General features: G+C 51.2%; 54 protein-coding genes (1 of these 54 running past the window's edge). 20 read left to right on the top strand and 34 right to left on the bottom strand.

The annotated features are described in order from the left end of the window. The 8 genes from Q0796_RS07010 to Q0796_RS06975 all read right to left on the bottom strand — a co-directional run. Positions 1–80, bottom strand: the start of a protein-coding gene (locus Q0796_RS07010; protein WP_298441452.1) for a CatA-like O-acetyltransferase. The gene continues 577 nt to the left of window position 1, outside the view; the window shows 80 of its 657 coding nt (coding positions 1–80); the start codon lies at positions 78–80; its stop codon lies off the left edge, out of view. Positions 81–168: 88 nt separating this feature from the next. After that, complete coding sequence (parC, locus tag Q0796_RS07005) at positions 169–2,424, bottom strand: DNA topoisomerase IV subunit A (RefSeq protein ID WP_298441451.1); 2,256 nt, start codon at positions 2,422–2,424, stop codon at positions 169–171. Further along, positions 2,421–3,533, bottom strand: a complete 1,113-nt coding sequence (locus Q0796_RS07000) for a PQQ-dependent sugar dehydrogenase (RefSeq protein ID WP_298441449.1) — start codon at positions 3,531–3,533, stop codon at positions 2,421–2,423. The genes parC and Q0796_RS07000 overlap by 4 nt, the downstream gene beginning before the upstream one ends. 9 nt (positions 3,534–3,542) lie before the next feature. After that, the gene (parE, locus tag Q0796_RS06995) at positions 3,543–5,432 is read right to left on the bottom strand and encodes a DNA topoisomerase IV subunit B (RefSeq protein ID WP_298441447.1); all 1,890 of its coding nucleotides are present in this window, start codon (positions 5,430–5,432) and stop codon (positions 3,543–3,545) included. Between the two features lie 55 nt (positions 5,433–5,487). Further along, positions 5,488–6,084: a YqiA/YcfP family alpha/beta fold hydrolase gene (locus Q0796_RS06990; protein WP_298441446.1), complete on the bottom strand. Its 597-nt coding sequence runs from the start codon at positions 6,082–6,084 to the stop codon at positions 5,488–5,490. A gap of 43 nt (positions 6,085–6,127) precedes the next feature. Continuing rightward, a complete protein-coding gene (gene cpdA / locus Q0796_RS06985; protein WP_298441444.1) occupies positions 6,128–6,955 on the bottom strand; it encodes a 3',5'-cyclic-AMP phosphodiesterase in 828 nt (275 codons plus the stop codon). After that, positions 6,952–7,416, bottom strand: coding sequence for a DUF1249 domain-containing protein (locus Q0796_RS06980; protein WP_298441442.1), 465 nt, complete (start codon positions 7,414–7,416; stop codon positions 6,952–6,954). The genes cpdA and Q0796_RS06980 overlap by 4 nt, the downstream gene beginning before the upstream one ends. Beyond that, positions 7,413–8,036, bottom strand: a complete 624-nt coding sequence (locus tag Q0796_RS06975; protein ID WP_298441441.1) for an NUDIX domain-containing protein — start codon at positions 8,034–8,036, stop codon at positions 7,413–7,415. The genes Q0796_RS06980 and Q0796_RS06975 overlap by 4 nt, the downstream gene beginning before the upstream one ends. Positions 8,037–8,246: 210 nt before the next feature. On the opposite strand from Q0796_RS06975, the gene tolC reads away from it, so the two are divergent. Continuing rightward, entirely contained in the window at positions 8,247–9,578 is a 1,332-nt protein-coding gene (gene tolC, locus Q0796_RS06970) for an outer membrane channel protein TolC (protein ID WP_298441440.1), read from the top strand. A 57-nt stretch (positions 9,579–9,635) separates the two neighbouring features. On the opposite strand, the gene Q0796_RS06965 is transcribed toward tolC, so the two are convergent. The 3 genes from Q0796_RS06965 to Q0796_RS06955 all read right to left on the bottom strand — a co-directional run bounded on the left by Q0796_RS06965 (position 9,636) and on the right by Q0796_RS06955 (position 11,228). Next, on the bottom strand, positions 9,636–9,863 hold the full coding sequence (locus Q0796_RS06965) for a DUF2986 domain-containing protein (protein WP_298441438.1): 228 nt from the start codon (positions 9,861–9,863) through the stop codon (positions 9,636–9,638). A gap of 106 nt (positions 9,864–9,969) precedes the next feature. Further along, complete coding sequence (locus Q0796_RS06960) at positions 9,970–10,641, bottom strand: TIGR04219 family outer membrane beta-barrel protein (RefSeq protein WP_298441436.1); 672 nt, start codon at positions 10,639–10,641, stop codon at positions 9,970–9,972. Between the two features lie 128 nt (positions 10,642–10,769). Then, a complete protein-coding gene (locus tag Q0796_RS06955) occupies positions 10,770–11,228 on the bottom strand; it encodes a copper chaperone PCu(A)C (protein WP_298441435.1) in 459 nt (152 codons plus the stop codon). A 62-nt stretch (positions 11,229–11,290) separates the two neighbouring features. On the opposite strand from Q0796_RS06955, the gene Q0796_RS06950 reads away from it, so the two are divergent. Continuing rightward, complete coding sequence (locus Q0796_RS06950) at positions 11,291–12,028, top strand: enoyl-CoA hydratase-related protein (protein WP_298441434.1); 738 nt, start codon at positions 11,291–11,293, stop codon at positions 12,026–12,028. A gap of 184 nt (positions 12,029–12,212) precedes the next feature. On the opposite strand, the gene Q0796_RS06945 is transcribed toward Q0796_RS06950, so the two are convergent. Beyond that, a complete protein-coding gene (locus tag Q0796_RS06945; RefSeq protein ID WP_298441433.1) occupies positions 12,213–12,404 on the bottom strand; it encodes a PspC domain-containing protein in 192 nt (63 codons plus the stop codon). Positions 12,405–12,414: 10 nt separating this feature from the next. After that, complete coding sequence (locus Q0796_RS06940) at positions 12,415–12,765, bottom strand: hypothetical protein (protein WP_298441431.1); 351 nt, start codon at positions 12,763–12,765, stop codon at positions 12,415–12,417. Between the two features lie 21 nt (positions 12,766–12,786). Here Q0796_RS06940 and Q0796_RS06935 point away from each other — a divergent pair, with 21 nt between their 5' ends. After that, positions 12,787–12,936 (top strand): hypothetical protein, encoded by a 150-nt coding sequence (locus Q0796_RS06935; protein WP_298441429.1) that lies wholly within the window; start codon positions 12,787–12,789, stop codon positions 12,934–12,936. A gap of 74 nt (positions 12,937–13,010) precedes the next feature. On the opposite strand, the gene dusA is transcribed toward Q0796_RS06935, so the two are convergent. After that, positions 13,011–13,994: a tRNA dihydrouridine(20/20a) synthase DusA gene (gene dusA / locus Q0796_RS06930; RefSeq protein WP_298441428.1), complete on the bottom strand. Its 984-nt coding sequence runs from the start codon at positions 13,992–13,994 to the stop codon at positions 13,011–13,013. A gap of 185 nt (positions 13,995–14,179) precedes the next feature. Here dusA and Q0796_RS06925 point away from each other — a divergent pair, with 185 nt between their 5' ends. The 4 genes from Q0796_RS06925 to Q0796_RS06910 all read left to right on the top strand — a co-directional run bounded on the left by Q0796_RS06925 (position 14,180) and on the right by Q0796_RS06910 (position 18,352). Then, on the top strand, positions 14,180–15,325 hold the full coding sequence (locus tag Q0796_RS06925) for a site-specific integrase (RefSeq protein ID WP_298441426.1): 1,146 nt from the start codon (positions 14,180–14,182) through the stop codon (positions 15,323–15,325). Positions 15,326–16,065: 740 nt separating this feature from the next. After that, positions 16,066–17,823, top strand: a complete 1,758-nt coding sequence (locus Q0796_RS06920) for a hypothetical protein (protein WP_298441424.1) — start codon at positions 16,066–16,068, stop codon at positions 17,821–17,823. A 39-nt stretch (positions 17,824–17,862) separates the two neighbouring features. Continuing rightward, entirely contained in the window at positions 17,863–18,057 is a 195-nt protein-coding gene (locus Q0796_RS06915; RefSeq protein ID WP_298441422.1) for a hypothetical protein, read from the top strand. After that, positions 18,032–18,352: a hypothetical protein gene (locus tag Q0796_RS06910; protein ID WP_298441421.1), complete on the top strand. Its 321-nt coding sequence runs from the start codon at positions 18,032–18,034 to the stop codon at positions 18,350–18,352. Before Q0796_RS06915 ends, Q0796_RS06910 begins: the two co-directional genes overlap by 26 nt. Here Q0796_RS06910 and Q0796_RS06905 read toward each other — a convergent pair. Then, on the bottom strand, positions 18,349–20,130 hold the full coding sequence (locus Q0796_RS06905) for a zincin-like metallopeptidase domain-containing protein (RefSeq protein ID WP_298441420.1): 1,782 nt from the start codon (positions 20,128–20,130) through the stop codon (positions 18,349–18,351). The two genes, Q0796_RS06910 and Q0796_RS06905, sit on opposite strands and share 4 nt — an antisense overlap. A gap of 232 nt (positions 20,131–20,362) precedes the next feature. Between Q0796_RS06905 and Q0796_RS06900 the strand changes: the two genes are divergently transcribed. The 6 genes from Q0796_RS06900 (at position 20,363) to Q0796_RS06875 (ending at position 24,277) form a co-directional block, all read left to right on the top strand. Continuing rightward, a complete protein-coding gene (locus Q0796_RS06900; protein WP_298441419.1) occupies positions 20,363–20,752 on the top strand; it encodes a hypothetical protein in 390 nt (129 codons plus the stop codon). Between the two features lie 421 nt (positions 20,753–21,173). Beyond that, positions 21,174–21,791: a hypothetical protein gene (locus Q0796_RS06895; protein ID WP_298441418.1), complete on the top strand. Its 618-nt coding sequence runs from the start codon at positions 21,174–21,176 to the stop codon at positions 21,789–21,791. An 11-nt stretch (positions 21,792–21,802) separates the two neighbouring features. Continuing rightward, positions 21,803–22,345 carry a hypothetical protein gene (locus tag Q0796_RS06890; RefSeq protein WP_298441416.1) on the top strand — a complete coding sequence of 181 codons (543 nt, stop codon included), beginning with the start codon at positions 21,803–21,805 and terminating at the stop codon, positions 22,343–22,345. Between the two features lie 146 nt (positions 22,346–22,491). Further along, a complete protein-coding gene (locus tag Q0796_RS06885; protein WP_298441414.1) occupies positions 22,492–23,496 on the top strand; it encodes a hypothetical protein in 1,005 nt (334 codons plus the stop codon). A 20-nt stretch (positions 23,497–23,516) separates the two neighbouring features. Further along, on the top strand, positions 23,517–23,987 hold the full coding sequence (locus Q0796_RS06880) for a hypothetical protein (RefSeq protein WP_298441412.1): 471 nt from the start codon (positions 23,517–23,519) through the stop codon (positions 23,985–23,987). Further along, a complete protein-coding gene (locus Q0796_RS06875) occupies positions 23,984–24,277 on the top strand; it encodes a hypothetical protein (protein WP_298441411.1) in 294 nt (97 codons plus the stop codon). Before Q0796_RS06880 ends, Q0796_RS06875 begins: the two co-directional genes overlap by 4 nt. A gap of 93 nt (positions 24,278–24,370) precedes the next feature. On the opposite strand, the gene Q0796_RS06870 is transcribed toward Q0796_RS06875, so the two are convergent. From Q0796_RS06870 to Q0796_RS06855, 4 genes are read right to left on the bottom strand one after another with little or no spacing between them, the layout of a single operon-like run. Then, a complete protein-coding gene (locus Q0796_RS06870; RefSeq protein WP_298441409.1) occupies positions 24,371–27,565 on the bottom strand; it encodes a DEAD/DEAH box helicase family protein in 3,195 nt (1,064 codons plus the stop codon). Then, positions 27,555–27,968 (bottom strand): hypothetical protein, encoded by a 414-nt coding sequence (locus Q0796_RS06865; protein ID WP_298441408.1) that lies wholly within the window; start codon positions 27,966–27,968, stop codon positions 27,555–27,557. Before Q0796_RS06865 ends, Q0796_RS06870 begins: the two co-directional genes overlap by 11 nt. A 1-nt stretch (position 27,969) precedes the next feature. Further along, positions 27,970–29,319, bottom strand: a complete 1,350-nt coding sequence (locus tag Q0796_RS06860) for a restriction endonuclease subunit S (protein WP_298441407.1) — start codon at positions 29,317–29,319, stop codon at positions 27,970–27,972. Then, on the bottom strand, positions 29,319–31,355 hold the full coding sequence (locus tag Q0796_RS06855; RefSeq protein ID WP_298441406.1) for a class I SAM-dependent DNA methyltransferase: 2,037 nt from the start codon (positions 31,353–31,355) through the stop codon (positions 29,319–29,321). The genes Q0796_RS06860 and Q0796_RS06855 overlap by 1 nt, the downstream gene beginning before the upstream one ends. Positions 31,356–31,675: 320 nt before the next feature. Here Q0796_RS06855 and Q0796_RS18295 point away from each other — a divergent pair, with 320 nt between their 5' ends. After that, entirely contained in the window at positions 31,676–32,002 is a 327-nt protein-coding gene (locus tag Q0796_RS18295) for a pyocin activator PrtN family protein (protein ID WP_363322308.1), read from the top strand. 151 nt (positions 32,003–32,153) lie between these two features. Here the strand turns inward: Q0796_RS18295 and Q0796_RS06850 are convergent, their stop codons facing one another. From Q0796_RS06850 to Q0796_RS06840, 3 genes are read right to left on the bottom strand one after another with little or no spacing between them, the layout of a single operon-like run. After that, positions 32,154–33,020, bottom strand: a complete 867-nt coding sequence (locus Q0796_RS06850) for a hypothetical protein (protein WP_298441405.1) — start codon at positions 33,018–33,020, stop codon at positions 32,154–32,156. Positions 33,021–33,037: 17 nt separating this feature from the next. After that, a complete protein-coding gene (locus Q0796_RS06845) occupies positions 33,038–33,643 on the bottom strand; it encodes a hypothetical protein (protein ID WP_298441403.1) in 606 nt (201 codons plus the stop codon). After that, positions 33,644–34,516 carry a hypothetical protein gene (locus Q0796_RS06840; RefSeq protein ID WP_298441401.1) on the bottom strand — a complete coding sequence of 291 codons (873 nt, stop codon included), beginning with the start codon at positions 34,514–34,516 and terminating at the stop codon, positions 33,644–33,646. It lies immediately after the preceding gene. 558 nt (positions 34,517–35,074) lie between these two features. On the opposite strand from Q0796_RS06840, the gene Q0796_RS06835 reads away from it, so the two are divergent. From Q0796_RS06835 to Q0796_RS06825, 3 genes are all read left to right on the top strand, one after another. Continuing rightward, the gene (locus tag Q0796_RS06835; RefSeq protein ID WP_298441399.1) at positions 35,075–36,880 is read left to right on the top strand and encodes a long-chain fatty acid--CoA ligase; all 1,806 of its coding nucleotides are present in this window, start codon (positions 35,075–35,077) and stop codon (positions 36,878–36,880) included. 235 nt (positions 36,881–37,115) lie between these two features. Beyond that, on the top strand, positions 37,116–38,219 hold the full coding sequence (locus tag Q0796_RS06830) for a phosphoribosylaminoimidazolesuccinocarboxamide synthase (RefSeq protein WP_298441397.1): 1,104 nt from the start codon (positions 37,116–37,118) through the stop codon (positions 38,217–38,219). A 246-nt stretch (positions 38,220–38,465) separates the two neighbouring features. Beyond that, positions 38,466–39,170 carry an EAL domain-containing protein gene (locus Q0796_RS06825; RefSeq protein WP_298441395.1) on the top strand — a complete coding sequence of 235 codons (705 nt, stop codon included), beginning with the start codon at positions 38,466–38,468 and terminating at the stop codon, positions 39,168–39,170. Between the two features lie 92 nt (positions 39,171–39,262). Here Q0796_RS06825 and Q0796_RS06820 read toward each other — a convergent pair whose 3' ends face one another. The 7 genes from Q0796_RS06820 to Q0796_RS06790 all read right to left on the bottom strand — a co-directional run bounded on the left by Q0796_RS06820 (position 39,263) and on the right by Q0796_RS06790 (position 46,243). Beyond that, positions 39,263–39,517, bottom strand: a complete 255-nt coding sequence (locus tag Q0796_RS06820; protein ID WP_298441393.1) for a DUF465 domain-containing protein — start codon at positions 39,515–39,517, stop codon at positions 39,263–39,265. Between the two features lie 286 nt (positions 39,518–39,803). Beyond that, positions 39,804–40,814 (bottom strand): murein tripeptide/oligopeptide ABC transporter ATP binding protein OppF, encoded by a 1,011-nt coding sequence (gene oppF / locus Q0796_RS06815; protein ID WP_298441391.1) that lies wholly within the window; start codon positions 40,812–40,814, stop codon positions 39,804–39,806. Then, a complete protein-coding gene (gene oppD / locus Q0796_RS06810; protein WP_298441390.1) occupies positions 40,811–41,782 on the bottom strand; it encodes an oligopeptide ABC transporter ATP-binding protein OppD in 972 nt (323 codons plus the stop codon). The genes oppF and oppD overlap by 4 nt, the downstream gene beginning before the upstream one ends. A 10-nt stretch (positions 41,783–41,792) precedes the next feature. Beyond that, complete coding sequence (gene oppC / locus Q0796_RS06805; protein ID WP_298441389.1) at positions 41,793–42,707, bottom strand: oligopeptide ABC transporter permease OppC; 915 nt, start codon at positions 42,705–42,707, stop codon at positions 41,793–41,795. A 3-nt stretch (positions 42,708–42,710) separates the two neighbouring features. Continuing rightward, a complete protein-coding gene (gene oppB / locus Q0796_RS06800) occupies positions 42,711–43,637 on the bottom strand; it encodes an oligopeptide ABC transporter permease OppB (RefSeq protein ID WP_298441387.1) in 927 nt (308 codons plus the stop codon). Between the two features lie 19 nt (positions 43,638–43,656). Further along, complete coding sequence (locus tag Q0796_RS06795) at positions 43,657–45,282, bottom strand: peptide ABC transporter substrate-binding protein (protein ID WP_298441385.1); 1,626 nt, start codon at positions 45,280–45,282, stop codon at positions 43,657–43,659. A gap of 532 nt (positions 45,283–45,814) precedes the next feature. Then, the gene (locus tag Q0796_RS06790) at positions 45,815–46,243 is read right to left on the bottom strand and encodes a secondary thiamine-phosphate synthase enzyme YjbQ (protein ID WP_298441383.1); all 429 of its coding nucleotides are present in this window, start codon (positions 46,241–46,243) and stop codon (positions 45,815–45,817) included. Positions 46,244–46,342: 99 nt separating this feature from the next. On the opposite strand from Q0796_RS06790, the gene Q0796_RS06785 reads away from it, so the two are divergent. Both Q0796_RS06785 and Q0796_RS06780 read left to right on the top strand, forming a co-directional pair. Beyond that, a complete protein-coding gene (locus Q0796_RS06785) occupies positions 46,343–47,362 on the top strand; it encodes a cytochrome c peroxidase (RefSeq protein ID WP_298441381.1) in 1,020 nt (339 codons plus the stop codon). Then, complete coding sequence (locus tag Q0796_RS06780; RefSeq protein ID WP_298441379.1) at positions 47,346–49,091, top strand: hypothetical protein; 1,746 nt, start codon at positions 47,346–47,348, stop codon at positions 49,089–49,091. Before Q0796_RS06785 ends, Q0796_RS06780 begins: the two co-directional genes overlap by 17 nt. Here the strand turns inward: Q0796_RS06780 and alr are convergent. Together alr and dnaB are read right to left on the bottom strand one after the other, a co-directional pair. Then, the gene (alr, locus tag Q0796_RS06775) at positions 49,088–50,164 is read right to left on the bottom strand and encodes an alanine racemase (protein WP_298441377.1); all 1,077 of its coding nucleotides are present in this window, start codon (positions 50,162–50,164) and stop codon (positions 49,088–49,090) included. The two genes, Q0796_RS06780 and alr, sit on opposite strands and share 4 nt — an antisense overlap. A 60-nt stretch (positions 50,165–50,224) precedes the next feature. Further along, the gene (gene dnaB / locus Q0796_RS06770) at positions 50,225–51,634 is read right to left on the bottom strand and encodes a replicative DNA helicase (RefSeq protein ID WP_298441376.1); all 1,410 of its coding nucleotides are present in this window, start codon (positions 51,632–51,634) and stop codon (positions 50,225–50,227) included. Positions 51,635–51,749: 115 nt separating this feature from the next. Between dnaB and Q0796_RS06765 the strand changes: the two genes are divergently transcribed. Continuing rightward, positions 51,750–53,903: a S46 family peptidase gene (locus tag Q0796_RS06765; protein ID WP_298441584.1), complete on the top strand. Its 2,154-nt coding sequence runs from the start codon at positions 51,750–51,752 to the stop codon at positions 53,901–53,903. Positions 53,904–53,967: 64 nt separating this feature from the next. On the opposite strand, the gene Q0796_RS06760 is transcribed toward Q0796_RS06765, so the two are convergent. The 3 genes from Q0796_RS06760 to Q0796_RS06750 all read right to left on the bottom strand — a co-directional run bounded on the left by Q0796_RS06760 (position 53,968) and on the right by Q0796_RS06750 (position 56,802). Then, entirely contained in the window at positions 53,968–55,230 is a 1,263-nt protein-coding gene (locus Q0796_RS06760) for a BamA/TamA family outer membrane protein (protein WP_298441375.1), read from the bottom strand. Between the two features lie 193 nt (positions 55,231–55,423). Further along, positions 55,424–56,419: an HlyD family secretion protein gene (locus Q0796_RS06755; protein ID WP_298441373.1), complete on the bottom strand. Its 996-nt coding sequence runs from the start codon at positions 56,417–56,419 to the stop codon at positions 55,424–55,426. Positions 56,420–56,421: 2 nt separating this feature from the next. Next, entirely contained in the window at positions 56,422–56,802 is a 381-nt protein-coding gene (locus Q0796_RS06750) for a DUF3302 domain-containing protein (protein ID WP_298441371.1), read from the bottom strand. Between the last annotated feature and the right edge of the window lie 869 nt (positions 56,803–57,671).

Raw genomic sequence — 57,671 nt, 5'->3', positions numbered from 1 at the left:
CCCACATAAGGCATGTCGAGATCGCGGTATAACTCGAATTGCTGCCTTCTTGGCCAGCTGTCCATATCGATGATTTTCATGTGTACTCCAGACAACAACGCGCCCAAACTTACGGTTGGGCGCGCTCAAGGACGATCAGAATAACAGCTGTTGCTCAGCCTTACTGTATTAGTCTTGCTCTAACTCAACCTTATCCACCCGCTGTAACCCCCGCGGCAGTTTGTTACCACGACGACCGCGCTCACCCACATAGTGATTCAAATCGTCTGGACGCAACGTCAGCTTACGCTTGCCCGCCCACAAGGTAACCTGCGCCTGCGCTGGCACCACCACTAGGTGTTTCAAGTATTCTTCGCGTGTTTTCGCCCGCTCGGTTGGAATGCCGATGATCTTGTTGCCTTTGCCTTTGGCTAAGATCGGCAACTGCGACAGAGGGAACAGCAGCATCCGCCCTTCGGTAGTTACCGCCAGCAAGCGCTCATCGCCATCACTGCCCAGTAACTGCGGCGTAAGGATCTCAGCTCCCGCGGGTACGGTCAGCAACGCTTTGCCCGATTTATTGCGGCTGATCATATCTTTGTGCTGACAGATAAAGCCATAACCGGCGTCGGTGGCCAGCAGGTACATGTCCTCTTCACCGGCCATGACCACGTGCTCTAGGCGAGCACCGGCCACCAAGTTGAAGCGACCCGACAGCGGCTCCCCTTGGGATCGCGCTGACGGCAGGGTGTGCGGCTCGGTGGTGTAAGCTCGGCCTGAGCTTTCTAAGAACACCACCGGCTGATTAGAGCGACCGCGAGCATGCCCTAAATAGTTATCGCCGGCTTTATAGGACAAGCCAACCGGATCAACGTCGTGCCCCTTGGCACAGCGGCCCCATGCTTTGTCTGACATCACCACGGTGATCGGCTCGGCCGGCGTCAGCTCTTGTTCGCTCATCGCTTTGGCTTCACCGCGTTCGATCAGCGGGCTGCGACGATCGTCGCCGTAGGTTTCGGCGTCTTTCAACAGCTCTTTGCGTACGAGGGTTTTCAGGCGGCGCTCGCTGGACAGGATCAATTGCAGCTTGTCGCGCTCGCTGGCTAATTCATCCAGCTCACCACGAATTTTCATCTCTTCCAGCTTGGCCAATTGGCGCAGCTTGATCTCAAGGATCGCTTCGGCTTGTTTCTCGGATAAACCAAAGCGGCGCATCAGCTCGGCCTTGGGTTCATCTTCACCGCGGATGATCTCGATCACCTCGTCGATGTTCAAAAACGCCACCAGCAAGCCTTCAAGAATGTGCAGCCTTGCCAGCACCTTATCTAAGCGGTGCTGCAAACGACGGCGCACGGTTTCAATGCGAAACTCCAGCCACTCCAGCAAGATCGATTTCAGATCGCGCACCCCAGGGCGGTTATCCAGCCCCAGCATGTTGATGTTGACCCGATAGCTTTTTTCCAGATCGGTGGTGGCAAACAGGTGCGCCATCAGCTGATCCAGATCGATGCGATTGGAGCGCGGTACGATCACCAAGCGCACCGGGTTTTCATGATCCGATTCATCACGCAAGTCGGCCACCATGGGCAGCTTTTTGGCTTGCATCTGATTGGCCATCTGCTCAATCAGCTTGGCACCAGACACTTGATGGGGCAGCGCCTCGATCACGATCTCGCCGTCTTGCACTTCGTAGATGGCGCGCATGCGGATCGAGCCTTTGCCGGTGCGGTAGATCTTTTCGATGTCGGCCTTAGGGGTGATGATCTCCGCTTCGGTGGGGTAATCCGGCCCCGGCACAAACTGCATCAGTTCAGCCAATTCGGTTTTTGGCTTCTCCAGCAGATGGGCACACGCCTGCGCGACTTCCCGAGCATTGTGCGGCGGGATGTCGGTCGCCATCCCCACCGCAATGCCGGTGATGCCGTTCAACAAAATGTGTGGCAACCGCGCTGGCAACAGCTTGGGTTCTTTTAGGGTGCCATCAAAGTTTGGCCCCCACTCCACCGTGCCTTGGCCAAGCTCGGACAACAGCACTTCGGAAAAGCGCGACAAGCGCGATTCGGTGTAACGCATCGCCGCGAAGGATTTTGGATCGTCCGGTGCGCCCCAGTTCCCTTGGCCATCCACCAACGGATAGCGGTATGTAAATGGCTGCGCCATCAACACCATCGCTTCGTAACAAGCACTGTCGCCGTGCGGGTGGTATTTACCTAATACATCACCCACGGTACGAGCGGATTTTTTGTATTTGGCGGTGGCGCTTAACCCCAGTTCGCTCATGGCATAGATGATCCGCCGCTGCACCGGTTTTAAGCCGTCACCAATGTGCGGCAGGGCGCGATCCATGATCACGTACATGGAGTAGTTAAGATAAGCCTGCTCGGCAAATTGGCGCAGTGGTTGCTGCTCTACGCCGTCTAAGCTCATGTCACTCAGATCTGTCATGGTTTTCTCTTGCCGGACTGGCCGGGGTGGTAACTGAGCCGATAGATCCGGCCCTTGTAATCATCAGAAATTAATAGGCTGCCATCGCGGTGGGGCAGAAACGCCACCGGTCGTGCCAATGGGGTTTCCCCATCCAGCCAACCGTCCACTAAGACGCGATAGCCGCTGTTGCCGCGGCCATCAAAGGTTAACGCACTGATGCGATAACCCACTTTGCTGGAACGGTTCCAGCTGCCGTGTTCGGCGATAAGCAGCGCCCCTTGCCATGGCGGCGGGAACTGCTGGCCTCGATAAAATTCAACCCCCAGCGGCGCCACGTGCGCTGGCAACTTGGCGATGGGATCCACCAGTTTGCCCTTCAGCGCGGCGGGGAGCGGATGGTTGTTATCGGCCACGGCGCCGCCGTGCCAATAGGGGTAACCAAAATGGCTGCCGTTGTGATCAATGCGATTGATCTCATCCGCGGGCAGATCGTCGCCCATCATGTCGGCGCCGTTATCGGAAAAATAGAGCGCACCGCTGACCGGATGTTGATCGAAACCCACTGAGTTGCGTACCCCCTGTGCCAGCAGTTCGCGCTCACCGCTGGCCAGATCAATGGCGTAGATGCTGGCGTATGGCAGCGGCTGTTCACAGACGTTACAGGGCGCGCCCACCGGAACAATCAAGCGGCCATCAGCGCCAAAGCGGATAAACTTCCAGCCGTGGTGGCTGTCGCTGGGCAGATCGTCGTACACCACCTGCGCTGGGGCCTTGGGCTGGCTCAGATCAAACTTCAAAATTTGATTTACCGCCGCGACGTACAGCGCCCCATCACGGCTGGCAAGGCCACTGGGCATATTCAGATCCTGCGCCAACACGGTAACGGTTTCGGGGTGGCCATCTTGATCCCTGTCGACCACGCGATAGATTTTGCCTTCGCGGCGACTGCCCACATAGAGGCTGCCGTCGTCGCCCCACGCCATCTGCCGCGCATTCGCCACGCCATCCACGTACAGCGTTAACTGAAACCCCGGCGGCAGTTGCGCTTGAGTGATCGCCGCGGGCGTGGCAGCGACGGTGGCACTAAGCAGCGAGAACAGGGCTGCAGGCAACATCCATGGCTTCATCAATTATCCTTAATCCAGTTGCGCGAGATCGCCGTTGGTCTCAAGCCAATCCTTACGGTCGCCCGCGCGCTTTTTGGCCAACAGCATGTCCATTAACGCCAAGGTGGCTTCGTTGTCGTCCACGGTCAATTGCACCAAACGACGGGTGTTCGGATCCATGGTGGTTTCTCGCAGCTGACCGGGATTCATCTCGCCCAAGCCTTTAAATCGAGTGACCTGCACCTTTCCGCGTTTTTTCTCGGCGGCGATGCGATCCAATATCCCTTGGCGCTCGCTGTCATCCAAGGCGTAAAACACCTCTTTGCCGATGTCGACACGGAACAACGGCGGCATGGCCACGTAGATGTGGCCTTGTTCGACCAAGGGGCGGAAATGGCGCATAAACAGCGCACACAGCAAGGTGGCGATGTGCAGGCCATCGGAGTCGGCGTCGGCCAAGATGCAGATCTTGCCGTACCGCAGACCAGAGAGATCGTCCGAGTCGGGATCGCAGCCGATCGCCACAGAAATGTCGTGCACTTCTTGCGAGCCCAACACCACCGAGGCGTCATCTTCCCAGGTGTTTTTGATCTTACCGCGCAGCGGCATGATCGCTTGAAACTCTTTGTCTCGCGCCTGTTTGGCGCTGCCGCCAGCGGAGTCACCCTCAACCAAGAACAGCTCGCCTTTGCTGGCGTCTTGACCGGCACAGTCGGTAAGCTTACCCGGCAAAGCGGGGCCCGAGGTCACGCGTTTACGGGCCACTTTCTTTGCTTTGCGTAAGCGGCTTTGGGCGTTATTGATGCACAGTTCCGCCAGCAGCTCGGCGTTGTCGGTGTGCTCGTTCAACCACAAACTGAAGGCGTCGCGCACCACCCCAGACACAAAGGCACTGGCTTGGCGCGAAGAGAGGCGTTCTTTGGTTTGGCCAGAAAACTGCGGATCCTGCATCTTGGTTGAAAGCACGTAGGCGGCTTTGTCCCAGATGTCTTCTGGGCTTAACTTGATGCCACGGGGCAGCAAATTACGGAATTCACAAAATTCCCGCATCGCTTCCAATAAGCCTTGGCGGAAACCATTTACGTGGGTACCGCCTTGCGCGGTTGGGATCAGGTTAACGTAGCTTTCGCCAATGCTGTCACCGCCTTCTGGTAACCACAGCACCGCCCAATCGACCGCTTCATTGTTGCCGCTGAAACTGCCAACGAATGGGGCTTCCGGCAGTTTCGGCCACTCTTTAACGGCATCGCTTAGGTAATCCTCAAGCCCCGCTTCGTAGTGCCACTCGAACCGTTCGCCATTCACCTTGTTATCAAAGCGGATCCGCAGCCCCGGGCACAGTACCGCTTTGGCGCGCAGGCCGTGGGCCATACGCGATGCAGAGAAGTTGGCGGAATCAAAGTATTTTGGATCCGGCCAAAAGTGGACGCTGGTGCCGGTGTTGCGCTTGCCAACGCTGCCGCTGACGGCCAGTTCAGCCACTTTCTCGCCATGTTCAAAGGCGATTTCGTGCAGCTGGGCATCGCGGCGAACTTTCACTTCAACCCGTGACGACAAGGCGTTCACCACCGAGATCCCCACCCCATGCAAGCCGCCAGAGAACTGGTAGTTGTCGTTAGAGAACTTACCGCCGGCGTGCAGCCGGGTTAGGATCAATTCGACCCCAGAGATCCCCTCTTCCGGGTGAATGTCTACCGGCATGCCACGGCCGTTATCAATGACTTCCAGCGATTGATCAGCATGCAAAATCACTTGGATGTCATCGGCGTGACCGGCCAGCGCTTCATCGACACTGTTGTCGATAACTTCTTGGCCTAAGTGGTTTGGTCTTGTGGTTTCGGTGTACATGCCCGGGCGCTTTTGCACCGGCTCTAGCCCACTGAGAACCTCAATGGCATCCGAGGTGTATTGATTGCTCATCAATTGTTCCGTTTTTGTTCTGACTTGCCATCTTAACGAGGCAATGGGTTGCGCTTCAAGCCATGCCTAAAAAGGCAAATGCCGCTGGCAATTGGGTCGAAAAGTGTTGGTAGCTGTGATCGCCACCGGGTTCGATGTGCAGCTGGCTGCAGGCGTATTTTGCCACAGCCAAGCGGTAGTCTAATACTTCATCGCCGCTTTGCAGCAACACCCGATACCCTTGGGGGCAGTGTAACCTTGGGGTGTTGTAGCGCTGCAGTTGTTCGGCGTGCTGTGCTTCAACCTGAAACACTTCGCCAGTATAAGGGTTGGTGTGCTCCCCTAAGAGGTCATCCATTAACGCCCACGGGTTCACGGCGGGGTTAATCAACACCGCGCGGATCTCGGCGCGGGGATAACGGCGCGATAAGGTTTCCAACAGGTAAGTGGCCAGAAATCCCCCCATCGAGCTGCCCATCAACCGCAGCGGTTCACCCGCGAGCACGGCGCTTTCGGCAATCGTCATGATCTGGGCTACCGCTAACTCAGGGCTGGTGACCAACTGCGGTATGGCGTAGGGCTCGTTGGGAAAATGCTGGCGCAGGTATGCCGCCACTTGCTGCGCCTTAGTGGAACTGGGCGCACTATTAAAACCATGAAGATACAAAAGCATGGATCAGCGTTCTCAATATATAGGTGGGGCGCTGACTCAATGACTAATAGCCGGTGGCTCCGCCATCGGGGGTAAATTGACCACAACTCAAGCGCTTAACGACTGTGTCGATGCTACCATCGGGGTACAAGCGCAGCAAACGATAGCCCGGTTGCGCTGAATCAAGCACAAAGTTGTGGCTGTTTGGCAGGAACTGAATGCTGGTAGAGGGCACCGCTAACAGCCGCAGGTGCTGATACTTTTGATCCATCTCTTGATGCACGTGACCCCAGATCACCGCTTTCACGTTGTGATAGCGCGACAACAGCGCCAGCAGTTCGTGGCCGTTGTCTAAACAGTGATGATCCAGCCAAGTGCAACCGGTGCCAACCGGATGGTGGTGTAGGGCGACGAGGGTGTTCATGTCGCTGTGGGATTTTAACATCTGCACCAGCCAAGTGCGCTCATCCACACTGACGTGCCCCGACGGCTTACCCACCACGGTGGAGTCCAACATCAGGATCTGCCAATCGCCAATCACCAAGCGGCGGCCACATTTTACTTTGGGGCCGGTCAGAATGGCGTTCATCAGGTGCGGCGAATCGTGGTTACCAGGCAAGACAAAAGTGGGGGCAGGCAGTTTCCCCATCATGCGGGCAAACAGGTGGTAGGCTTCATCACTGTGATCTTGGCTTAAATCACCGGTGGCCAATACTGCATCCACGCCGTCCGTTTGTTGCAGCTCTCCAATCACCGCGCTCAAGCTGGCGTGGGGATTAACCCCCAAAAACGCATTATCTTGATCCGCAAACAGGTGCGGATCGCTGACTTGCGCCAATAGCACGGAGCCATCGTCGGCATGGGGTGAAAAGGTATGGATCGGCTGGTTCAAGACTTACGGCTCTCCTGCATCGTCATTAATTGCCAGTCGTGCTGCCCGTGTTGGCCAAGCAGCTCCGCCACAAACAGATTAACCTGAAATTTTTCATCGCGCTGCAGCATTGCCGCATTTGGGTAGGGATAGACCGGTAGTAATCTTGAAAAGTGTTGCCCAGTTAACACTTCTGCTAACTGAGCGTCATGATAAATCCGCAATTCGATTACCGGCAGCACCACCTGACTGATGGCATCGTCCCAATGACTGAGCTGGACCAGTTCAGTGTACTTGGTTTGTTCGCACAACTGCAGTGCCAACCCTTTGCCTTGGCGTCGATGCTGCCAGCGGTAGTGACGCTGAGGCCCCTGCTGATGGCGGCCATCGGTCAGCAGCTGCTGCAAAACGCGATAGTTGCGACCACACAACGCCAGTAACTTGGCCAAGCTGGGGGCGTACCGGCGCTTGGCTGGGCTCATTCTGCGGCAAGCTCAGGTAATGCGGCCAAATTCAGTGCCAACCACTGCAAGCCAATGACGGTGGCGGCGTTATCAATGCTGCCGGCTTGCAGCAGCGCCATCGCTTCAGTGCGGCTCACCACATGGCGGCGAATGTCTTCTTGTTCGCTGGCTAAGCCAAACACTTGCCGTTCATCGGCCACCGTTACTTGCGCCAGATAGAGGGTGTGACGTTCGCTGCAGCCGCCGGGGCTGGGCAGATAGCTGCAGATTTTATGCAGCGACAGCGCCGTTAATCCGGATTCTTCCATCAGCTCGCGTTTGGCCACATCCGCGGCGGATTCCCCCGCTTCGACGATGCCGGCCACCAGCTCCAGTTGCCACGGATTCGCCGCGGTGCGCAGCGCTGGAATCCGGATCTGCTCGACCAGCACCACCGCATCGCGGCGAGCGTCGTACGGCAACACCACCACCGCATCCCCCCGCTCAAACACTTCCCGTTGGGTTGGTTGGCTCATGCCGCCAGCAAACAAGGGATGGCGAAAGGTGATCCGTTCTAAGCGGAAGAAGCCTTGAAAGGCCGTTTCAACCGAATCAATCACTACATCATCGGCGCTGAATTTATGGGGGAACGAAGCCATGATTGCCCTTTGGTTCTCAATTCTAATTGGCTAAGCTAATCAGAGTACTATGTTACAATTGTTTGTTGCACAGAGATTGACTCAGCAGGGTTGATTTAAGTCTACTAGTTACTGTAAACCGCCCGTGTTGGCACCGCTCGGGAATACATTATTTTCATTCTTGCTTTGCCATCCTTACCGCAAAGTATGAGTTACCACTAAGGAAGATTAATGAACTTCAAATTGCGTACTGTTTGCTTGGCACTAGGATTGTCTTTAAGCACCAGCGCCGCTTACGCCGATGATCTGCTGCAGATCTATCAAGTGGCCCTGACTAAAGATCCTGTACTGCTGCAAGCAGACTCTAACCGTGATGCCGCCTACGAGCGTATTGGGCAAACCCGTGCCAACCTGTTACCGCAGATCAATGCATCGTTAAGCTATTCCGATGTGTTGGATAATAGCGTTCCTGGCAGCCCTGGCGGCAACCCTGCAGACAGCGAAGTTTCCAGCACTTCAGGGGCCATCACCTTATCGCAAAGCATCTACGATCACGCCAACTACGTAAACTTGGGGATCACCAAGCAATCGGCGGCGCAATCTGAGCTGAATTACGATTTGGTTAAACAGAGCCTGATCGTGCGCGTCGCTCAAGCCTACTTCAATGTGCTATCTGCCCAAGATAACGTTGAATTTGTGCTGGCCAACAAGCGCGCTATCGAGCGTCAGTTAGAACAAACCAAGCAGCGTTTCGCCGTGGGCCTTACCGCCATCACCGACGTACACGAAGCGCAAGCGCAGTTTGATTTGGCCGTGGCCAACGAAATTACCGCGCAAAACAACCTCGATAACAACTTCGAAGCCCTGCGTGAGATCACCGGCATTGCACACCAAGAGCTGAACGTACTGGATACCGAACGCTTTAGCCCAAGCAAGCCGGCTCCGGCCAGCGCAGATCAGTGGCAAACCATTGCTGAAGATTCCAGCATCAATTTGCTGATCAACCGCTTAAGCGTGGAAATTGCCAAAGAGCAGATCAACTTAGCGCGCACTGGCCACATGCCAAGCATCAGCTTCAGCGCGCAGTACGGCGACACCTTCAGCCACGACCGAAACTTCCTGGAAGGCGACAGCACCAACATTGGGGTTAATGTTTCCATTCCAATCTTTGCCGGTTTCCGCGTTACCGGCCAGGTGGATGAAGCCAAAGCCAACTATGTGGTGGCTCAGCAATCACTGGAAGAGAGCTACCGCAGCGTAGTACGTAACACCCGCGCCAGCCTAAACAACGTCAATGCGTCGTTGGGATCTATCCGTGCTTACGAGCAATCGGTGGTGTCGGCAGAAAGCGCCTTGAAAGCCACCGAAGCGGGCTTTGAGGTGGGCACGCGTACCATCGTTGATGTTCTGAACTCAACCCAACAACTGTACAGCGCGAAGCAGCAGTTGGCGGATGCCCGTTACGGTTACATCATCTCGATCCTGACCCTGAAACAGGCCGCGGGCACCTTGAGTGACGCGGATCTGGAGATGATCAATAAAGGGTTGCGCTCAGCAAGCTAAGTTGATCCACCCGATCAAAAAAGCCGCTCATTGAGCGGCTTTTTTTGGTTCATCGCATCAGCCGTTTGGCTGATCGCTGGCATTGACTGGGGTCGGCTCTGAGTCAACGCCAGCCGCAATCGTTACTTCGGCTGGGGCGTCGGCGCTGATCTCCGCCAAGGTGGCAACCGCCGCGGCACGATCGGCCTTAGAGACGTACCCCTGTTGGCTTTTTGGGGCATTTTTTGCGCGTTGCTTGCGTGCTTGCTTCAGCAGAGTCTGCTTCACTTTCTTTTTGCGATTCATCGCGATCGGCTCAAGGTGGAAAATCGCCACAGTGTAGTCTGGCTGGCCACGACTGCAACCAAAAAAGCACGCTCGAAAGCGTGCTTTTTAAACGTCAACGCCAGCGTTAGAACGCCAGCTCAACCCCAGCGAACCAACCGTCTTGGGTCAGATCGGCATTGATGCTGTTAAAGTCTTGCACATCAAAGCTGTGCTCGCGGTAACCGGCTTTCAGATCCAAATCCAACAACGGGATGAAATCGAGGGTATAGCCTACGCCAACCTGCAGATCGTGGATCGCCTTATCGTCGTAATCGGTCGCAAACACGTTCGCGAACGCAAACAGGCCAGTACCAACGATATCAAAGCGACCACGGACGTACCCCATGAACACCCCTTCATCCAGATCGCTGTCGTTGATGTTGGCGTTCGAGAACTCACCGGCGTAGATGCGGTAGTTCAAACCAAAATCCAGCTCCAGCAGCGGGTTATCCAGCAACTCGTAGTAAGCCAGCAGATCAACGTTGGTCAGATCCACCTTGTTGCTTCCGTTGCTGTCACCCAAATCGTTGTAACGCACCATCGCATTTGGCAACAGGGGCACTGGGTGCTCAAACGCAACAAACCCACTGACGTGGCCTTCGTCATCAAAGTTAGCACTGGTGTTGGCGTAGCTGCCATCGGTGCTGGCTTGGAACCAATCCAAACCCGCTTTCACAGCCAATACGTCGGCGTTTGCTGGTGCAGCTACCGCCAAACCAGAGGCGATAAGGGCAGCTAAGATGCTGTTATTGCGCATGTAATCTTGTCCTATAGAGGGAGATAACCACGGCCTGTGGCCGCAGCATAATAATGGGTATGACGCAGTGCTGACTGCTATCACGCAGGCGTTGCCTGCGGATCACAGCGACCAATACTGCGACAAACTTAATGGTGGTGATGATGGCCCGACGGCTTATCGATACGCACCACGGTAAATACCACCGTTTGCGGCGCCGCTTTGGCAAAGCTCAGCTGGCACTGCAGCTGTTGGCCAACACTGGCACCGTGTTGCAGCCCCATCATCATCAAATGGTAGCCGCCTTGTTCCAGCGCCACGGTTTGCCCTTGCGGCAACGGGATCTGCTCCACTGGGCGCATCTTCATCAGCCCGTCTTCCATCAGCAAGGTATGCAGCTCTGTCCGCTGCACGCCTTCACAGCTGGCCGCCAGCAACGCATCGTCCTCTTGCTGGGCTTGCAATTGCAGATAACCGGCGGTGTTTGGCACCCCGGTAGGCATGGCACGCACCTGCGGCTCGGTTACCGTAATGGTGGCGGCCATCGCCGCGGCAGGCCACAACAACGCTCCTGCAATGACACCAAATTCAAACAAACGTTTAATCATAACAGTTCATCCTTTAAACTGATTTTTTACGGAGAGAAAATGAGCACTGCAAGGAGCAGCTGATGGAACCGGTAATTTGCCGTCGCGACGGCCACGTAATGGTACTGACCCTCAATCGTCAGGACAAGTTAAACGCCCTGACCCAAGAGATGTATGCCACCTTAGTTCAGTCACTTACCCAAGCTGAGCAAGAGGATTCAATTCGGGCGGTGCTGATCCAAGGCAGCAGCGAGTGTTTTTGTGCGGGGAACGATCTGGATGACTTTCTCAGTACCGAAGAAGCCGACAACGGTCGTCCTGTGCATCAGTTTATTCGCTTACTGCCGCGCTTGAATAAACCGTTGGTTGCCGCCGTTTCTGGTGCCGCGGTGGGGATCGGCACCACCATGTTGCTGCATTGCGATCTGGTGTACTGCAGCGACAAAACGCGCTTTTCATTGCCGTTCGTGAATATTGGCTTAGTGCCAGAGGCGGGATCCAGTTTGCTGCTGCCGCACCGCATTGGTCGAGCCCAAGCGGCAGAGTTGCTGCTATTAGGGCAAGCGTTCGATGGCGCCAAAGCGCTGCAATTAGGATTAGTGAATGAGGTGCTGCCGGTAGAGCAAGTGTTGCCACGGGCGTTAGCGCAAGCTCAAGCTTTGGCTAACCAGCCACCGCAGGCATTGCAAGCCACAAAGGCGCTGTTAAAAGGCACTCGCCCTAGTGTGGATGCGGCGATGAACGCCGAAGATGTTGCCTTTACTGCCGCATTAACCGGCTCTGAAGCCAAACCGCTGCTGGCGGCCATTCGTCAACGTTAACTGCGACGGGGGCGACGGCTTAACCGTACACGTCGTTGCCTCCAGCCCACGACTAATGCTCCAACCACTCCCAGTATGATGCTCAGAACAACGATGGGCCAAAACAGATTCGGCCAGCCGAGCAAGGCGATGGTCCACACGTCTATCAGTTCAACTAGCGCAACCAATAACGCGATCAAGCCAATTAATAACCACGCCATGACTTTGGCATTAACCACAGCGCAATCAAATAAGCGATGAGGGTTTTCATTGGGGCAAAGTACAGCAGCCCCAATACCGCTACTCGGGTCCAACCTGGCTGCCAACCGAAGCGAGCACTGAGCCCAGCAACGACACCGTACAGCCAAGCGGCACCTGGTCGTGTCGATTGAGTCATTGGCAGCTCCTTAGTGGCTCGCAATGGTGATGACCGAGAACTGACCCTGCCAGTAACTGGCTGCTTGCGCTTGGGCATCCTGCTTAGCCGCATCCACAATCTGATCGCTTTGCTGCTGAGCTTCTTGTGCCACGGTCAGGTTACCGCTATCAACTTGATACCCCATCAGTGCATTCCAAGCATCGTGACGAGCATGACGCAGTGCCTGCTGCTGCACCAAGGTGCTGGCTTGTTGGCTGTGTTGCTTTATTTCGGAATCAATCTCTTGGCGCAAACCTTGTGCCGACACGCTACCGGCGAAACCAGCTAAAACCAGACCAACCAATACACTACGACGCCACATTGAGTTAACCGCACGCATGATACTTTCCTTTGAATTTCAGTGAATGACACCAAAGGTATTTCAAGTGCCGTGCCAAGTTGTAAAAATAAAGTTAAATCGCTGTTTGGGCTGATTTTTATTGAACTTTATGGCGGGACTGAAGATAACGCGGCACGTACAGGCTGGATCAAAAATGGCGAAACTCACTAGTGGAACTAGTCAGTTTCGCCATTTGTGCAAAACTCGCCACGGTCATGGCATAAATTGCCCCAACCGAAACGCAATTACGCCGTTAAGGCGGGCTCAGGTAGAGTGGCTAATGCCTCCGCCAGCACCTGTGCGGTGCAACCGGGCTTGTGGGCGTTCTCGGCCAGATAGCGACGGTAACGACGCCCCCCAGGCAAACCATTAAACAGCCCCAGCATGTGCCGAGTAATGTGATTGGCGCGGCCGCCTTGGGCAATGTGCGCCGCCACATAAGGGATCATCTGCTCCACCACTTCAGCGCGGCTTAAGCCTTGGCGGGCATCGTCAAACAGGGCGCTATCGACTTGATTCAGCAGCCACGGATTGGTGTACGCTTCGCGCCCAACCATCACCCCATCAAGCTGCTGCAAGTGTTCTAGGCACTGCTCGATGGTGGTGATGCCGCCGTTAACGCCAATGGTCAGCTCGGTAAAGTCACGCTTGATGTCATAGGCGCGCTGGTAGTTAAGCTCTGGGATCTCGCGGTTTTGCTTCGGGCTTAACCCCTGCAGCCACGCTTTGCGGGCGTGAATGGTGAAATCGCTGCAGCCCGCGTCAGCCACGGCGCCAACAAAGTCAGTCAGAAACTGGTAGCTGTCCTGTTCATCAATGCCGATGCGGGTTTTCACCGTTACCGGAATCTCCACCACCTGCTTCATCGCATCCACGCACTGCGCCACCAGCTGTGGCTCCGCCATCAAGCAGGCACCAAAGCGGCCGTTTTGCACCCGATCCGAAGGGCAACCGACGTTTAGGTTTACTTCATCGTAACCGCGCTCGGCCGCCAACTTAGCGCAATGGGCCAAGTCTTGCGGATTACTGCCGCCCAGTTGCAGCGCCAACGGGTGCTCCTGCTGATTAAACTGCAGGTAATCGCCTTTGCCGTGGATGATTGCCCCAGTAGTCACCATCTCGGTATACAACAAGGTGTGCTTAGAGATCAGCCGCGCCATGTAACGGTAATGGCGATCGGTCCAATCCAGCATCGGGGCAACTGAAAATCGTGAGGAAGCGTAAGTCATGCGCAAAAGCCTTTGTTTACTAGCGTTAAAGCCATGTGCCAACGGCGAGACCACCTTGCCTATTTACGTAGGTTTTTGCTCATTTCTGCACATTTCGACAATAATTGTACCCAGCAATTGTACCCATAGGGTACATTTTGCGCTACTGTACATTTTAAAGGCGGTGAGTATAAGGGAGATAAGCTATGGCCTCAATCAACATTGAGAAAAGGAATGGCAAGCAAGGAGTGTCTTTCAGAGCACGGGTTCGAGTCACCAAAAAAGGAAAGATCATCGAAGAAGAGACAGAATCTTTCAAAACTCGTTTAAAAGCCGAAGCTTGGGCTAATCGTGTCAAAAAACGCCTAGAACAAAAACAGCACGAGATTTCACAAGGTGTGTACTTTGATCCTGAAACTAATAACGAATTGGAAATCGTAGAGATTGGTGAACTGATCCGAAGATACTTAGAAGACCCATTAACTGGCAACTCCGTTGGACGCACCAAATCCTACGTACTTCGATCTCTTATGAATCACGACATTTCTCATAAGTTGACGAACCAACTTACTGCCAAAGACCTCATAGAGCACTGTAAGACAAGACTAAAAGGAGAGGTTAATCATACAGGAAAACTGATCATCCCATCGCCGCAAACCATCTACCATGATGTGTCATACCTCCATTCAGTGATGAAGGTCGCTCCGAATACACTAAATATCAAGACTGATACCCGTTACCATGATGCAGCCATACCAACCCTCATCGATCTAAAGCTCATTGGCAAAAGTAAAAAGCGTAGCCGCAGACCCAATAGCGAAGAACTGACCAAGCTAGAGCAAGGTCTAAAAGAACGAGAACAACATAAAGCCTCGCACATCCCTTTTTCAGACATTCTGCAATTCTCAATTCTTACCTGTATGCGGGTCGGAGAAATCACCGACCTACTATGGGAAGACTTAGATAAAGAAAACAAAACCATCACAGTCCGAGACCGCAAAGATCCCCGTTCCAAAGAAGGTAACGATGGCGAAGTGCCGCTGCTTGGTGAAGCGTTTGATATCGTTTTACGCCAATCAGGTAAAGATAAAAAGCGGATCTTTCCTTACAATCCCAAGAGCATTACCGCTGGCTGGCAGCGAGTACGAGCCAAACTAGGCATCAAAGACCTTCGCTATCATGATCTTCGCCGTGAGGGAGCATCCCGCCTTGCTGAACAAGGTTACCCAATCACGACCGTAGCGAAAATTACAGGACATAAGAACATCAACATCCTATACGATATTTACACTGCCGTTGATATCAAAAAACTGGCTCGTGAAAGCTATGAGCAACAGCAAGGTCATAGATAGGGGGGTTATCTCGAAACCACGTTCCATCCATTCAGCCCCCGAAGGGTAAGTCAGTGTGTTGCAGAAAAATACAATTTATCAGAGTATGACTTATGAGATTAAGGGGGCTAAACAGAAATAATCCATTTATATCTCACGGCTCACCACACCGCCTCAGCCTTCTGGTCGTTAATCAGAATAGTGAATTACTAGCTTCGATGCGAGGATCTACTATTTTCATTCACCTATCATTACAAGGCTCGTTTAGTAACTTGATAACCATTTACCTGTTTTGACTGTTTACAGTAGCATCCCATCTAATGCCTGTATTTTTCTACAGTTGCTTTGATTCTTTGAGTCTACCTTGGCGACTCGCCATGAGTTTTAAAGTGGTCAGTTGTATTCCCCCACACCACTATGCTGTAAAAACAACAAATCCAGTTGTCAGCAGCACTAACTATTGTCAATTACCTGCTTATGCCAACCGTTGCACTGTTCACGGCTGCATATACAAAAATGTATCGCACAATTTTTGAAAATCAATAGTTAAAGTTATTTTATTTTCAACTGTTGACATTACCCGTTTTTATGTGAGGATTTAATATAGGTATAGATATTTGAACCTGATACACATAATTCACTTCATTGCTTCGCTATTACGTTTCATACTCGCAGGCTCGATGAATTATTATCAGTCTACTTTTCACTAAAGTAGCAAAAGGTAACTCTCAGTACACTTATCAAAATTATAGGAGGATAAAGTGAGTGACGATTATATAAAAAATGAAAATGAAAGAGATCATCGTATTGGTCAATCTGATATTGATAAGCGTAAACGAGAATTGCGTAAAAAAGAGAAAGAGCATGATGCACTGATGAAAAAGCTTGAGCTAGAGCGAGAACAAGAGATAAAAGAACAACTCAGAGAGGTTGAAAAATCGTCCAAGGCATCAGGTAAATCGAAACAGCGCATCATCAACAACTATATCTACAGAAAAGATCTATCTGGTATATTCAAAGGTTTCACAAGAAAACAAAACATAAAGTTCAACCGAGCGATAACCACTCGTTTCAAAACTATAAACTATAACAGTAGATCGAAAGGTATCAACTCTCTCGATGCGCTAAATACATCTTTGAACCATAGCACACGCCGCACAAAAAATAGAACTGAAGAATGGCTTGATGAGCTTTGTAACCACAACCTTTACTATCACCAAGGCAAGTATTTAGAACATTCTGATTTTGTCGAGAAACGAGACGATATTCTTAGCTTCTATACTGATCTTAGAAAGGATGTAGATAACCAATCTGACTCACGACACAAGGAAGAGCTAAACCGTCTGAGTAAACTGCGCAGTAGCTATAAGAATAAGATTATGAACCTGCTTCCGAAAGATCATCCTGACAGAGATAAACTAAACGCAAAACTATCCGTATTTGAACAACCAGATAACAAAGATATTGACCTAACTGCCGACAAGCACAAGCCGATGCTTAATCAACTACAAAAGTTGCTTACACAACGCTATAACCAGCTTGGCTACAGCCCTAAGAAGCAAGAGGCTAAGTTCAGAGTATTGCAGAACTACCTGGTTCACAGATCTAACCATATTCGCTGCAAAGCGCAGCGAAAAAACAGAAAAATCAAGAACAAAAACAATGCCCAAGTTGTTGAAGCAGTATTCAAAATACCTCACTGTCATGGTGATTTTAGCTTTATCTCATCCCAAGATTTTTTAGCTGCTGCGGTGTCATTTTATGAAAAGCACTTCCCGAACAATAAAATCCATCTTGCGGCACTGCATAACGATGAGTCGAAACACCCCGAAAGCATGACTGGCCGTAACATCCACATCTTTCTTGATGCTGACAACGGCACGGATCAGACGTACAGGCAGCAGTACATCAGCTTTGCCTCGCAGTATGCAGAACAACATTATCCAGAAGAGTTTTCGGAGTTATTGGGCATAGACCCTACAGAGCGTCACACCAATAAGATTATGGTGCGCTGCGGCCAGATCTTACAAATGGCATATCTTAGCCACATGCAAGAACACCTGTTCAATAAACACCAAATCGAGCTTCGATTTCTCGATACCGATGAGCGTAAGGATTTTAGGAATATACAGGCTTGTCTAGAGGAAACACTCCCAATCGAAGATAGGCAACAGTCTCGCTATAACATGCTCGTTGATCAAGCCAATGACTTAAAGTCCGATCTGAATGATTATCAAACCAAGATAAACGACCTTGAAAGTCTGATATCCCAGAGGCAGGAGAAACTAGACATACTAGAGCAAATAACTGACGATTCGCTAGAAGCCATTTTAAGCACAATAAGTATATGGAAACTAACCAAACTACCAGAGATTACAAATGATTTATTAACACAAATCAATGCGAACCCAAAGATAAAACAGATCATTGTTCAGCAACTGGAAGACTATGAGAACAAATATGATGTTGAAGATAACCAAAGGCTCAGCAAAGTAATTTCATCTAGCCACTTGAATTAAAATTAGTATATGTAACGATGTTCATTATAAGGAGTTATTATGAGTAAAGACAGAAGAATAGAGAACAATCCAGACAACAGCCAAGAGAATAAAATATTCAGAGCGCCTATCGAGTATAGCCCTGAACATGAAAAGCGTATCCATGAATGGATCATCAAACAAAAGTTTAAAGCCCTCAAGGAATCCAAGTCAGGAAAAGGTAAAAGTGATGGACCTAAACCTAAAAGCGATTGAGGCCAAAGAGCTTATAAACAGCAATTTTACAACTCACGCTAAGAGAATCTACCACCACGGCAAAGACAATCCTTTTGACTTTACCTATTTCTATAACTTTTATCGAGTCGAGCTAATGAAAAAGATCCAAGAGATATTCAAACTATCTGATGACGAGTTTGATAAGTTGATGCAGGTTCCGTACTTTCAACGTGAAATACTTCAGAAAATCGATGCCGCTATCCTACAACTGGCTAATTTAGCGGTCGATGCTCGGCTCTACACCCCCAAGCCACCTCATCGCCCCAAGCCTTAGAGTCGAAGCCTAGACCTAACTGGTGTGTCACGAGATCCAACAGGTACATCAAAGATATCCGAGTTCAAGTTCAGCTTTTGCTTCAACGCATCAGTAACCGTAAACGCCCCCCACGGCTGATCTACGCCATTATCGAAGATATCCATTAGACTATACTGATCAGTCAGGTCCCCAGCAAAGAACAACTCTTGCTCTGAGATCCCATACTCCGCTTCAAGCAAGTCGTAAAACTCATGTTGCAGCATTAAGTGTTTGTCAGGTGAGTTTTCCAACTCCATTTCAAGAAGCAACTTCTCATCACCTTCCAAACCATCAAACTGCTCCTCAAAGAACCGTTCCAGCGCCTTGTATGATACAGAGTTAACGTACTCGGCAAGAAACAGCGCATCAGCATCAGGTCGCCCTTCTAGCGCATCAATCGCTAACTGTTGAAACTCAAGTCCGTCATAACGATCTGCTAGAGTCTGTTGATACTCACGTCCTTTCAACAAGATAAAGTCAGCGGCCACCCTCCCCTTGTTACAGCCGATGCTAAGAAAGTCTTTTGTGGCATTGTTTTTTTGGTGCTTCAACCAACTGTGGACGTATTTGGCGCTTTGGCGAGCAAGTGTTGAACTAAGATTGAATCGTTTCATGACCTGCTGAGCCGATGACTCAGCAACTACTTCCTCAAACGCATATTGGACAGAACCAAAACCATTACCGAACTTACGCTTCAATCTAGATTCGTGACCAGTAGAGTGGCTCATTTCATGCGCCAGAACGCCAGTATACGCTAGAGCAGCATGCTCACCTTTGAAGTTCTTCTCATCAACCATCGAGATCTGGTCTTCCAAAACGCTGTAGTGACAAGAATTAGGATGAGATTTCACCTCTATCCCCATCTGCTTCAAAGCACCATGCAGAAAGGCTTTGGCAGCGAAGATCTTAGGTTCAAACAACTGTGCTCGTTCTTCATCGGTTCGACACTGTTTGAGTCGGTTCAGCAAAGCGACTTCACGAAAATCTTTAATCCAATTTTGATACTGTTGGTTATTCTCCAGCCCATCAGCAAACTGTGATGAATGATAAAGGTCGAAGAGCCTCAGTACCTTCTGCTCACGATAGTTCTGTTGTTCCTGGTCAGTTAAGCCACGGTATACCTTTCGGCTGATCCACTTATCAGGTGAGTCAGCAGATAAGCTGTCATCAACATACAACTCTACTACCTTCTGCCCAACACACAGTGGGGCTTCAGGGACTTCCAAACCAAGCTCTTCGATATTGTGTTTATTGAGGAAGATCGGTAGCTCCAAGCCCAACTCCTGTTGCAGCATCGCAAGCAGCATGTCATTACCGCCAGTGTAGGCTTTACCAGTTTTTGCATTCTTTGGTGTGCCATGAACTATTGAATCGTGCCAAGGCTTAACGAACTGGTACTCCTGATCGCTAGTTTCAAACTGCTCAATGTACTTTCGGTACAACTCCTCAACTTGATTCAGTACCGTTAGCGATCTTGGTGAAGCATCATCTGACGGAACCTCAGCTAAACGTTTTTGAACAGAACGGAAGTCATTTTCAGACAGGATGGTTCGATCTGATGAAGCATGCAGATAAAGGGAAGTAAATCCATTGTCACTTATAAACTGCTCAAAGCGTTCTTTGGTTGAACGATCCGCTGAAGTCTTTGAGCGATTGAGGTAGAAATCGAGTTGCTTGACTGATTTAACCGCTCGGTTTCGTGAAACGAATGCATGTTTGATTTCGTTAACTATTTTTTCGTTGTAATTTTTCTCCATGAATAACACCAGATATTAAAAGGCATCGTATTAATTCTGACACCTAATTTAATCTTTACACATCTATCTTACTTTTCAACTATGGGAAGTGCAAAATATTTACTGGTCTATTTCATGCATTTAAGCCCAAGTCTCATAACAACCGAAAAAACGTAAGGTTACTGACCCAATTTTACTTGATATTATTAGCTTATGGCTTGTTTACGCCAGTAAACAATAAAAGGAGAATAATATGACACCAGATAGTTTATCCATAACACAAAAGGGAAATAATCCTATCCAAATACCTCAAGCACAAAAAAGAATAATTAGAGAATGGAGGTCCGATTGGAAACAAATCCAAAAAATGACGAATGGAGAAATAAGCATCGTAGCCAAAGCACTCGCTAAGTTCTTACAGGGCTTGTTGGACAAGCGCACAATCAGCGCTATTGATTGCCAGCAACTCTACGCTTTAGCGATGAAAAACCTTAGCGACAGCCAAAAACCACTTTCCCTAGCCGAACTTGAACAGGCGGGTAGCAACCTTGCCAAGGCACTACATGACAATCAAACCATTGGGAAAGAGGCAGTTACGATGTTGGACTTCCTTCATGAGCACTTTGAGATCGTTGAGGTGTAACACCGAAAACATCCAAAATCAGATAAAAAGCAAAAGATCAACATTTTTCTGAAATATTTATTGACTTGACTAATGCCATTTGTTAATATATGGAAAATCGAGACGAGCTACGCCTCGAAAAATATTAACAACTGTCGCAAATCGAAGGTCATCAAATGATTACCTGTAGAAAGAAAGAGTTACTTGTGGAGGTGGCATACTAGAAGGATACTTCTGGCTCCCCTCCAGCCAATTTTCATTAACAATGGAGGATAAAATCATGAGTCATTTCTCAGCCCCAACCTAAGCATAAAACCTAAGCCGATAAGACAACTGCGTTCAGAGTCATTCTGATCGGCGAACTCTTGCGCCTAAAAAATAGCCGATTCAGTTCGGACAGGCGAAGTACAACTTAATTTCAAACAATTTGAGGGATTTAACTATGCAAAAAGAACAACACAACCACGAAAACCTTAGCCTTCAGAAGCACCGCATGGCGGCTTTTGAGTTCCAAGCGAAGCTTGATGCTGTGGCAGAAACCTATGATGAGCTACTCCCGTTCTTCAGCGACCGAGGGTGCTGGTTCGATCAAGACAATTTTGAAGAGATCCTTGATGAGTTAGAGGATTTTCAACAAAACCACCTATGTGATTGCCCCGATTGTGGACTTAAACCTGCAATTCTAGATTTACAGGTTTTGATAGAGGCACTGCAAGACCTTCCACAGCTAATGCTCAATATCTGGCAAAGCCGTATAGCTCAACTGGAGTGCGTTTGCTGTTTGAACCAGCCCGACAACTTCATTGTGGATCAACCTGACGAAGAAATGCTGAGTAGCCTGTTCGCCAATGGTTATGACCAGAGTAAGGCTCGATTGTTGTGTTCAGAAGAGCCGCAACTCGGCCAATCATTGCTGATCTGGAGCGGTAAGGGTGAAATCGCCGTCACCTTCAAAGATCAGGCTTGTGTCATCACTGAAGATCAAACAAACCCGCAGGAACAGTGGATTGGTAAGTTCATCGAACTTGCTCAGCAAATCGAAGTGATTCAACAACAATAAGGAGAAGTAACATGGCTAAAGAAGAAAGAATGGCGCTTGATGCTATAAACGCTATCGCAAATGCAGATTTTAGTAACCGTTCAGATATATCGATATCAATAATGACTAAGGATAAACGAGGCAAACGATTTGAAATAACCCCCGAAGACCTTGAGGTATATGGGTACTTCGATTGGTTTAAGAGAGTCATCGCTCTATCTGAAGCTGACGTAATTATCATCATCAAAATAATTAGCATTGGATATGACACCCACAGATTCGCTAACGGTGTACTAACACGTCAAGTATATCGTAATGGTGACGATTGGACTACATGTCTGAAACTTGACGCAGAAGATGTAGACTCCAATGGTTCAATTATATTCCCAACCAATAATTCGGCTCCTTATAAGATTGATCCTAAGCAAATCAAACCATCAGGAGAATCACAGAATGAAGATTGGATCACAGGCAAACTTTACAAATCAAACTTGTTCAGTGACCCTGGCACACTTTCATTGGTCGATGAGATCAATGCTATCGATTTTGCTAACCACATCAACAATGCCAAATAGATAGCTTACCGCCGTTAATTCGGCACCACTCCATCAGGAGATAAATCGTGAAAACGATTAGCAAAAGAAACAAAACGCAGGAGGGCTTTGTTATAAAATGAAGTCTTAGCCCTCCTGTATTCAAAAACTACAAAAGGAGAGCAATTATGCCTAAAAAAAAGCGCAAGAAACTAAACAATTCTCAAAAACGAGCGCAAGCTAAAAAGCACTCGTATCAATCACCACGCAGCGAACTTAATCGGCTCACCAGAAAGTTCCCCGCTATCTGGTCGATCATCGAGGCTGAAGGACTTATTCATTGTGATGCTAGTTGCCTCGTATCATCTGGTACTGTTGACGGTATCATCCGCAGCTTAATCGATTTTGACCAAATCCAACCAGAGCCTCATCTTGCGGAGCAATACACCGCCCTCGCAGCTTGGCGCTACACCCAAGGGGTCTATGACTTTGCCCCTACATTGGTTCAGGAACTTATCGAGACCCCAATTACTGGCGATATTCCAACCCAAGTAATCGAGCGCTTACCTGAGTGGTGCGTATACATACCAGTCAATAACGAAAAGCTCAATAAACTGACTGGCAAACAACTTAAAGGGTTCTTTGCACACATTGATCACCGCTCAGATTTTGGTGTGAAGCTTCTGACCCTGCTACTCGACTTTGGTTCTGAACTGGTTCCCTACCACGTCATGCTTGGCGACTGGGATCTGCACACAGGTATCGCAAAGGCTTACGAGCACCTATCAGGACGAAATCACCAGCTAGCCGATGTGACCAATATTGAGTTAGGTGAAGTGATTCCAGAACTCGTATCAGCGTTGATGTCACTCACCCTGTACCTATGTACTGAAAAGCCTGATATCGAGCGTTTTGAGCCTGAAGCCACCTCCCAGCATCGACACCACAAACTGCGCACAGGGATGAAGCTACAGCCACCATCACGACCGAAGGTATGGCCTGTCGGCAAAACTATCGCCAAACAGCTTAAACAGGTCTTTTCGCCTCGAAATTGCTCCAAAACTGGAAAGTCAAAGAAGCCACATATCCGCCGTGCTCACTGGCATGGAGTGTGGCGAGGCAAACGAGGAACAGCAGAGCGCAGGTTTGTGCTGGTTTGGTGGGGACCGACAGTAATCAACGCAAACATCTAATAACTAGAAGGAGAAATACTATGACTGATAAAACACTAAACCCTACAAACGCATCTACTCATGACCGAGCAGAGCTTTTTGATTCTTGGCTGGTATCAGCTAAAGAAGGAGGTTCTAAAATTCTGACGGTTTTAGCCAACAGCCCTAATCGCTCATCAGTAAGCCAAGCATTCAGTGAATGGCTGGATGACTCTCATCTTGAGGATGAGCTTGAACTCAATGATGAGCATCAGATCGAGTACACCTCAGTTTACCTTGAGGATGAGATTTCGGCTTACCGCAAGCTGGATATCCTAGCGTTAGTCGAGATTAACGTGGACAGCCGCTCAGACGTTGACGACTTACACGGCGACTTAGATCAAGCAATTGAAGAGATCAGCGATGAATGCCGCTGTTTTCTAGAAGATCTGCTGTTCGACCTCAACACTGAGTTCAACGCCTTCGTCAACAATCAATCAAACCCCAAAGCAGATAAGGAGGTAAGCCAATGAGCAAGAACAGTGACTTAATTAAAGCAACGAACAACTGCCAAAACTTCTTGTCAAATGCAACGCTAAATCAGCTTCTTGAGGATGAGCAGCCATTTCTCGGCGTAGAAGTTTTCAACAGCGAGCGAGGCATGAAAATCTTCAGATTGACCTTAGCATTCGGTGTGCCAAACATCTTTGCCACAGTCGAAGAAGACGGCAGCTTCACGGTTGAAGGCTGGAAGCAATTTGCTAGCGAACCAGTGCTCCTATGGGGTAATAACCCTTCTTTAGTCGAGTACCTGATCGCCTAACAACTCCCCTTCTATGAGGAAGTGATCATGGGTATTCCCCAGATTGACCTAGATAGACAAAGAGCCGCTATTAGCGGCTCTTTTTAGTTCTAACTAATCAGCTTGAGGCCGAAGACCCTTAGCCAATACATCAAACATCAGCTCAGCAAAGCCTTTTGTGACTGCTTCGTTAGATAGCACCTTCATCGCCATCTTCTCATGTACACCCATGCTTTCGATGACTGCATCATTGATGGACTCAGGGAACTTACCGAGCATCGCTTGTTCTTTGCTGTTGTTCCTAAGCTGATCCATCACTACGTCATTCTCAGCTACCTTACCCGCAATGGTATTGGCGTAGCTGATCATGTCGTTTTCAGATAAGCCATCGTCAATGAACAGGTCATTCATACGACCGATGATCTCGTTCAACAGCTCAGTTTTAGGGTCTTTCGGTGTTGCGCCTGAGCCTTCCTTACTCGCTGGTACATAAGGCTTTGGCTCTTCGCCAACCTTATAGCCAAGCTGAAGATCTGCCTCTCGCTGTTCGTGAAGGCGATAGTGAGTCATCGCTACTTCAGACAGGTTAATCTCATCCTCAACCACTTCCAAGCGCAGCAACGGGTACAGGTGCTTGGCGTAGATGCTCAACTTCTCAAGGTCGAAATCATCGAAGTCCACGATCTGCGAGGTGAAGCCGTAGAAGCGGCAGAAGCCAATCAAATCTTTCTTGAATACTTCAAGAATGTCTCTGGCTTCCTTGGCGTTCTTAACGCTGTTCTCAGCGAACTTAATGGCTTTGTCGTTGTTATCATCCTTAGCCTTGTTTAGCTCTTTCTGCGCAGCTTTAAGCACCAGTGTCGCTTCTTTGTAACGTACTTGGAATCTATCTACTGCTGGCTTACAGATATTGGCGAGTTTCGCCCCTGTAGAGCGTTTATCGTTATAAGCTTCAACGAAGCTCTCAACCTCAGACCAGCGGTAAATGCCAACCTCGTTCAGCTTCTCCATTAGGTCATAGACCAGATTCGGATCAGACACCCCCGCTAACTCGGCAGTTTGGAAGTACACCTTAAACTCTTCCAAGATCTCTTCAGGGTCGTTCACGAAGTCCAGCACGAAGGTCTGGTTCTTGCCTTTGTAGGTACGGTTCAAACGTGACAGGGTTTGGATGCACTCTACACCTTTTAGCGGTTTATCCACGTACATCGCCACCAGCTTAGGTTGGTCAAAACCCGTCTGGAACTTGTTGGCTACCAACATCACCTGGTAATCGGCGGTATCAAACGCCTTGCGCATGTCCCGCCCTTTCAGGTTCGGATTCATATTGGTTTCGGTAAAAGCGGAATCAGGTAGATCTGGATCATTCACCTCACCAGAGAACGCCACCATCGCATTGACGTTGGCATAGCCCTTATCCTGCACGTACTTATCAAACGCCAGCTTGTAACGCACCGCTTCTAGGCGGCTTGATGTTACCACCATCGCCTTAGCTTCACCGCCCAGCAGGTGCTTCACCTTGGCGTTGAAGTGTTCAATGATGGTTTCGACTTTCTGGGCAATGTTGTGCGGGTGCAGCCGCACCCATTTAGCGATCTTGGTTGCTGCCTTCTTACTATCCACCTCACTGTCATGAGTCGGGTCTTGGTGAGCCAATTGATACGCTACTCGGTAACTGGTGTAGTTCTGCAATACATCCAGAATGAACCCTTCCTCAATCGCTTGGCGCATCGAGTAGACATGAAATGCCTCTGGCTTGTTGGTATCACTGGGCGCTTCATCAGGCTCAGGGCAGCGACCAAACAGCTCTAAGGTCTTCGCCTTTGGTGTCGCAGTAAAAGCAAAGTAACTAAGCTTATTTGAGCCTTTGCGAGCTTCCAACGACAGGCGCAGAATGTCTTCCGAGTCCAGCTCTTCACCGTCTAACTGCTCAGCCATCAAAACGGCACGTAACTTCTTCGCAGTTTCTCCAGATTGGCTAGAGTGCGCTTCATCAGCGATCACTGCGTAGCTGCGCCCCGCCAAAGTCGTGTCACTGCGAATGGCATCCAGCACATGAGGGAAGGTCTGAATGGTCACAATGATGATTGAAGTGCTGGCTCTTAACTCACCCGCCAATTGGCTTGATTTGCTGCCATGCGCTTCTTCCCGATTGATACGGGCAATCATCCCTTCAGAATGATCGAACTGATAAATAGTGTCTTGAAGCTGGCTGTCCAGTACGGTTCTATCAGTGACTACAATCACCGAATCAAACACCTTGTCGCCAACCTTTTTGCCCAGCTCTGGGTGATCACAGTAGTAGTGCTTCGAAGCGAGCTGATGGGACAACCAAGCAATAGAGTTGGACTTACCTGAACCAGCACTGTGCTGGATCAGGTACTTCTCGCCCGTACCTTCCTGCTCAACGGTTTTCAGCAAAGTCGATACCGCCGACCATTGGTGATAACGAGGGAAGATCAGCGTTTCTTTGGTTTCAATCGAACCATCAAGTTGCTCTACATCCTTCTTCTCTAGGTGGATATAGCGCCCCAAAATGGTCAGCAGGTTGTCTTTCTTAAAGATCTCATTCCACAGGTAGGCTGTGGCATAACCCGCTTCTGGAACGTCATTGCCCTTACCGCCATCGCTGGTGCCTTGGTCAAACGGCAGGAAGAAGGTCTTGGCCCCAGCCAAACGAGTCGTCATCGCCACATTAAACTGACTTACCGCAAAATGAACCAATGCACCACGCTTAAAGGTCAGCAACGGCTCCGCTTTCTTGGTAGTCGGATCTTTCGGCTGACGATCCTTCATGTACTGGATTTTGGCGTTATCCAGCGCTTGCTTGAACTCAGATTTTAGCTCACAGGTGGCAACAGGGATGCCGTTAACGAACAACACCAAGTCAATACGACCGTCATAGCCATTAGGCGAGTAAACTAGCTCTGGAACTACCCGCAAGATGTTCTGTTCGTAGCGAACATTGGCATCAGGATTAAGATCATGATCTGGCTTGTACTCAACCAGTTTGAACTTAGCACCACGGTCTTTAATCTGTTTACGTAGTACCGTCAGCGTACCTTTAGAGGTGCTTTTCAGGTCTTTCTCAACCGCTCGCAGCAATGCCCCTTCAGGATCTTTCGGATGTACCTTACACAGCTTGTCCCACTGCTCTGGTTGCGTTGTTTGCACAAAGCTCAGCAGGTCTTCAGGGTACAGTGCCAACTCTCGGTTGTACTTGCTGGACTCGCCCACCAACCAGCCATGGGACAACATCTGGTCGATAATGTCGTTTTGAAATACTTTTTCTTGGGATTTATCGGTCATTGCAAACGTCCATGTCTACGCATCGATGGGATTGCCAGAAGTCATTCAATCGTTTAGTCGGCAAAACATCATCATTGTGATGCTTGATTTGCTGCAAATAAAAACAAATACGGTTACTTGCTTCACGCATCGGCAACTCCAATGAGCTAGGGTCTTCAGCCATATTAACTAACTCAATCAGTTTCCTTGCTTCTGCTTCAGCCTTTTCAGATAGTGCGCTCAACAACTTCCCATCAATTTTTTGAGACACTTTTGCTCCACCACGTTTTAGTGGCTTATCAAGCCTTTGTTCTGCCTTGCTTGCGTCTTCTTTCGTCACTTTTGATGAGTTATAAGCCTGTACCATCGAGGATAATGCGCTCAATGAGCTGACGAGCAGATTGGCAATAGGTAACGAATCCATATCAAGTAGCCTTCCAACCCCGAACATCAATTTTGCCTGTTACTGCGGCAGAGATAAGTGCAGTTTTTCTCTCATTTGAAAGCAAAATCAATCTCTCAGATTTTTTTAACATTTCGGAAGTGACTTGATTACACTTCTCAATAGATTGGACTATCTCACGCTGTTCTTCCTTACTAGGCGCTAAGAACGGCAAATTATTCAATTGTCCAAGGGATAATGCTGGCTGGGCAGTAACATTTACTCCATCATCCATCGCCCTTTCATTTTTTAGGTGACTAAGGAGATGATGGCAGTAATCTACTTCCATGCGCTCATTATCAACAGTTAAGCTCAGAGAGTTTCCCGATACTACTGCTTTTTTATCTAAAGCTGGCAAGACGGAGTTCATCCCGTATCTAGCTCCAATTTTGGCAATTATGATTGCACCTTCTTTAGTTTCGCTTCTGCTAATAGTTTCAAAATGTGATTTTGAAATTGTCTTAAGTTTTGTCGAATCAAGGGTGCCCGTGGTAGCAAAGTTGCTTTCGATTACATATGCATCGCCATTATTAACAAAATGTTCTGACTTCAGGTTGCTTCCGAATGGACCATCAACAAACGATCCTTTATGCCTTCCTTTGATGTGTTTTAAACAACATACTACCCAATGCTCTGGCACTTCGCCTAGCCATTCAACGCCTGAGTCTTTCATCTTGGCATCGGGGTTTAGTCCTTTGGTGACGGCATGAGAAATGACCGCTTGGCGCTTCTCTTTTAACAACGCAATCAGCTTTTCCTGCTTGGCTATCAGGGTGTCGATCTTGGAGGTTTCGTGATCTAGGAAGTCGGCTATTTTTTGTTGTTCATTTTTCGGAGGCACAGCCAAAAACAGACTGGAGAACTCACTAAACCGAAACTCTGTAGAACGCTCTCGAATACCTTTCGCAAGGGATGTGATGAAATCTGTAACCGCTAACTGTCTTACCAAATATCCAAAATAACCCGTATTTACAGAACCTTCACTCCAAGGCATACAGACTGAGCAAACAGGAGAGCACTTCCCGTCGGAGTCACTTACCCCAATAGCGCCAGCAAAACCATCCATCGCATGAACAAGAAGATCTCCTTTACGAACACCTTGATAACCAATCTCCTTAGCAGCATTGGTAAAACCTTCTGTACGTCTGTTACTTCTGAGCGTTACTTGCCCATCTCGAAAAGCCGTAACGATACCGTCCTCTGCTCTGACAGGACGTTGCACTCTTTTGAATATGTGTTTGGAGCGTACCAACTTCCAATGAGTCGGCATTTCCTTTAGCCACTCAATACCAGAGTCTTGATACTCAGGATACGCCGCATACTTACCGCTCATCACGAATGCACCTCTTGCAGCAGCTTCACGATTTCGCTACTCACCGCATCTAGATCAGCATCAATGGCTTCTAGGCTCCGTGGTGACTGGTACTGGTAGAAGTGGCGGTTGAATGGAATCTCGTAACCAACAATGCCCACCTGACCGTCTTGCTCATCGGTCTTTGATTGGTCAATCCATGCATCTGGCACATGCGGCAACACTTCACGAGCGAAGTACTCTTCAACAGACTCTTTCAGCGGCACGTTTTCATTATCACGCAGATCTGGGTTTGGCTCGATCTTACCTTTGGTCTTACAAACCTCGGCTTCATCATCTTGCTCACCTAAACATTTGCACAGCAACTTAAACTGTGCTGCCGATACCTTAAATGCACCCAGTAGAGTCTTCAGCTCAGACTGGAACTGGTCGCGGCTTAGGATCTTTTCTTCAGTAAAGCGAGACAGTGCATCCAGAATAGCGGCTTGCAGTTCATGATCGATCTTCGCCCATGCTTTTTCCGCTTTCAGCGCTTCAATCTTGGCTTCATCTTTGGGATAAATCGCCAGCTTCAGTGGCCGCTCTACGGTGATTCGACGGTAGCCGAAATCCTGATAATCGAAAATCTTGGCGTTACTGTTCTCTTCAAAGCGACCAAAGGTTTGCACGATGGTTTCGATGCTCTGTTCGGTCAGGTACTTACGCTTTGAGCCGAGAGATTTACGCATGGCAGCGTAGAAGTTGTTTTCTGGGTTGGCTTTGTTATCCACCGCAGCATTAATCAACTGCACCTTGCCTTTGCGGTTCGCTGGCTTATTGGAGCTAAGTATCCACACATAAGTAGCAATGCCCGTGTTGTAGAACATATCGGTCGGCAGAGCGATGATGGCTTCCAGCAGATCATCTTCGAGGATGTAACGGCGGATCTCACTCTCACCACTGCCTGCACCGCCTGTAAACAGCGGTGAGCCGTTCAAGATGATACCGATACGAGAGCCGCCCTCTTGTGTGCCATTTTGCAGGGTAGACGGGGCGCTAGAGCGCACAGGCTGACGCATCTTACTGACCAAGTGCATCAGGAACAGCAAAGAACCATCAGATACCCGTGGCAAACCTGGGCCAAAGCGACCTTCAAAGCCTTTTTGTAGATGCTCATCATTGATGGTCTTCTGCACCTTCTTCCAATCCACCCCAAACGGTGGGTTAGACAGCATGTAATCAAACTTCTCGGTTGCCAGTTGGTCGTTAGACAGGGTGTTACCCAGCTTGATGTTATCGACCTTCTGCCCTTTGATTAGCATGTCGGCTTTACAGATGGCGTAGGACTCTGGATTTAGCTCTTGACCAAAGGCAGACAGTTCAGCGTTGTGGTTCAACTCGTGAACGTACTCCATGCCAGAGGAGAGGAAACCGCCCGTCCCAGCGGTTGGATCGTAGATAGAGCGCACCAAGCCAGATTGAGTAAGCAGATCATCATCTTCACAGAACACTAACGAGGTGGTCAGGCGCACAATGTCACGAGGAGTAAAGTGTTCACCCGCCGTTTCATTAGAGCTTTCCGCAAAGCGGCGGATCAGTTCTTCAAACACCAAACCCATGTGGTAGTTGTCGATGGTTTCAGGGTGCAGATCGGTTGTGGCAAAACGCTTGGCTACCTTGTAAAGCAGATCAGCTTCTTCCAGCTTATCGATGGTGTTAAAGAAATCGAAGTGCTCGAAGATCTCACGAGCACTCTTACTGAACGACTGCACGTAGCTTTCTAGGTTCTGAGCAACGGCGGTTTCACCCAACTTGCTCAAATCCATCTTGGAGGTATTGAAGAACGAGCGTTGAGCAGTGTGCAGCAGTACCTTCTCTTGCGCTTCTTCAGGCATCGCCTTAACGGTGTCGAACTTGGTCAGTACATCGCCCTTGGTGGCTTCTAGCACACACTCAAGGCGGCGCAGCAGGGTAAACGGTAGGATGATGCGGCCATACTGGCTCTGCTTAAAATCGCCACGTAGCAGGTCAGCAACTGACCAGATAAACGCAGCGGTAGAGGAAAAATTGTCGGTCATGGTTGTTCCTAGAGCAAAGCCCAAAAGCTTTCAAAAACGCCCAAAGTCACTGGGCTAATTTAATCAACGATAATTGGCCCCATAATCCCACAAAAGAAAACAACCACCAATTTCTAAGATCAAGAATATGATTGTTTTTGAAACGGAAAATCCGAAGGCTTGGCATAACAAACTGCTAACTCAGTCATTTACAGAGTAAGGGGATGTGTTATTTAATGGCGTGGTGACGAGTGTTGCGACTCATACCGATGAGCACAAAAATTGTGACGACTGGTACGTAATTGGCTCGGAATGGGAGATGAGCGTCCCAGTGATAAGTGATGTGTGTACAGAGCGACAGCAAGCTACCCACAGGAGACCTTATGGCTAAAGTCAGCTCAGCAGCACCTCAAACGATGTACCTTTTGATGGCTGAGTATGGGGCGAGGACGTTGATACCTCTCGATGAGATTGCCGATAAGGTTCTCGGAATGAGCATCAACACCGCCAGACGGCGAGCAAGGAGCTGTGATCTGCCTTTTGCTGTGGTTCGGCTTGGCGAAAGCCAAAAAGCACCGTACCAAGTCCACCTGCAAGATCTGGCGAACTACATTGAATCTCGGTGTAGCGAAGCACGGATTGAGTGGCGGAAGATCCAAGCTGCTTGAGGAACGATGCTGCACTGATTGGGGAAGCTTGCTTCCCCTTTCTTTTTGCTTATGCTTTGCTTGATAGGTCTTAAAAATGCTGAGGCAGCGAAGAGTCAGCTTCAGATTTTAAATGCCTCTTGCTAACATGAACCGTTTTTCGGCTCTTTCGTCAGTAGCACAAGTATTGAAAGTTAAACTCTCTCATAACATCAGCATTAGCAAAACTGAAGTCATCCAGTGACACAGCAAAAGCCAGAGTTATATATTCTGGAAGCTCAACTGAATCGAACTCAAAATTATCATCCTGCATACACTTGATGTTGTCAAATTGTGAGATGCCCTTAATCATTGTCTCCAATTTATCGGAGATGTCTTTTTCATATTGTTCACCACCAATATAAAGCACCGCAGTAATTGAAAAGCAATAACACTCTGCATTTTCTATGTCTTCGGGCGACACATATATTCTTAGGGAATGAATATGCTCTCTGTGTTCATGGAGATAGTCAGTAAACCAGCTATTCTCTTCTAAATATCGGAAAAGTGACCGATTAAAACCGTCAGGATAAGGCTCTCTGAGATAGGAGCGTAATCGCCAGTCTATTATTATTCTCTTTTCATTAACATCTAACTGATTGTTCACATTAAATAGGCCACTAGACACAAGTTCAACAAGGTCGCTTGTTTTTATTTTTGTCAAGAGGCTTTCTTCAACTTCATATATCGACCCATCATATTTTAGGAAAAGTTTGCCATAATCTTTGCCTAACAAAAGGTGCTCTACCCTTGACTCGTCTGCAACCGCTTTAGCTTTCATCTGTGCCAGCTCGATATACTTCCCGCTGGAGATGGAGCAATCTTGAGTCAACACCACATAGAGATGTTTCTGATTAACCGCCTTGTTTTGAAATAAGCCATAACGTCCTTGTTTTATTATTTTTTCTACTCTAGATAATTCCTCAGAACCAGGCTGTGCCTGTTCGGAAATAGCCAGAACTATTCCCTGCCTCACACCAAGATCTATCAGTCCAGTCACCTAGACACCCCCCACGACTAGGCAATTCTGCCAATACCAGACAGTCTGGCATTGGTTTTCTGAAGGTCATTGTTCGTCTTGGCAATAGAAATTTTTCCTATTTTTTCATGCACTTCATCAATAATGGAAAAAGCAGAATCCAAGTCCTCAGAGAGTAAAACGAGATGCTGAGCTAGAGTTCTCTTTTCAATAAGCACGTTTCGCACACCTAACTTAATAGTTTCCCCATAGAGTTTTTCAACCTTAGTCGCAAAACTGAATAGCATATGATATCGTCCCATGTCTTTCACGTTAGAACCTTTACGATGAAGATCCAATGTGGCACGAGAAACTCCAGCTAGTTTAGCTATTTCATTAATTTTTAAACCCAGAACCCTTTGACACAAACCCACACAATCATTAACTGTGATTGCTTCACTCTTATCGTCATAGATATCCTCAACTTCTCTTGCATCGACAAGAAGCATGGAATTATTAAACTTGCCAGATATCAGTATGTCATATTGGTATCCGTCACTTGTTACCCTTATAGGCAAAAAGCGAGACTGTGAATCAGTATAACGAACCACCTCAGGTGGAGATGAATAAGCTGAAACATCGAAGTGACTTTCAATATAATCCATTTATTCTACCTCCACCTTAATATCAAGTTCTTGCCATACATGACCACAAATATTAGGTTCAATCATATGGTCAAATGTTTTCCTGCTTTCTCTATACAGATGCTCAAGCTTTTCTCTAATCTCTTCTGTATTTAGCTTGCTTGATTCAAGCAATGCGCCACAAGCTGTATGAACGATAGCATATTCAACTTGTCCTTGACTTTTAAATAATCTTGACACATCTAATGGCATGCCTAACTTTTCATCGGGCTCTACTAATGAGTCAGGCAAATACTTTCGCCTCTTTGGATCGGACGAAAATACTTGCTCAAGGCTAACCGAAACTTTTTCAGTTCCTTTTGCTAAAATGCGAGTGAAATTAGTCGCACCAATTTTTATTGCATCATCACCTGCGCTGTAAAACTGCCCCACAGGTAGTGACACAGAAGAAAACATATCATTTAACTTGCAGTCTTCAGGAACAAACAAGTCAACGTAATGAAGCTCCACTTCTCTCAACTTGTTACCTAATGCGACTTCATTCTTTTGACATGTATCAAGCAAGACCTTGAACTCATCTAAGAATCTTGTGTGGTTGTCATATTCTGACAGTCTGAGTTCAATTGTATTTTCATCGATTAAGGCGCATCGCTTCCTGTTTGGCGAAAAGTAGCCAACCCTCTCTGCATTAGCAGGAGTTGCAGAAAACTGATTGTCAGATTGCTTGAACTGAATTCCCATAACTTTACTGAGGCTATAGGAGTCGAAGCCAACTGACGTTAGCGAAGCGAGTAGTTTTTTATACTTTTCATCACTGTAGCTACCGATTGAATCAGCATAAATCAATTTCGCTACCGTATAAATGACTGGGGGGTTTGAATATTTAGTAGCCACAAGCTTTCCAACAAGACAAAAAATTAGACATTTTGTTAGACGTGATTATGAGCAGAAAGTTCACTTGTTGCAATGACAAAACCGAATCCAGCCCTAGTCCACTAGCACATTCGCACACAAGCTTGCACCCAATTGCACCCAAAGCAAGGGCGGCCAACCATAAACGACTAATTTATAACGTTTTATTTTATTAGTTCGTCCAATCCAGCATCGGCGCAACGGAAAAACGAGAAGCAGCGTAGGTCATGGCGGTTCACAGTTAAAAAATGAGGCGCGATTATACCCGCCCACTGGCCAAGGGCAAAATAGAAAACACCCCGGTTGCCGCACCCGCGGCGGCCAAGTATCGCAAGATACTGAATGCGCTGTTTTTCAGCTTTTCGCACTGGCGGCGGTCGCCGTAACGGCTTGGCGCAATGCCCGATCAGCAGCGGCTCCGTCATCAGGTCTGACCACCAAGAGAAACTGTGATCCACCGCGACTCTCGCGGCCACGAAAATAGGCAACCCGAGCATTATTCAATAGCCTAGGTTTATCCCCCCGAGTTAAGAATTTCTCATGCCGTTGCCACTCTCCCCTTTTCTACTCGCTAAGCAGATCCGCAGTGCTGGTCAACAGCATGCCGGACGCGAAGCGGTGCGCTTTCAACAAGATGGGCAGTGGCGCAGCCTAACGTGGAAGCAACTGCTGGCGAAAGTGGAGGCCTTAGCGGCGGCGCTGTTAGGGCAAGGCTGTGCGCCCCAAGACAAAATCGCCATTTTGTCTCACAACAGCATCGAATGGCTGATTGCCGATCTGGCCTGTTTGGCCATACGCGCCGTCAGCGTGCCAATTTACGCCACCAGCAGCCAAGAGCAGATCCAATACATCCTGAATGATGCCGAGGTGAAGTTACTGTTTGTCGGCGATCAGCAGCAATACAACACCGCCAACAGCCTTAGCAACGCGTGCCCTCATTTGCGTGGCATCATCACCATGGCAAGCAACATTACCGCCCTGCCCGGTGCCATTGCGCCGCAAGCACTCGGTGCTCTGCTGCAAACCGATCCAAGCCCACACCGGCGACAACTCGTTGCCCGCTTAAACAGCATTGCGCTGGACGATCTATTCACCCTGATCTACACCTCTGGCACCACCGGCGAGCCTAAAGGCGTCATGCTCAGCCAAGGCAACATGGCGGCGGTGGTACAGCAGCACCATATTGCGGTGCCCGTGGAAGAGAACACCTTGTCGCTGAGCTTTCTGCCACTGTCCCATGTTTATGAACGCAGCTGGAGCCTTTACGTGCTGTGCTGTGGTGGCCGAGTGGCGTACCTAAGCGATCCCACTCAGGTGCAACAGGCGTTAACCGACGTGCAGCCTCAGGTGATGTGTGCGGTGCCGCGACTGTTTGAAAAGATCCACAGCGCCATCACCAGCAAGGTGGCAACAGCACCACTGCATAAGCGCCTATTGTTTGCTTGGAGTCTGCATCAAGGTCGACGCCAATTTAACGCCGAAATGGCAGGCCGCCGCCGTGCCCTCTTGCCTCGGCTGCTGCACGCGCTGGCCGATAAGCTGATCTTACAAAAACTGCGCAACGTACTGGGGGGCCAGCTGCAGTTGATGTCTGTTGGCGGAGCCCGTTTAGATGAACAGGTAAATCAGTTCTTTCAGTACATCGGCATCGCTTTGATCAGCGGCTACGGCGCCACCGAAACCAGCGCCACCGTAACCTGCCACCGCAGCCACGATCGGCGCACCAGCGGGGTTGGCTTGCCTTTGCCGGATCTGCAGGTACGCATTGGTGCCAACGATGAGATCCTCGTCAAAGGCGCGACCATCATGCCCGGCTACTACAACCGCCCACAAGACACCGCCGCAGCCTTTGAAAATGGCTGGCTGAAAACCGGCGACGCTGGCTACCTCGATAAAGAGGGCCACCTGCACATTACCGATCGCATCAAAGAGTTGATGAAAACCTCTAACGGCAAATACATTGCGCCACAGCGGGTCGAAGGGATGGTGGCGCGGGAGCCCTTAATCGAGCAGATCGCCATTAACGCCGACGGCCGTAACTTTGTCGCCGCTTTGATCGTACCGGATCATCGGGCGTTGGGGGCGTGGGCCAAACAGCAAGGGCTCCGCTTTGGCAACAACGCCGAGCTGATCGCATTGCCGCAGGTGGTGCAGCTGATGGCGCAACGCATCGCCGCCAGCCAATCTGAGCTGGCACGCTACGAAAAGGTGAAGCAGTTCACCTTGCTGGATCGCCCCTTTAGCATCGATCGGGGCGAGTTAACGCCCACGTTAAAACTGCGCCGGCGCGTGATTAACGAGGTGTTTGCCGACGACATTAACGCCATGTATCAGCGGCAACACTGATCCTGGCCGATGCAACCAGCCCAGCCGACGCTGGGCTTTTTAGTTCCATAAACAAAAAAGTGAAACCGCAGCTTTTTTGCCCGCAATTGTATCGGTTCTGTTATCATCGCCCCGTCGATACAGCCCCGCAGCCAGGCTGGCATTTTTGCCGCCAAAGCCGCAACAAATTAAAGCTAAATCAATAATTAGCCCCCTGTATCGGCCTACCCTACAACGACTACACAGGACAGTGATTATGAGTCTTGCCGACCAGGTATTGGCCGTTAATAACGATCTTCCTATCCGCACCGACGCACCGGTTCACTCCGGTAAAGTTCGCAGTGTTTATTGGCTGACTGCCGCAGACAGCGCCCGCTTAATCAAACAGAAAGGCTACGATGTCGCCGCCGATGCGCCGCTGGCGATCATGGTGATCTCCGATCGGATCTCCGCCTTTGATTGCATCTGGCAAGGCCAAGGTGGCATGGCCGGCGTACCGGGCAAAGGGGCGGCGCTGAATGCCATCTCTAACCACTGGTTCAAGCTGTTTAAACAAAACGGTTTGGCCGACAGCCACATTTTGGATATCCCCCATCCACTGGTGTGGATTGTGCAAAAAGCCAAGCCAGTAATGATCGAAGCGATCTGCCGCCAGTACATTACCGGTTCGATGTGGCGCGCCTACAGCAAAGGCGAGCGCGATTTCTGCGGCATCGAATTGCCAGAGGGCTTGAACAAAGATCAAAAACTGCCCGAGCTGCTGATCACCCCATCCACCAAAGGCATTTTGGAAGGCATTCCCGGTGTGCCAGCGGTGGATGACGTTAACATCACCCGCGCCAACATCGACGACAACTACGAAGCCTTTAACTTCCACTCACCAGCGGATGTCGATCGCTACGAAGTGCTGTTGAAAGAGGGCTTTGATCTGATCTCCGAGGCGCTGGCGCAACTGGATCAGGTGTTTGTGGATACCAAGTTTGAGTTTGGCTACGTCACCGATGCCGCGGGCAACGACAAGCTGATCTACATGGACGAAGTGGGCACGCCGGATTCCTCCCGCATTTGGGATGGCCCAGCGTACCGTGATGGTCAGGTGATCGAGCAATCAAAAGAAGGGTTCCGCCAGCTGCTGCTGAATCACTTCCCCGATCCAGACATTCTGTTAAACAAGGATCGGATGGATGAGCGCCAAGCGCTGGCTCGCGATAACGCCTTGCCAACCGAAGTGTTGATGGCCGTATCGAAAACCTACACCGACATCGCCGCGAAGATCACCGGTCAGCCGGTGCACATCAGCGCCAACCCTAAGGCCGAGATCATTGAGATCCTCAGTCGTGACTTTGGCTTAATCGACTAAGCCACACGATTCAGCCTGAGGATCCCAAAGGGGCAGCCACTGGCTGCCCCTTATTCTTGCTGCTGTCGCCGTTCACAACACCCGCTGTACCAACGCAATTCACCCCTTACCACCCAAGGCCAGCCTGCACGGTGCGATGCCGATCCGCCACAAAATGCCGCCCCATCACAGCTTGTGCGGTTGCGACTGGCATTGCGTTCGACAAAGGGTAATAATTCCCATCCGCATTATTGCCCTTGGATCACCATGCTACTGTCTGAACCGCTGCACATGAGTTGCGAATACCAACCGCTGATCTGCACCCGCAGCCTAACTGTGCACGCTTATGAAGCATTGGCGCGCTTTCGCCGCAACAGTGGCCAAGCCATCGCCCCCAATCGTGTGTTTGAACAGTTTCACCAGCAGCCGGAGATCTTGGCGCGAGTCGAGTACCAAGCAAAACAGCTGCAACTGCAGTGCGCCCCAGCGGCCGCCAAGCTGTTCATCAACATCGATCCCCATGCGATCAACGATCACAACCGCGCCGACATGCTCGCCCTGCTGGCCAGCCATCCCCAATTGACGGTCGAACTGATTGAAAATACGTCCATCAGCGATGCCAAGCTGTGCAGCCAATTGCTGCAACAGTTTCAGCGTCAAGGAAACCAAGTCGCATTGGACGACATCGGCGCGCCTCACTCGATGTTGTCGCTGCAACTGCTCAGTGAAGTGGACTGTTTCAAGTTCGACATGACCTGGCTGGCGCGATCCCAATGCGACGATCAGCATCAATTACTCACTGCGCTGATCGATTACGCCCAGAAGATGGGCAAAACCACGGTGCTGGAAGGGGTTGAGCAGCAAGCGCAACTGGATTATGCGCGCCAACTGGGCATCGACTGGGTTCAGGGCTATCTGTTTAAGCCGCAGTTTGTGCAGGCTCAACAACAGATCTTATTGGCCAATCACTAGCACAGTCAGCCCCGGCGGCAGTGCTTGCTTACGGCAACCAAGCGGGTTCAGGTGTGAGCGAACGCTTCGCCCACACCGCAGCGACAAGGCCGTTAATTGATCTTATTTTTTGCTTGTTGGAGGGCGTTAAACAGGGTGTCTTTCAAGGTGACGCGGCGGAATTTTAGGTTCTCAAGGTAGGCATCGTCGCTGACCTCAATCCCCTCTTCGATGCGGTGTACTTCGCGGTCTAGCTCGTGGTAATCGTTGAACAGTTTGTGGAACTGGTTGTCGGTAAGATTGAGCTCCTCGATCAGGCGCTTATCATGGGGGAACTCGTTCACTAAGCTGTGATCTTCAATAATCATCTTCACTCTCCTTGCCATAATGTCCGTTTCATCATGCTCATAGAGTCTGTTTACAACATTGATTTAGGTCATTATTTCTACGAAAACTGCCCCTTTCAAGCCGAACTGAGAGCGCGCTCAGCCTTCGCTGTGATCGCGCCAAAATGGTTGTGCTGCGGCCCCCATTCCTTTACTGGCGCTCACGGTGGCGGCGGATCATCGCAGCCGTTGTTGGCACCAACAAAAACGCCACCGCAACAGCGGTGGCGTTTGATTCAGGGCAGCATATCGCAACCGATCCGCCGCTTTACGCCGCGTGGTGGCCTAAGTCTATTGCCACATCAATCCGTGGGCACGCCACAAAGTGGCTGCCGCCGATGTTTTCCAACTTCGGTCGGTGCGAGGCACAGTCACTGCACACCGCAGGGCAACGGGTGCGGAATACGCAGCCCGATGGTGGGTTGATCGGCGATGGCAGCTCTCCGGTCAGTGGGATGATCACCTTGTTGCGCTCCGCTTCCGGATCCGGCAGCGGTACCGCGCTAAGCAACGCCCGGCTGTAGAAGTGCGATGGCTTGGCGTACAGCTCTTCCGAACTGGCGGTTTCCACTTGGTTGCCCAAGTACATCACCATCACCCGATCGCTGATGTGTTTCACCACCGACAGATCGTGGGCGATGAAGATCAGCGCCAAGCCCATCTCGGCTTGCAGCTGCTTCAGCAAGTTAACCACCTGCGCCTGAATCGACACATCCAGCGCCGATACCGGTTCATCACAGATCACCAGCTTGGGCTTTAAGATCAACGCGCGGGCGATGCCGATACGCTGACACTGGCCGCCGGAGAATTCGTGCGGATAGCGGTTGATCACGTTCGGCAGCAAGCCCACCTTGGCCATCATCGCCCGCACTTCATCTTGCAGCTGGGCTTTGCTCCAATCTGGGTAGTAGTTGCGCAGCGGCTCGGCAATGATGTCGCCTACGGTCATCCGTGGGTTCAGTGAGGCCAAGGGATCCTGGAAGATCATCTGCACCTCTTTACGCAGATCCACCATCGCTTTCGGATCGTTGGTGTCTACCGGCTTGCCATTAAACTCAATCGAGCCTTCCGCTACCGGCACCAAACCAATCAAGGCGCGGGCTAAGGTGGATTTACCACAGCCGGACTCGCCAACCACCCCTAGGGTTTCCCCCGCTTCGACCTGAAACGACACCCCATCAACGGCTTTCAACTGCGGGATCGGATCCCACGGCCATTTTTGCCCTTTTTTGATCTCGAATCGAACCTTTACGTTGGTCGCTTTTAATAACACGCTCATGCTACCGCTCCTTGCAGTTCGATGTGACAGGCACGTTGGCGGTTATCACCAAAGCGTTGCAGCTGGGCCGGTTGGCTTTGGCACAGATCCGTTGCCTGAACGCAGCGGGCGCTGAACGGGCAACCCGGTGGCAAGGCCAGCAAGTTCGGCGGGTTGCCCGGAATGGTGGGCAAGGTCGCTTCGTTACTGTCTAAACGCGGAATGGCGCTTAACAGGCCTTCGGTATAAGGGTGGGCCGGTTGATAGAACACGTCGTTGGTGCTGCCGTATTCCATGGTGCGACCGGCGTACATCACCATCACCTTGTCGCATAAGCCGGCCACCACCCCCAGATCGTGGGTGATCATGATGATCGCGGTGCCCAGATCGCGCTTCAACTCGTTCAGCAGATCCAAGATCTGCGCCTGTACGGTTACGTCCAAAGCCGTGGTGGGTTCATCGGCGATCAACAGTTTGGGCTTGCACAGCAACGCCATGGCGATCATCACCCGTTGGCGCATGCCGCCGGAGAATTCGTGCGGGTACATGTCCATCCGCTTGCGCGACTCTGGCATCTTCACCGCATCCAACATCCGCACCGATTCTTCAAAGGCTTCGCTGGCGCCAAGCCCTTTGTGCAGCATCAGCACTTCCATCAACTGCGGCCCCACTTTGATGTAAGGGTTCAGCGCGGTCATGGGATCTTGGAAGATCATCGCGATCTGCTCGGCGCGGATCTTATTCAACTGCTGTGGCGGCAACCCGAGGATCTGTTGCTCTTCAAATTTGATCGATCCTTGGGTGATGCCGTTCTTTGCCAACAGCCCCATGATCGCAAAGGCGGTTTGGCTTTTGCCGGATCCTGATTCGCCCACGATCCCTAAGGTTTCACCCGCCGCCAGATCAAAGCTCAGCCGATCCACCGCGGTAACGTTACCGTCTGGGGTAGTGAACTGTACGTTGAGATCCTGTACTTGTAATAAGCTCATAACGCCTCCTTTAGCGATCTTTTGGATCAAGGGCGTCGCGTAAGCCGTCGCCGATGTAGTTAAAGCAGAACAGGGTGACCACCAAGAATGAGGTTGGGAACGCCAGCTGCCACAGGGCCACTTCCATGGTTAGGGCGCCTTCGTTCACCAGTGCCCCCCACGAGGTGTAGGGTTCTTGCACCCCAAGGCCTAAGAAGCTTAAGAAGGATTCAAACAGGATCATTCCCGGCACCAGCAACGAGGCGTACACCACCACGATCCCCAGTACGTTTGGCACCAAGTGGCGCAGGATAATGTCTTTGCCCGGCGTCCCGGCCACAATCGCCGCTTCCACGAACTCTTTGCGCTTTAAGCCCAAGGTTAAGCCACGCACAATTCGCGCCATATCCAGCCACGACACCGCGCCAATGGCGAGGAAGATCAAGAACAGGCTACGACCGAAGAAGGTCATCAGCAGGATCACCAAGAACATGAATGGGAACGACTGCAGGATCTCCAGAATTCGCATCATGATGCTGTCCGTACGGCCACCGATGTAACCGGCAAACGAGCCGTAGAGCGTACCGATGATCACCGCCACCGTGGCGCCTAACACGCCCACTAAGAACGAGATGCGGCCGCCTTCTAGGGTGCGCACAAACAGATCGCGCCCCAAGAAATCGGTGCCAAAGAAGTGGCCATTGGCCAAACTTGGGCCCGAAGCCATGTTTTCCCAGTCCATCTCATCAAAGGCGTAACCAGACAGCGCTGGGCCAATCATCACAAGCACAAAGATGAACGCCAAAATGCCCAGAGAGATCACCGCGGCGCGGTTACGCAGGAAGCGGCGCCGAGCGTCAGCCCAAAGGCTGCGTCCTTCCACTTCCAGTTCTTGGGCAAACTGTTCTACCGCTTCGTTATTTTGTTTTTGGGTAATGGTTTGCATTGCTTAGCTCTCCACTCGAATGCGTGGGTCAATCATGCCGTAGACAATATCGACAATGGCGGTAAAGAAGATGGTTAAGGCACCGACTAAGATGGTTAATCCCAACACCAGCGAATAGTCGCGGTTCAAGGCGCCGTTCACGAAGTACTGACCAATGCCCGGAATACCAAACACGGTTTCAATCACCACCGAGCCGGTGATGATCCCCACAAACGCTGGGCCTAAGTAGGACACCACGGGCAGCATCGCTGGGCGCAGGGCGTGCTTGAAGATGATGTGTTTCATCGGCAAGCCTTTGGCGTGAGCGGTACGAATGTAGGGCGCGTTCAACACTTCAATCATCGAACCACGCATGATGCGGCTGATGGAGGCCATGTACAAAATCGCCATCGCCGACACCGGCAACACCAGATTCATCCAATGGCCGTCGTTCCAACCGCCAGCGGGCAACCACTGCAATCCGACCGCAAATATCAGCACCAACACCGGCGCTAACACAAACGACGGCAACACCACGCCCACCATCGCCAAGCTCATTACGGTGTAATCGATCCAAGTGTTTTGCTTCAGCGCGGCCACGGTGCCCAGCGCGGTACCGAAAATCACGGTAAACACGAACGCCACACAACCTAAGGTGATGGACACCGGAAACGAAGCCGCCACCAGTTCATTCACGCTGTAATCGCGGTACTTAAACGAGGGGCCTAAATCGCCCTGCATCAGATCGCCAAGGTAATACAGGTACTGCTGCCACATCGGTTTATCCAAGTGGTACTTGGCTTCGATGTTGGCCAGCACTTCAGGCGGCAGGTTGAAATCGCCGGTAAAAGGGCTGCCCGGGGCCGACTGCATCATAAAGAATGACAGGGTCACCAGAATAAACAGGGTGGGAATAGCCATCAGCAGACGGCGAACGGTAAAACTCAACATAATGGGGTTCCTCGTCGTCTTAGTGTTTGATGATGTACAGGTTTTTGCTGTAGATGGTGTTTTCGACGTTGTTCATCGGGTAACCGCCCACGTAGGTTTTCACCAAGCGGCTGATCACCCCTTGGTACACTGGGATCACTGGGGCTTCGGCCGCCATGATCTCTTCCGCGCGGGTGTACAACTTGGCGCGCTCTGCGTCATCTTCAATTAAGCGCGAATCCGCCATCAGCTGATCGTATTCGGCGTTCGACCACTTGCCTTTGTTCTGGCCATGCGTGGTTAACAGAATGTCGAGCATGGTGGACGCTTCGTTGTAATCCCCCGACCAACCGGCACGGGCCACTTCAAATCGGCCTTGGTTACGGGTGTCCAAGAAGGTTTTCCACTCTTGGTTTTCCAAGCGCACCTGCACCCCTAATGGTTTCCACAACTGGGCCACCACGATGGCGATCTTCTTATGGGATTCCGAGGTGTTGTACAGCAAGTTGATCAACAGTGATTTCTTCCCTGGGCCATAGCCGGCTTCGCTCATCAATCGCTTGGCTTCCGCCAGACGCTCTTCTTGGGTCCAAGTGGCGTAATCCAGCACTGGCGGGGTAAAGCCGTTCACCGCTTCGGGGGTGAAACCGTAAGCCGGCTTTTGGCCTTGGCCCAAGACGTACTTGGTCATCGCTTCACGGTTGATCGCCAACGACAACGCTTTACGTACGCGCGGATCGTCGTACGGCGCCACCTTGGTGTTGAACTCGTAGTAGTAAGTCGACAGATACGGCGAGGTACGGATGTCATCCGGCAGGCTTTGCTGCAGCGATTTGAAGTGCTCCAGCGGGATGGTCAGCGTCATGTCGATCTCGCCCGCTTTGTAACGCGCCAGTTCGGTGTTGGCGGATGGGATCGCCAACATGCTCACCTGATTGATCACGGTTTTGGCGTCGTCCCAGTAGGTTGGGCTGCGCTTTAAGATGATTTTCTCGTTCACCACCCATTGCGACAGCGTGTACGCGCCGTTGGTGACCATGTTTTCCGGACGGGTCCACTGATCGCCATAGGCTTCAATCACTTTCTTCGGCGCTGGGAAGGTGTTTTGGTGCGCCAACATCCGCACAAAGTACGGCACTGGCTTTTCCAAGGTCACTCGGAATGTTTTGTCGTCCAGCGCTTCCACCCCAAGGCTGTCCGCAGGCATTTCACCACGCACAATGGCGGCGGCATTAGCGACCGTTGCGATCTCAAGGTACCAGGCGTAACGCGAAGCGGTTTTCGGATCGACAGCACGTTGAAAGCCAAACACAAAGTCATCGGCCGTTACCGTCGCACCGTTAGACCACTTGATGCCATCACGCAGATGGAAGGTGAACACCTTATTGCCGCCGCTGATGTCCCAGTGGGTTGCCTGCGCCGGAATGATGTTGCCATCGTTATCTTGCTGTACCAGCCCTTCAAACAGATCTTTGGTGATCGCAGAGCCGGTGGTGCCTTCCACTTTTTGTGGATCGAGTGATGCGGGTTCGCTGCCATTACCGCGAACAATCTCTTGCACTGGGTGCAGTTGAGTGTCTGCTGGTACTTGTGCGGCCTGTGCAGCAGGCCAAAGTGAAGCCATAACTAAACTGAGCCCCACGGCAGTAATGCGAGAATTTGCCATGTACATCGTGCTCCCTGGTTTTATTTATTTTATTGAGTGGTGATCGTTACTTTTTATTTTAAAAAAATTAACATATTTCTAATAAGTCATTTCTTAGTGCGTTATTCGATCACAGCTAATAAAAACATAACAAAAATTCAAATTGTGCGCATCATGCCGATTCATCCACTTTTAAGTTTAAGTGCCACTTCGCAGCACTTTTTTAACAAAAAATAAACTATCAACACGTATTGAAAATATTGAACCAGCGGAAGCTGCTAAGAAAACCACATAATTTCAGTGGCTATCGCTAAAAAAGATCCAGATCACACGATCGGATGTTATCGATATATAACGAGGAGGGTGGTGGAAAAAACTACGATATTTTTTCTCGCCAGAGGCAGCAACAGGATCTTTTGTGCATTTTGTACACAAAAAGCTCGACACTTCCTCTGGCAAGGGCAGAATAATTGCGAACCATTCTTATTAATGGCAGACACATATTGTTAACAAGCTGGCTAATTTCAGCGTATTTAGCCACTGAATTTGGCCGTTATTTAAGCAGCTCGCCTTGCAGAGTGGCAATAATGCGCCGTGACCCACCTTGATTTCGGTGCTCGCCAAGATAGATCCCCTGCCATGTGCCCAATGCCAATCGCCCCTGCTGCAATGGCAACATTAAACTGCAACCCAGCAGCCCAGATTTGATGTGAGCAGGCATATCATCAGCCCCTTCATAGGTGTGCTGATAATAGGGGGTGTTTTCTGGCGCGAGCCGCTGAAAGTGCGCTTCCATGTCCGCTCGTACGGTTGGATCGGCGTTTTCATTTAAGCTCAAGCTGGCGCTGGTGTGCTGGATCAGCAGATGACAAAGGCCAATTCGATAGTGCTGCAGCTGCGGCAATTGCTGTTCAATTTCAGCGGTGATCAGATGAAAACCACGCCGTTGTGGCCGCAGTTCGATGGTGTGTTGCTGCCACATAAGGGCTCCTTGCTGGATGAGATCCGTGGGTTGCCAGATGTGGCCGCCACTTCTATACCTACCTGACAAGGATACCCCTACTGCTTCAAGGATGAGTGCATGAATCGCCCCTTTGTGTCGATGTTGGTCGTGGTTGCCTCATGGCTGATTGGCGGTTGTGGCCCGATCCCCCCCAAAACCCAACACCCCGATGCAGCACTGCTGCAACAAGCACAGGCGCAGCAATATCTGCCAGTCAGGCCGATCCCGCGATTTAACCCCTACGATGTTGATCTGAACTTAGCTCGCCTTGGCCGCGATCTGTTCACCGATCCCCGCTTATCCAGCAACAATAAAATCAGCTGCGCCAGCTGCCACTTGCTGCAAGGTTATGGCACCCTCGCCAGCCGCACCAGCGTTGGGGTCAATGGCCAAGGCAGCCGCAACAGCCCAACGGTGTTCAATGCCAGCCTCAACCCCATGCAGTTTTGGGATGGTCGCGCACTCTCTTTGGCGCACCAGCTGCAAGGGCCGCTGCAAAACCCGTTAGAGATGGACAGCAACTGGCCACAGGTGCTCAGCAAATTGGGTCAAGATGACGCGTTAAGCCAGCGGGTAGAACAGGTGATGGGGCAACCGCTGTCCGCCACCAGCATTACCGCCGCCATCGTCTATTTTCAGCAGCAGTTGCTCACCCCAGACGCCAATTTCGATCGCTTCTTACGGGGCGAATCCGAGCTGCCCCGCGCAGCCAAAGCCGGTTGGGATCACTTCCAGAAAATCGGCTGCATTCAATGTCACCAAGGGATCAACGTGGGCGGCAACTTGATGCAAACCTTTGGCCTGACCTATCAAGAACAGATCAACCGCAACGATCTGGGCTTAGCGGAACTCACCAGCAAGGCCAGTGATGACATGGTCTTTCGCGTGCCCAGCTTACGCAATGTGGTGCAAACCGGCCCCTACTTTCACGATGGCTCGGTGGATAATTTAGGCTTGGCAGTGCGGATCATGGCGCTGAATCAACTAGGCAAAGAACTATCAGAGCAAGAGCTCTCCGAGTTGCTGGCATTTCTCGCCAGCTTAAGTGCGCCCCCACCTCCCATCTTGGCCCTATTAGACGATGAGCAAACTTTTTAATGCGGCGATTGCAGTGGTTGCACTGGTGTTACTGGCGCTGCTAGGCAATCAATACCATCGCGATCAGCAACAGCTGCGGCAGTTAGAGCAGCAGATCGCCCAGCTACAGCGGCTGCGTAACGACAGCCATGCATTACTCAGCAGCGTTACCCAATATCAGGTAAAGCCTGCCGCAAACTTGGATTATCTCAGCCACTTAGCCCGGCAGATCCAATTACTGGGCGACAGTCTGGATAGCGCCAATAGCCATCATGCCGGGATCACCACCTTGGCTGGGCAACTGCGCAGCTTAACGCTGAAATTGATTCGTCATCAGATCGCCGCCAACAGCAGCCGCACCGCGCTAAATACATTGCTCAATCGAGCCCGCACCTTGGCCAATAGCCCTCAGCAACACCTGGCGATGGCGCGGTTAGAGCTGGCGATTGAACAACAAAGCCGCGATCTTGAGCCGCTACTAACCGCCCTGCCAGCGGACTTGCAACAAAGCCTTCGCGCCCACGCTCAGGTTTATCGCCAAAGTCGCTTCAGGAAAAATGCCGTGGTACAGGACTTGTTAGCGCTGCCACAGCAGCGGCTGTTTAATGATTTAACCCAGATCCAGCAGGGGCAACGAGGGCTGCTGTTGCAGCAACAAAGCCAATTAGGGCAACAACTGCTGTTGCTCGTAATTGCGCTGTTGTTGCTGTTTGGTGGCCGTTGGGGCTGGCAGTTGCGACAACGGTTGCAGCAAAGCCAACAGCAGCAAGCCCTGTACGGCAACCAGTTGCTGCAATGGAGCCAAGAGCTACACCAAGGGCTTGAAGCCAGTGAACCGCATGCGTTAGCGCGGCTGCGGTGGCGCTTTAGCGAACTGCTGCAATTGCAACAGCAGCTGGCGCAACCACAGGCACCGTGGGGAGTCACCACACTGGATGAACAGATCGATGCGCTGTGCCCACAGTTGCCCAGCGGCGCAACGGAGATCATGATCTATCGCCACAGCGACTGCGCCAACCGAGTGAACTGTCCGCACCGACCCTTGTTCGAGCTGGCGCGGGCTTTACTCAGTGCCGCCATCGCTACCTGTCAGCCGCAAGCCAGTGTGGTGTTTCGACAACAACAGCATCATCTATTAGTGGATTTTGAACAGCTTGGCAGCCCTTGGCCGAACGAAATGATCACGGCATGGCAGCAACGACAACAGTGGAATTTTGGGATCTTGGCGTTGCAACTGGGCAGCTACTTGCAGCCTCTGCTGATGCTGCAGCAGCTGGAACAACAAGGGGCTGAGATCAGCCTCTGGCCAACCAGCAAAGGCAGCCGCTGCCGGATCACCCTGGCGGTGGAGTGGCTAAGCGAAGCTACCGAGATCAGCCCCCAAGGCGAGGTTGCAGTGATTGGCCACAACGATTGGCGTGGGCAGGGATTAACACAGCTGTTAATCAGCCAAGGTTATCGGCCACAGCTGCAACAAACGTTACGCCCGCTGCTGCCGGATCTGCTCAGTGGCCACTGTAAGCGGCTGATCCTATGCGATCGCAACAGTTTAAGCGCTGAGGAATTGACGGCCCTGCGGCAACAGCAACAACACGGCCCCTTGCCACTGCGCGTAATTGTGCTGGGCAATCACGCCCCCATGGGCTTAGAGCAATTTACCTTGTTGCCAATGCCCATCAGCATGGTGGCACTGCAACATACGCTAACACTGCCATCCGCCGCTAAGGTGCAATCGATTAAACGGGCTTAATCGATGTATTCGTACGCCACCCGAGCGGTGGTACTGCACAGCAATTCGTAGGCGATGGTGCTGGCGCATTCGGCGATCTCTTCCACCCCAAGCCCTTGCCCCCACAGCACCACGTCGTCGCCCACTTGCACCTTGGCGCTGCCCACATCCACGGTGATCATATCCATCGATACTCGACCGGCCAGTGGGTAGCGCTGACCATTGATCAGCACTGGGGTGCCCGACACCGCATGACGCGGATAGCCATCACCGTAGCCCATCGCTACTACCGCAATGCGCGTTGCGTTGTTGCTGCGCCAGCTCTGGCCATAGCCGACAGGCTCACCGGCGGCCAAATCCCGCACCGCTAACACCTTTGAACGCATGGTCATCACCGGCTGCAGCTGCTGCCCAGCGGCACGACCGCCGACCATCGGGTTGCCACCAAACAGCGCCAAGCCGGGGCGGATCCAATCACCATGAGCCGCGGGCCAGGATAATGCCCCCGCCGAGTTACACAGGGTGCGTTCACCCGGCAGTTGCGCCGTTAACCGGTTAAAGCATTGGATCTGCTTCACCGTTTGCGGGTTTTCCAGCTCATCAGCCACCGCAAAGTGGGTCATCAAATTGAGCGGCTGCTGCACGTTGGTCGATTCCGTTAGCTGCTGATACAGCGCCGCAAATTCATCCGGCTGCACCCCTAAACGGTGCATGCCTGTGTCGATTTTCAGCCAGATCCGCAGCGGCTGTGACAACTGCGCCTGACACAACAACGCCACTTGCTCGGCATCGTGGATCACGACATCCAGCTGATGACTGGCCGCCTGTTCCAGATCCGCCTCGCTGAACACCCCTTCAAGCAGCACCATCCGCGCATTGATGCCGCTGTCGCGCAGCGCCAACGCTTCTTCAATGCGGGCTAAGCCAAAGCCATCAATGCCTTTGAGCCATTGCGCCATCTGCACCAGCCCATGGCCATAAGCATTGGCTTTTAACACCGCCATGATTTTACTGTGGGGCGCCACTTGTTGCAGCCGCGCCACATTATGGTTTAACGCGCTGCGGCTGATCTGGGCGATGGGGGAAAAACGCATGAGATACCAATCAATGTAAGAAGTATAACGCCAGCCCAATGGAGGCTCGCGCCAACACAATTATTCGTCGTATTCGTAGCTGGTGCCGCTGTAGTTATCAAAGCGTGAGAAGCGGCCTTGGAACGTCAGAGGTACCCGCCCGATCGGGCCGTTACGCTGCTTACCAATGATGATTTCCGCCTGCCCTTTTTCCGCCGTATCGGGGTGATAGACCTCGTCACGGTAGATGAACATAATCAAATCCGCATCCTGCTCAATCGAGCCCGATTCACGCAAATCTGAGTTCACTGGGCGTTTATCCGCTCGCTGCTCCAACGATCGGTTCAGCTGCGACAGCGCCACCACTGGGCATTCCAGCTCTTTCGCAAGGGACTTCAAGGAACGCGAGATCTCGGCAATTTCCAAGGTTCGGTTTTCAGACATGCCCGGCACCTGCATTAACTGCAAGTAGTCGACCATGATCATCGATATGCCGCCATGTTCACGGGCAATTCGACGGGCACGGGAACGCACTTCGGTTGGGGTTAGGCCAGAGCCATCATCGATGTACATCTTGCCTTGTTCCATCATCAAGCCCATGGTGCTGGTGACTCGGGCCCAATCGTCGTCGTCCAGTTCACCGGTACGAATGCGGGTTTGATCCACCCGCCCTAACGACGCCAACATACGCATCATGATCTGCTCTGAAGGCATCTCCAAACTGAAGATCAACACCGGCTTATCTTCGTTCATCGCCGCCTGCTCACACAGGTTCATGGCAAAGGTGGTTTTGCCCATGGATGGACGCGCCGCAACAATGATCAGATCCGACGGCTGCAAACCGGCGGTCATCTTATCCAGATCGGCATAGCCGGTGGATACCCCAGTAACACCGCCGGAGTTGGGGTTATTAAACAGCGCTTCAATCCGATCGATGGTTTTGTTGAGCACCAGCTTTAAGGTTTCAGGGCCTTCGTTGGCGTCGGTACGAGCCTCGGCAATCTTAAACACCTTACTTTCGGCCAGATCCAGCAGCTGCGAAGAGTCGCGCCCTTCCGGGTTAAAACCCGCATCGGCGATCTCGTTGGCCACTTTGATCATCTCCCGCATCACTGCCCGTTCACGCACAATGCCGGCGTACGCGGTAAGGTTGGCCACACTGGGGGTATTGCGCGAAATATCCGACAAATACGGAATGCCGCCCACGCCATCAATGTGACCCGATTTAGACAGCTCTTCTGATACGGTCAACAGATCCAGCGGCTCGCCAGTTTCCATCAACTTGGCCATGGCGTCGTAGATCAACTGGTGGCTGCGGCTATAGAAATCCTCTTTCACCACCTTTTCGGCCACTTGATCGAACAATTCGCTGTTGAGCATTAAGCCCCCCAGTACCGACTGTTCCGCTTCCAAGGAGTGAGGCGGGATCTTTAACTGATCCACCGCATCGTTGTTGTTGCCCGCGCGTTCGCGAGAACGTGTTTCCGCCATGTTAATTCCGCTACAATGTGTGCCAATTCGCGCAACAGGGTACTAACCGCTGGCGCTGAGATAACCATAACAAATCGAAGGATCGATGATGCCACACCAAACCAAGACAGCCGTAATGCTGTTGGCCAGCGCCCTATTTAGCGCTGCGACCACCGCTGACGAAGGTCAGTGGCTGCCGCACCAACTGCCGCAGTTGAGCGATCAACTTACCCAAAAGGGCATTGAATTGCCCGCAGAGCAATTAGCCGATCTAACCAAGGCGCCGATGAATGCGGTGGTGGGATTGGGCTATTGTACTGCCTCCTTTGTTTCTCCCAAAGGGTTAGTGCTCACCAATCATCACTGCGCCTACAACGCCATCCAATATAATAGCCGCGACGGGGCCAACTACTTGGCCGATGGCTTTATCGCAACCTCGCAAAATGAGGAGCGCAGCGCGGGGCCACAAGAGCGGTTATACATCACCGACAAGGTGGTGGAGGTAACCGACAAGGTTTATCAGAACGTGAGCGACGGCCAAACCGGCTTTGATCGCCACCAAACCATTGAAGCCAATCGGAAGCAGCTGTTGGCGCAGTGCGAGGCGGATCCCGCTTACCGCTGTCGCGTTGCCTCTTACCACGGCGGTTTACAATATTACTTGTTGCGCCAACTGGTGATCCGCGATGTGCGTTTGGTGTACGCGCCGCCTGAAAGCGTTGGCGCCTACGGTGGCGACATCGATAACTTTGAATACCCACGCCACAGTGGCGACTTTGCCTTCTTGCGCGCCTATGTTGCCCCTGATGGCAGCCCTGCCGGTTATCACGCCGATAACGTGCCTTATCAACCCGCAGGCTATCTGCCCATCGCCGCCGACGGCGTGGCCAGTGATGAGGGGATCTTAGTGGCCGGTTACCCCGGTCGCACCAGCCGTCATCAACTAAGCCAATCCATCGAGTTCGCCTCTGGCTGGCTCTACCCCGTTAACGCCCAGCGTTACCAAGCCCGCATTGACGCCATTGAAGCGCAAACCGATCCGCAAGTCCGCATCGCTTACGCCAGCAAACGCGCCAGCTGGGCCAACCGCATGAAAAAGTACAACGGCCTGTTGGATGGGTTTCGTAAAACCGACATCGTCGGCTTTAAAGCCGACACGCAAGCCGCTTTTAGCCAATACCTTCGCGCAGAAGAACAGTTGCCATTACTGGCGGCGCAAGAGCAAGGGCTGCTGGCCAGCCAACAGCATTACCAAGCCAACTTCTATTACCAAAACGCCCAATCCGGGGCGTTGCTGCAAGCGGCCAATCGCCTCTACAAATGGGCCAAGCAACAGCAGCTAACCGATGCCGAGCGCGACATTGGCTTCCAAAGCCGCGATCGTAAAATGGTCGAGGGACGATTAAAGCGCATTGATAAGAGCTTTATTGCCAGCATGGATCAGCAGTTGTGGCAGATGGACATCGATGCTTATCAAAACCAACCTTTGCGAGACACGATGCTGGATCAGCAGTTGGCGCAATTGGATCTTGGCAAGGCATATCAAACCACCAGCTTGCTCGACAGCCAAGCCCGTTTGGCGTGGTTGGATCGCCCAGCCAGTGAGTTTGAGCAAAGTAACGATCCCTTTATTCGCATGGCCGTGGCGCTGTACCAACAAAACCAAGCCAGTGAACATCAACGTAAAAGCCTTGCCGGTGAACTGGATAAAAGCCGTCCAGCACTGATGGCAGCGTTGTTGGCGTGGTATCAGCAACAAGGCAAGCCCGTCTACCCCGATGCCAACGGTACCCTGCGCATCAGCTACGGCAGCGTTGATGGCTATCAAGCGGCGGACGCGCTGTATAAACAGCCGTTTACTTACTTAAATGGCATCTTAGAGAAGCACACGGGCCAATACCCCTTTAACGCCCCAAGCAAAGTGGTTGATGCGATCAAAGCGGGTAAATTTGGCCAGTTCCGCCAATACGCTCAAACCAAGCCGTCTTGGTACTGCACCATTGTGCCTTGCGCGAGCGCCAATCAAGACAGTAACGCACGTGTGCCGGTGAACTTTCTCTCCAGTGCCGACACCACTGGCGGCAACTCTGGCTCGCCAGTGATCAACGGCAAAGGCCAGCTGGTTGGGGTTAATTTCGACTCCACCTACGAATCGATCACCAAGGATTGGTACTTCAATGCCGAGATCACCCGCGCGGTGCACGTGGATATTCGTTACATCCTGTGGATGCTCAGTGAAGTGGATCAAGCCAACTATGTCTTGGATGAACTGAGCCTGATTCGCCGCTAGCCCGAGTGACACAACTCACGCCTGTTACAACCCAAACGGCCCTGCAATGCAGGGCCGTTGTTAGTTAGAAGGCTTGGTTTACAATCAGCCGGATCTGACTTTCCTCTTCACTGAAGGCCAGATCGCCCCGCACCAGCACTCGTTCTGCTAATGCTCGAACTCCTACCCCATAGGAGATGTTCATCGTGCGGTGCAGCTCGCGCAGATCAAACTCATCGTGCACCCGACCGGCCTCGACAAAGGCCGCCAACTGATACCAGGGCAGCTGATACCAATTCAGCACTGGGATTTTTCCTTGGGGCTGAAACTGCGGCACCATGCGATACTCGGCCCCATAAAACAGCGCACTGCGATCGTGAAAGCGGTTGCTGGCAAAGCCGCGCAAGCGATCAAAGCCGCCCACACTGGCCGCCGCATACCAAGGGATCTCGCCACGTTGGTTCGCATCCCAAGTGGGCAGATCCGCCAAATAAGCACTGAGCACCAGCGTCTGCTGTTGCATCCACCCATTCGCGCCTAGATCCAGATAATGGCTGTATTGCCCTTCCCACTTGGTGTAACTGGCACGGTGATCATTCCCCCAATCACGCGTTACCTGGCCGCGTAACCAATAGCCACGGCTGGGCGACGGGGCAAAGTCGCGGGCGTCATAATCAACACTGATACTCATACCCGCAGTCTTGGCCTCAATCTGGCTGAGTGACGTTGCCTCATCACTCGCATTACCACTAACGGCGTCGTTAAGCTGATGATCTTTATGGAACAGTTTCAACTGCACGCTGCTTAACGGTTGCGGCAATGACTGAGGCGCTACCGCATACAGCGGCAAACCATTATGCAAACTGAATTGTGGTTGGTGATCGGCACGGCCAGCCCCAAAAGGCAGAATGTAGCGGGCGGTCAGTTCCAGCTCGCGCATCCGCTCCTCGCCATAGACAAATTGATCTTCGGCAGAGTCATGCTGCCCCGCATCCGCGGCAACCCCATCAACACCGCTGATGAAGGTTTGTGACTCGGTGAATTTCGCTTCCAACCAAGTCAGGTCAAAGTACCAGCGACTGTCCTGGGCAAGCTGATAGTTGTAAGCCCCTTGGTAGCTAAGGAAGCTGTTGTTGGTTGAGTACAAGCCAACGCCAACCATCTGCCCCTGCGACTGCCCGAGCCCTTGTACGCTCACCGCACCGCCGGCAAACCATCCTAAACCGGAGGTTTTATAGATAAACGGCAGCACTGCGGTTCGGCTTGGTGGCGGCTCCGGCGCCTCTTGGGCCCCCACGGAAAAAGCCAATAGCCCGATTAACCACACTGCGATTTTACTGCCGTTCATAACTGCCCCATCCATAAAGAAGGCGCAATTCTATAGCTGTCAAATAACAATGTCAGCGTCAAATTAGCGTCGACAATCAATAAGATCGGACAAATAGCAAGCTGACAGCATCCGCCAACAGTTCACAACAAAAAAGCAACACAAGATAAAGCCGTCGGCGGGATCGGCGACGGCTTAAATAGAGCGGGGTTAATTAGTGCTCTAAAAACAGGTAGTTTTGCCAACTCTTCATGCGTAATAAAATTTTTCGCATGATGGAAACATGAGCAAAGTGATCCGAGTACACCGCCACTTCTACGTGCACGCCTTGGGGCAGTTGGAATTCGCTCAGGTCATCAAGGATCTCAATCTCAACAAAGGATCGCCCCCGCTTCAGTAGCACGTCGGAGCTCTGCAAGTTGCCGCTGGTTCGAAATCCCCCTTCGGCAATGTTCGGCAGCACCTGGGTAACCCGCCCCTTAATCACCTTGCCCGGCAGGGCATCGTAGATAAGCTCGGCTTCATAACCGGGTTTGATCCGCAACAGTGAACGCTGATTGAACGCAGCGGCCACTCGGTTGTTAGAACGCTCAACAAAGATCATCGATGGCGAGATTGGGAACGGCACGGCCATCACGCCTTGGCGTAACGCCAGCTGAGTAACATAGCCGTTCGCGGGGGCTCGAATGATGGTTTCCTCAAGATCATACTGCGCCTTACGCAATCGCGCTTGCTCGCGCTCAAGATCGGCTTCAGCAACAAAGAAACGTTGGCGGCGATTATCGAGCTCTTGCTTAGTAAAGGCGCCGCCTTTGTTATAACCCTGCTGATAGCGCTCGTAGGCCGTTTGAGTACGATCACGCTCGGCACTTTTCGACTTTACCGAAGCCGTTAGCTGATCCACTTCATCTTGATAGCGACGGCCATCCACACGAAACAGCACCTCACCTTGAACCAAAGGCTGATTTGGCTGAACGGGAACATCAATAACCCGCCCTTTAACGGATGGCACAATTGGGGTGGTGATGTAGATCTGTCGCGCCAGAGGGGTAAAGGGGTGGTTGTAATTCATCAACAACACCAAGGTGCCCACCAAAATAATGCCGCCTAACACTGCCGTCGGCACCGTCCACTTATTCAGCGGTAAATCAAAGACCCTAAAGATCACGATGCAAATGGCACCGTAAGTCATCAGCAATAACAGATCCATGGCTATTGCTCCTGCTGTGGTGGTTGCGCTTGAAGGGGCTGTGGCTGGTGCAACAGTTCAATCTGCTGCTGCAATTGGGCTACCTGACTGTGCAGTTGCTCCAACTGACTTTGTTGTTCAGTCACCCTGCTGTCGAGTTCGGTTTCCAGCTTAAAGCCCCAACCACGATCAGCGCGATATAAGGTGGCCCAGATCCAAAGAAACGGCCAGATCACATGCAGGGTAAACAGACTGATCCAACCCGCGACATGGATGGCGTCTTGATGCGGGTGATTGCGCTTCATCGCTATCTCGTAAGGAATGTCGTGAATAATGATGATGCCGTAAAACAGCACCAAGCCCACAAAAATTAAAATCCCCAATGCCACATAATCTAACATCATAAAGTCCTTGTCTGATCCCAAGCTATTTTACTGACTAGAGTCTAGTTGCTTCACTTAAATTCGGATGTTTCCCCAATAACTTAGGGGCCAATTATCTGATCACGCCCAAACGCGGGCTAATCAGACCTCAGCGATCCCAATGCATCAATCGCAGCTTGGCTGAGCCAGCATTCTTGTCGTGTAAGCCAACAGTACCACTGAACTGCTACTCAAACTTTTCCTTTCGAATACGAACAAGCCCTGTTCAAAGGACAGAGCATGTTCGAACCATTTCAGGCGCTAGGGCGCAGTGGACGGAACTCGAACCCGCGACCTCGGCGTGACCGGCCGCCAGGCTCTTAATCAAGGGCCAACCCAACTGAACTGCCTCGCCAACGTCAGCCCTGCAAACGTGTTGACCACATACGAAAAAAGCCCTGTCCAGAGGACAGGGCTTATTCGAACCATTTCGGGAGCTAGGGCGCAGTGGGCGGAACTCGAACCCGCGCCCCCGGCGTGGCCGGCCGCCAAGCTCTTAATCAAGGGCCTAACCAACTGAACGGCCTCGCCAACGTCAGCCCTGCAAACGTGTTGGCCAGATACGAAAAAAGCCCTGTCCAAAGGACAGGGCTTATTCGAACCATTTCGGGCGCTAGGGCGCAGTGGGCGGAACTCGAACCCGCGACCCCGGCGTGGCCGGCCGCCAAGCTCTTAATCAAGGGCTAACCAACTGAACGGCCTCGCCAACGTCAGCCCTGCAAACGTGTTGACCACATACGAAAAAAGCCCTGTCCAAAGGACAGGGCTTATTCGAAATAATGGCGGAGTGGACGGGACTCGAACCCGCGACCCCCGGCGTGACAGGCCGGTATTCTAACCAACTGAACTAC

Origin of the sequence: uncultured Ferrimonas sp. (assembly GCF_947489035.1) — a bacterium.
In the GTDB taxonomy this organism is placed as follows: Bacteria; Pseudomonadota; Gammaproteobacteria; order Enterobacterales; family Shewanellaceae; genus Ferrimonas.
This window is presented reverse-complemented; position numbering and strand designations above follow the sequence as displayed.

What these genes read in the sequence shown, in the direction of transcription:
- Q0796_RS06905 (WP_298441420.1), bottom strand. Translation starts at nt 20,130, where the DNA reads ATGGAGAAAAATTACAACGAAAAAATAGTTAACGAAATCAAACATGCA.
- parE (WP_298441447.1), bottom strand. Translation starts at nt 5,432, where the DNA reads ATGAGCAATCAATACACCTCGGATGCCATTGAGGTTCTCAGTGGGCTA.
- Q0796_RS06975 (WP_298441441.1), bottom strand. Translation starts at nt 8,036, where the DNA reads ATGGCTTCGTTCCCCCATAAATTCAGCGCCGATGATGTAGTGATTGAT.
- tolC (WP_298441440.1), top strand. Translation starts at nt 8,247, where the DNA reads ATGAACTTCAAATTGCGTACTGTTTGCTTGGCACTAGGATTGTCTTTA.
- Q0796_RS06955 (WP_298441435.1), bottom strand. Translation starts at nt 11,228, where the DNA reads ATGATTAAACGTTTGTTTGAATTTGGTGTCATTGCAGGAGCGTTGTTG.
- Q0796_RS06865 (WP_298441408.1), bottom strand. Translation starts at nt 27,968, where the DNA reads ATGGATTCGTTACCTATTGCCAATCTGCTCGTCAGCTCATTGAGCGCA.
- Q0796_RS06895 (WP_298441418.1), top strand. Translation starts at nt 21,174, where the DNA reads ATGCAAAAAGAACAACACAACCACGAAAACCTTAGCCTTCAGAAGCAC.
- Q0796_RS06925 (WP_298441426.1), top strand. Translation starts at nt 14,180, where the DNA reads ATGGCCTCAATCAACATTGAGAAAAGGAATGGCAAGCAAGGAGTGTCT.
- Q0796_RS06945 (WP_298441433.1), bottom strand. Translation starts at nt 12,404, where the DNA reads ATGACTCAATCGACACGACCAGGTGCCGCTTGGCTGTACGGTGTCGTT.
- Q0796_RS06760 (WP_298441375.1), bottom strand. Translation starts at nt 55,230, where the DNA reads ATGAACGGCAGTAAAATCGCAGTGTGGTTAATCGGGCTATTGGCTTTT.
- Q0796_RS06880 (WP_298441412.1), top strand. Translation starts at nt 23,517, where the DNA reads ATGACTGATAAAACACTAAACCCTACAAACGCATCTACTCATGACCGA.
- oppD (WP_298441390.1), bottom strand. Translation starts at nt 41,782, where the DNA reads ATGAGCTTATTACAAGTACAGGATCTCAACGTACAGTTCACTACCCCA.
- alr (WP_298441377.1), bottom strand. Translation starts at nt 50,164, where the DNA reads ATGCGTTTTTCCCCCATCGCCCAGATCAGCCGCAGCGCGTTAAACCAT.
- Q0796_RS06960 (WP_298441436.1), bottom strand. Translation starts at nt 10,641, where the DNA reads ATGCGCAATAACAGCATCTTAGCTGCCCTTATCGCCTCTGGTTTGGCG.
- Q0796_RS06980 (WP_298441442.1), bottom strand. Translation starts at nt 7,416, where the DNA reads ATGAGCCCAGCCAAGCGCCGGTACGCCCCCAGCTTGGCCAAGTTACTG.
- dusA (WP_298441428.1), bottom strand. Translation starts at nt 13,994, where the DNA reads ATGACTTACGCTTCCTCACGATTTTCAGTTGCCCCGATGCTGGATTGG.
- Q0796_RS06870 (WP_298441409.1), bottom strand. Translation starts at nt 27,565, where the DNA reads ATGACCGATAAATCCCAAGAAAAAGTATTTCAAAACGACATTATCGAC.
- oppB (WP_298441387.1), bottom strand. Translation starts at nt 43,637, where the DNA reads ATGTTGAGTTTTACCGTTCGCCGTCTGCTGATGGCTATTCCCACCCTG.
- Q0796_RS06835 (WP_298441399.1), top strand. Translation starts at nt 35,075, where the DNA reads ATGCCGTTGCCACTCTCCCCTTTTCTACTCGCTAAGCAGATCCGCAGT.
- Q0796_RS18295 (WP_363322308.1), top strand. Translation starts at nt 31,676, where the DNA reads ATGTGTGTACAGAGCGACAGCAAGCTACCCACAGGAGACCTTATGGCT.
- Q0796_RS06780 (WP_298441379.1), top strand. Translation starts at nt 47,346, where the DNA reads ATGAGCAAACTTTTTAATGCGGCGATTGCAGTGGTTGCACTGGTGTTA.
- Q0796_RS06795 (WP_298441385.1), bottom strand. Translation starts at nt 45,282, where the DNA reads ATGGCAAATTCTCGCATTACTGCCGTGGGGCTCAGTTTAGTTATGGCT.
- Q0796_RS06750 (WP_298441371.1), bottom strand. Translation starts at nt 56,802, where the DNA reads ATGATGTTAGATTATGTGGCATTGGGGATTTTAATTTTTGTGGGCTTG.
- Q0796_RS06915 (WP_298441422.1), top strand. Translation starts at nt 17,863, where the DNA reads ATGAGTAAAGACAGAAGAATAGAGAACAATCCAGACAACAGCCAAGAG.
- Q0796_RS06950 (WP_298441434.1), top strand. Translation starts at nt 11,291, where the DNA reads ATGGAACCGGTAATTTGCCGTCGCGACGGCCACGTAATGGTACTGACC.
- Q0796_RS07000 (WP_298441449.1), bottom strand. Translation starts at nt 3,533, where the DNA reads ATGAAGCCATGGATGTTGCCTGCAGCCCTGTTCTCGCTGCTTAGTGCC.
- Q0796_RS06845 (WP_298441403.1), bottom strand. Translation starts at nt 33,643, where the DNA reads ATGGATTATATTGAAAGTCACTTCGATGTTTCAGCTTATTCATCTCCA.
- Q0796_RS06825 (WP_298441395.1), top strand. Translation starts at nt 38,466, where the DNA reads ATGCTACTGTCTGAACCGCTGCACATGAGTTGCGAATACCAACCGCTG.
- dnaB (WP_298441376.1), bottom strand. Translation starts at nt 51,634, where the DNA reads ATGGCGGAAACACGTTCTCGCGAACGCGCGGGCAACAACAACGATGCG.
- Q0796_RS06755 (WP_298441373.1), bottom strand. Translation starts at nt 56,419, where the DNA reads ATGGATCTGTTATTGCTGATGACTTACGGTGCCATTTGCATCGTGATC.
- oppF (WP_298441391.1), bottom strand. Translation starts at nt 40,814, where the DNA reads ATGAGCGTGTTATTAAAAGCGACCAACGTAAAGGTTCGATTCGAGATC.
- Q0796_RS06790 (WP_298441383.1), bottom strand. Translation starts at nt 46,243, where the DNA reads ATGTGGCAGCAACACACCATCGAACTGCGGCCACAACGGCGTGGTTTT.
- Q0796_RS06965 (WP_298441438.1), bottom strand. Translation starts at nt 9,863, where the DNA reads ATGAATCGCAAAAAGAAAGTGAAGCAGACTCTGCTGAAGCAAGCACGC.
- Q0796_RS06855 (WP_298441406.1), bottom strand. Translation starts at nt 31,355, where the DNA reads ATGACCGACAATTTTTCCTCTACCGCTGCGTTTATCTGGTCAGTTGCT.
- Q0796_RS06890 (WP_298441416.1), top strand. Translation starts at nt 21,803, where the DNA reads ATGGCTAAAGAAGAAAGAATGGCGCTTGATGCTATAAACGCTATCGCA.
- Q0796_RS06910 (WP_298441421.1), top strand. Translation starts at nt 18,032, where the DNA reads ATGGACCTAAACCTAAAAGCGATTGAGGCCAAAGAGCTTATAAACAGC.
- Q0796_RS06765 (WP_298441584.1), top strand. Translation starts at nt 51,750, where the DNA reads ATGCTGTTGGCCAGCGCCCTATTTAGCGCTGCGACCACCGCTGACGAA.
- Q0796_RS06830 (WP_298441397.1), top strand. Translation starts at nt 37,116, where the DNA reads ATGAGTCTTGCCGACCAGGTATTGGCCGTTAATAACGATCTTCCTATC.
- Q0796_RS06900 (WP_298441419.1), top strand. Translation starts at nt 20,363, where the DNA reads ATGACACCAGATAGTTTATCCATAACACAAAAGGGAAATAATCCTATC.
- parC (WP_298441451.1), bottom strand. Translation starts at nt 2,424, where the DNA reads ATGACAGATCTGAGTGACATGAGCTTAGACGGCGTAGAGCAGCAACCA.
- Q0796_RS06875 (WP_298441411.1), top strand. Translation starts at nt 23,984, where the DNA reads ATGAGCAAGAACAGTGACTTAATTAAAGCAACGAACAACTGCCAAAAC.
- Q0796_RS06940 (WP_298441431.1), bottom strand. Translation starts at nt 12,765, where the DNA reads ATGCGTGCGGTTAACTCAATGTGGCGTCGTAGTGTATTGGTTGGTCTG.
- Q0796_RS06860 (WP_298441407.1), bottom strand. Translation starts at nt 29,319, where the DNA reads ATGAGCGGTAAGTATGCGGCGTATCCTGAGTATCAAGACTCTGGTATT.
- Q0796_RS06990 (WP_298441446.1), bottom strand. Translation starts at nt 6,084, where the DNA reads ATGCTTTTGTATCTTCATGGTTTTAATAGTGCGCCCAGTTCCACTAAG.
- Q0796_RS06820 (WP_298441393.1), bottom strand. Translation starts at nt 39,517, where the DNA reads ATGATTATTGAAGATCACAGCTTAGTGAACGAGTTCCCCCATGATAAG.
- oppC (WP_298441389.1), bottom strand. Translation starts at nt 42,707, where the DNA reads ATGCAAACCATTACCCAAAAACAAAATAACGAAGCGGTAGAACAGTTT.
- Q0796_RS06885 (WP_298441414.1), top strand. Translation starts at nt 22,492, where the DNA reads ATGCCTAAAAAAAAGCGCAAGAAACTAAACAATTCTCAAAAACGAGCG.
- Q0796_RS06785 (WP_298441381.1), top strand. Translation starts at nt 46,343, where the DNA reads ATGAATCGCCCCTTTGTGTCGATGTTGGTCGTGGTTGCCTCATGGCTG.